Annotated in this window: 33 protein-coding genes, 1 tRNA gene and 3 pseudogenes; 26 read left to right on the forward strand and 11 right to left on the reverse strand. The window is 61.4% G+C overall.

Translation table 11 applies throughout. The annotated features are described in order from the left end of the window. On the reverse strand, positions 1-1,631 hold a 1,631-nt coding region (locus Q6A47_RS21710), incomplete at its 3' end, for a PAS domain S-box protein (protein WP_304485350.1). A gap of 92 nt (positions 1,632-1,723) precedes the next feature. On the opposite strand from Q6A47_RS21710, the gene Q6A47_RS21715 reads away from it, so the two are divergent. Beyond that, the gene (locus Q6A47_RS21715; RefSeq protein ID WP_116889502.1) at positions 1,724-2,731 is read left to right on the forward strand and encodes an alpha/beta hydrolase family protein; all 1,008 of its coding nucleotides are present in this window, start codon (positions 1,724-1,726) and stop codon (positions 2,729-2,731) included. A 28-nt stretch (positions 2,732-2,759) separates the two neighbouring features. Here the strand turns inward: Q6A47_RS21715 and Q6A47_RS21720 are convergent, their stop codons facing one another. From Q6A47_RS21720 to Q6A47_RS21730, 3 genes are read right to left on the reverse strand one after another with little or no spacing between them, the layout of a single operon-like run. Further along, the gene (locus Q6A47_RS21720) at positions 2,760-3,524 is read right to left on the reverse strand and encodes a TerB family tellurite resistance protein (RefSeq protein ID WP_039581138.1); all 765 of its coding nucleotides are present in this window, start codon (positions 3,522-3,524) and stop codon (positions 2,760-2,762) included. 1 nt (position 3,525) lies between these two features. Continuing rightward, the gene (gene murU / locus Q6A47_RS21725; RefSeq protein ID WP_304485351.1) at positions 3,526-4,197 is read right to left on the reverse strand and encodes an N-acetylmuramate alpha-1-phosphate uridylyltransferase MurU; all 672 of its coding nucleotides are present in this window, start codon (positions 4,195-4,197) and stop codon (positions 3,526-3,528) included. Then, complete coding sequence (locus tag Q6A47_RS21730) at positions 4,194-5,213, reverse strand: aminoglycoside phosphotransferase family protein (protein ID WP_039581143.1); 1,020 nt, start codon at positions 5,211-5,213, stop codon at positions 4,194-4,196. Before Q6A47_RS21730 ends, murU begins: the two co-directional genes overlap by 4 nt. A gap of 132 nt (positions 5,214-5,345) precedes the next feature. Between Q6A47_RS21730 and Q6A47_RS21735 the strand changes: the two genes are divergently transcribed. The 11 genes from Q6A47_RS21735 (at position 5,346) to Q6A47_RS21785 (ending at position 19,327) form a co-directional block, all read left to right on the forward strand. Next, positions 5,346-8,159 carry an LPS-assembly protein LptD gene (locus Q6A47_RS21735; protein WP_304485352.1) on the forward strand — a complete coding sequence of 938 codons (2,814 nt, stop codon included), beginning with the start codon at positions 5,346-5,348 and terminating at the stop codon, positions 8,157-8,159. Further along, a complete protein-coding gene (gene surA, locus Q6A47_RS21740) occupies positions 8,140-9,459 on the forward strand; it encodes a peptidylprolyl isomerase SurA (RefSeq protein WP_039581146.1) in 1,320 nt (439 codons plus the stop codon). Before Q6A47_RS21735 ends, surA begins: the two co-directional genes overlap by 20 nt. Next, on the forward strand, positions 9,456-10,445 hold the full coding sequence (gene pdxA / locus Q6A47_RS21745; protein ID WP_304485353.1) for a 4-hydroxythreonine-4-phosphate dehydrogenase PdxA: 990 nt from the start codon (positions 9,456-9,458) through the stop codon (positions 10,443-10,445). The genes surA and pdxA overlap by 4 nt, the downstream gene beginning before the upstream one ends. Continuing rightward, on the forward strand, positions 10,442-11,242 hold the full coding sequence (rsmA, locus tag Q6A47_RS21750) for a 16S rRNA (adenine(1518)-N(6)/adenine(1519)-N(6))-dimethyltransferase RsmA (protein WP_029614045.1): 801 nt from the start codon (positions 10,442-10,444) through the stop codon (positions 11,240-11,242). The genes pdxA and rsmA overlap by 4 nt, the downstream gene beginning before the upstream one ends. 142 nt (positions 11,243-11,384) lie before the next feature. Next, positions 11,385-11,765: a Co2+/Mg2+ efflux facilitator ApaG/CorD gene (gene apaG / locus Q6A47_RS21755; RefSeq protein ID WP_029614044.1), complete on the forward strand. Its 381-nt coding sequence runs from the start codon at positions 11,385-11,387 to the stop codon at positions 11,763-11,765. Beyond that, positions 11,765-12,631 carry a symmetrical bis(5'-nucleosyl)-tetraphosphatase gene (locus tag Q6A47_RS21760; protein ID WP_304485354.1) on the forward strand — a complete coding sequence of 289 codons (867 nt, stop codon included), beginning with the start codon at positions 11,765-11,767 and terminating at the stop codon, positions 12,629-12,631. Before apaG ends, Q6A47_RS21760 begins: the two co-directional genes overlap by 1 nt. Before the next feature lie 14 nt (positions 12,632-12,645). Further along, positions 12,646-12,975, forward strand: a complete 330-nt coding sequence (glpE, locus tag Q6A47_RS21765; protein WP_029614042.1) for a thiosulfate sulfurtransferase GlpE — start codon at positions 12,646-12,648, stop codon at positions 12,973-12,975. A 283-nt stretch (positions 12,976-13,258) separates the two neighbouring features. Further along, on the forward strand, positions 13,259-15,181 hold the full coding sequence (locus tag Q6A47_RS21770) for a PrkA family serine protein kinase (protein ID WP_039581151.1): 1,923 nt from the start codon (positions 13,259-13,261) through the stop codon (positions 15,179-15,181). A 136-nt stretch (positions 15,182-15,317) separates the two neighbouring features. Continuing rightward, a complete protein-coding gene (locus Q6A47_RS21775) occupies positions 15,318-16,589 on the forward strand; it encodes a YeaH/YhbH family protein (protein ID WP_304485355.1) in 1,272 nt (423 codons plus the stop codon). Then, complete coding sequence (locus Q6A47_RS21780; RefSeq protein WP_039581156.1) at positions 16,586-18,154, forward strand: SpoVR family protein; 1,569 nt, start codon at positions 16,586-16,588, stop codon at positions 18,152-18,154. Before Q6A47_RS21775 ends, Q6A47_RS21780 begins: the two co-directional genes overlap by 4 nt. A 51-nt stretch (positions 18,155-18,205) precedes the next feature. Beyond that, positions 18,206-19,327: a multifunctional CCA addition/repair protein gene (locus Q6A47_RS21785; protein ID WP_304485356.1), complete on the forward strand. Its 1,122-nt coding sequence runs from the start codon at positions 18,206-18,208 to the stop codon at positions 19,325-19,327. Positions 19,328-19,330: 3 nt separating this feature from the next. Here the strand turns inward: Q6A47_RS21785 and folK are convergent, their stop codons facing one another. Next, on the reverse strand, positions 19,331-19,846 hold the full coding sequence (gene folK, locus Q6A47_RS21790; RefSeq protein ID WP_029614038.1) for a 2-amino-4-hydroxy-6-hydroxymethyldihydropteridine diphosphokinase: 516 nt from the start codon (positions 19,844-19,846) through the stop codon (positions 19,331-19,333). Continuing rightward, positions 19,837-20,193 (reverse strand): dihydroneopterin aldolase, encoded by a 357-nt coding sequence (folB, locus tag Q6A47_RS21795; protein ID WP_029614037.1) that lies wholly within the window; start codon positions 20,191-20,193, stop codon positions 19,837-19,839. The genes folK and folB overlap by 10 nt, the downstream gene beginning before the upstream one ends. A 74-nt stretch (positions 20,194-20,267) precedes the next feature. Here folB and plsY point away from each other — a divergent pair, with 74 nt between their 5' ends. Then, positions 20,268-20,837: a glycerol-3-phosphate 1-O-acyltransferase PlsY gene (plsY, locus tag Q6A47_RS21800; RefSeq protein ID WP_039581162.1), complete on the forward strand. Its 570-nt coding sequence runs from the start codon at positions 20,268-20,270 to the stop codon at positions 20,835-20,837. 9 nt (positions 20,838-20,846) lie between these two features. Here plsY and tsaD read toward each other — a convergent pair whose 3' ends face one another. Further along, complete coding sequence (gene tsaD / locus Q6A47_RS21805) at positions 20,847-21,872, reverse strand: tRNA (adenosine(37)-N6)-threonylcarbamoyltransferase complex transferase subunit TsaD (RefSeq protein WP_039581164.1); 1,026 nt, start codon at positions 21,870-21,872, stop codon at positions 20,847-20,849. A 204-nt stretch (positions 21,873-22,076) separates the two neighbouring features. Between tsaD and rpsU the strand changes: the two genes are divergently transcribed. From rpsU to Q6A47_RS21850, 9 genes and pseudogenes are all read left to right on the forward strand, one after another. Then, on the forward strand, positions 22,077-22,292 hold the full coding sequence (rpsU, locus tag Q6A47_RS21810) for a 30S ribosomal protein S21 (protein ID WP_003255575.1): 216 nt from the start codon (positions 22,077-22,079) through the stop codon (positions 22,290-22,292). A gap of 229 nt (positions 22,293-22,521) precedes the next feature. Then, positions 22,522-24,504, forward strand: a complete 1,983-nt coding sequence (gene dnaG / locus Q6A47_RS21815) for a DNA primase (protein ID WP_304485357.1) — start codon at positions 22,522-22,524, stop codon at positions 24,502-24,504. A gap of 67 nt (positions 24,505-24,571) precedes the next feature. Further along, positions 24,572-26,422: an RNA polymerase sigma factor RpoD gene (gene rpoD, locus Q6A47_RS21820; protein ID WP_116889516.1), complete on the forward strand. Its 1,851-nt coding sequence runs from the start codon at positions 24,572-24,574 to the stop codon at positions 26,420-26,422. Positions 26,423-26,771: 349 nt separating this feature from the next. Further along, positions 26,772-29,339: pseudogene (locus Q6A47_RS21825) on the forward strand (sensor domain-containing protein); the annotation flags it as partial. A 15-nt stretch (positions 29,340-29,354) separates the two neighbouring features. Continuing rightward, positions 29,355-29,431: transfer RNA gene (locus Q6A47_RS21830), tRNA-Ile, on the forward strand. Positions 29,432-29,557: 126 nt separating this feature from the next. Further along, positions 29,558-29,899: pseudogene (locus tag Q6A47_RS21835) on the forward strand (hypothetical protein); the annotation flags it as partial. Further along, positions 29,887-30,540, forward strand: a pseudogene (tnpC, locus tag Q6A47_RS21840) (IS66 family transposase); the annotation flags it as partial. The pseudogenes Q6A47_RS21835 and tnpC, both read left to right, overlap by 13 nt. A 54-nt stretch (positions 30,541-30,594) precedes the next feature. Continuing rightward, positions 30,595-30,894: a plasmid mobilization protein gene (locus Q6A47_RS21845; RefSeq protein WP_440137890.1), complete on the forward strand. Its 300-nt coding sequence runs from the start codon at positions 30,595-30,597 to the stop codon at positions 30,892-30,894. 51 nt (positions 30,895-30,945) lie between these two features. Further along, positions 30,946-31,128: a hypothetical protein gene (locus Q6A47_RS21850; protein WP_304485358.1), complete on the forward strand. Its 183-nt coding sequence runs from the start codon at positions 30,946-30,948 to the stop codon at positions 31,126-31,128. A 321-nt stretch (positions 31,129-31,449) separates the two neighbouring features. Here the strand turns inward: Q6A47_RS21850 and Q6A47_RS21855 are convergent, their stop codons facing one another. The 4 genes from Q6A47_RS21855 to vapB all read right to left on the reverse strand — a co-directional run bounded on the left by Q6A47_RS21855 (position 31,450) and on the right by vapB (position 34,983). Then, positions 31,450-31,935 carry a restriction endonuclease subunit S gene (locus Q6A47_RS21855; RefSeq protein ID WP_304485359.1) on the reverse strand — a complete coding sequence of 162 codons (486 nt, stop codon included), beginning with the start codon at positions 31,933-31,935 and terminating at the stop codon, positions 31,450-31,452. Further along, positions 31,932-33,782: an HsdM family class I SAM-dependent methyltransferase gene (locus tag Q6A47_RS21860; RefSeq protein WP_304485360.1), complete on the reverse strand. Its 1,851-nt coding sequence runs from the start codon at positions 33,780-33,782 to the stop codon at positions 31,932-31,934. Before Q6A47_RS21860 ends, Q6A47_RS21855 begins: the two co-directional genes overlap by 4 nt. A 560-nt stretch (positions 33,783-34,342) precedes the next feature. Further along, positions 34,343-34,753, reverse strand: a complete 411-nt coding sequence (vapC, locus tag Q6A47_RS21865; protein ID WP_304485361.1) for a type II toxin-antitoxin system tRNA(fMet)-specific endonuclease VapC — start codon at positions 34,751-34,753, stop codon at positions 34,343-34,345. After that, entirely contained in the window at positions 34,753-34,983 is a 231-nt protein-coding gene (gene vapB / locus Q6A47_RS21870) for a type II toxin-antitoxin system VapB family antitoxin (protein WP_304485362.1), read from the reverse strand. The genes vapC and vapB overlap by 1 nt, the downstream gene beginning before the upstream one ends. Positions 34,984-35,151: 168 nt before the next feature. Here vapB and Q6A47_RS21875 point away from each other — a divergent pair, with 168 nt between their 5' ends. The 4 genes from Q6A47_RS21875 to pqqF form a co-directional block, all read left to right on the forward strand. Next, a complete protein-coding gene (locus Q6A47_RS21875; RefSeq protein WP_029614028.1) occupies positions 35,152-35,607 on the forward strand; it encodes an Lrp/AsnC family transcriptional regulator in 456 nt (151 codons plus the stop codon). A 165-nt stretch (positions 35,608-35,772) separates the two neighbouring features. After that, positions 35,773-37,455 carry a flavin monoamine oxidase family protein gene (locus Q6A47_RS21880; RefSeq protein WP_304485363.1) on the forward strand — a complete coding sequence of 561 codons (1,683 nt, stop codon included), beginning with the start codon at positions 35,773-35,775 and terminating at the stop codon, positions 37,453-37,455. 18 nt (positions 37,456-37,473) lie between these two features. After that, complete coding sequence (locus Q6A47_RS21885) at positions 37,474-38,268, forward strand: carbon-nitrogen hydrolase family protein (protein ID WP_039581183.1); 795 nt, start codon at positions 37,474-37,476, stop codon at positions 38,266-38,268. Positions 38,269-38,310: 42 nt separating this feature from the next. Next, on the forward strand, positions 38,311-40,549 hold a 2,239-nt coding region (gene pqqF / locus Q6A47_RS21890; RefSeq protein ID WP_304485364.1), incomplete at its 3' end, for a pyrroloquinoline quinone biosynthesis protein PqqF.

Consider the following 40,549-nt stretch of genomic DNA (forward strand, 5'->3'; position numbering starts at 1 on the left):
GCCCAGCGCTCGGCGCCCTGGCGGGTGACCATGCGACCCTGCCAGGACCAGTCACGGTCGCTGGCCAATGCCAGGTTTTGCACCCGGTGATAGTCGGCGCGGTCATCGGCATGCACCAGCGAGCGCAGCCCCATGTCCGGCTGCTGGATCTCGACCGGCGCGTAGCCGACCAGCGCCTGGCTGCCTTCGCTGATATAGGGAAACTCCGGCTCACCCTCGGCGGGATCGCGCTCCAGACGAAACACCAGTCCCGGTACGTTGCCGGCGATGCCCTTGAGCCGCGCCTCGCGCTCGCGCAGCTCGGCCAGGGCGCGACGGCGATCGGTGATGTCGGTGAGGTACACCACCAGGTATTCGGCGTCGCGAAAGCGCAGAAAGCTCAAGGACAACTCGACCGGTAGCAGGCGGCCATCGGCGCACCGGCACAGGCTCTCGAACGCCTGGGCGCCGCTGTCGCCGGTGCGCACGCGGTTCCACAGCACGCGCCAGCGGTCCATGTCGAGGCTTGGTTCGATGTCGCCCAATGGCCGCTCCAGCAACTGCCCTTCACCCTGCCCAAGCATGTGTTCGGCCGCAGGGTTGGCGTAGCGCACGTGGCTGTCCCAATGCACCCAGAGAATGCCCACGGTGCTCTGATCGATGGAGAACTGGCTCAGGCGCAGCGCCTCCTCACGGCCTTGGCGCTCCACCAGCGCCTCGCGCGCCGCCAGCAGTCCGCGCTCCAGACGTCGCTGCTGACGCCGTTGCAGGGCCAACGTCGCCAAGGCCCCCAGCAACAGCAAGCCCAACAGCAGCGCCAGGTTCTGCCAGAAACCTGCCGACTCGCCACCGCGTGGATACTGCGGCTGCAGCCAGCGCTGATGCAGTTGCTCTAGGGTCTTGGCCGGCAGCGCCTGCAGGCCACGTTGCAACACCTCGGCCAGCAGTGGCCAGTCACGCCGCGAGCCGATGCGCAGCAACTGCGGCAGGCCGATATCGGCCACCACGGCCAGGTCGCTGAACTCGCTTTCGCGCGACAACCGGCTCAGTTGCGCTTCGTCCAGTACGGCAAAGCGCGCCTGGCCGCTGAGCACCCGTTGCAGCGCCTCGCGGTCGTTGGCCGCACCTTGCAGGTCGAGCCGCGGGTAATTACTGCGCAGGTAATCGGCCAGCACACCGGGCATGCGCACCGCAACGCCATCAGCGGCGCCGAGCTTCTCCAGATCCACCGCCCGCGTGCTGCCGCGCAGGCCCACCACAAGCTGCGGCACCCGCATGTAGGGATCGCTGAACAACCACAGGCGCAGGCTCGCCGGGGTCTGGGTAAGGCCAGGCGCGAAGTCGATCTCGCCGATTTGCAGCGCATGCTCCAGGCCGGCCTGGTCCGGGTAGTTGCGCCAGGTGAGGTCCAGGTCCAGGGCACGTGCCAGCTCGCTGACCAACTCGACATTGGCCCCGTACAGTTGCTGCAATCGACGATCGAACTGCGCGTAGGGCGCCTGCAACACCAGGCCTACGCGCAGGTGGCGATGGCCATCGAGCCACTGCTGCTGTACAGGCTCCAGTTGCGCCAGCGGCGTCGCCTCCTTGGCCAGCGCGATCAAGGGCAGGCACAACCAGCCGATAACCAACAGGCAACGCAATCGCTTCATCGGGGGCTCGTCCTGGCAATGATGGCCAACTGCGTGGCCGTCGCGGGCATTTACTATTAGGCTGCCGGTATATTCTGGCCTTGGGTTGATCCATGTTCACACTTTATCGCACGTCGCTGGCCCTGTTCTGCCTGGCTGCAGCCCTTCCCCTGACCGCCCACGCCGCTGAGGCCGAGACTCCGGCCGCCCCCGCCGAGGCCGCGGCGGTGCGTGCGCCGCTGCTCGAGCGCAGCCAGGAAGATGCCCTGGCGCTGGAGCGCTTGGTACCCAAGGCGCAGCAGCAGACCTTGCAGGCCGATGGCGAGAGCTTCCTGGCCCTGTGGAAACCCGCCAATGACAGCAACCCCAAAGGCGCAGTGATCATCGTGCCGGGTGCCGGCGAAAGCGCCGACTGGCCTGTCACCGTCGCCCCGCTGCGCAATCGCTTTCCCGATGTCGGCTGGCACAGCCTGAGCGTCAGCCTGCCCGACCTGCTGGCCGACAGCCCGCAGCCGCGCGCGGCTGATACCCCCGCACCCGCGGCCAAGGACAAGGGCGAAGGCACCAGCGCCCCCGCCAAGGACACCCCGGACGACGCCAACGCCAATGTGGCCCAGGCGACCGCGCCCGATCCGGATACCGCCCAGGGCACCGACGCGGCGCAGGCCAGTGAACACAGCGACCAGGCCGATGCCGCGCGCATCTTCGCCCGCCTGGACGCTGCCGTGGCGTTCGCCCAGCAGCAGAACGCCCACAGCATCGTGCTGATCGGTCATGGCAGCGGCGCGTACTGGGCGGCGCGCTATGTCAGCGAAAAGCAGCCACCGCAGGTGCAGAAGCTGGCGCTGATTTCCGCGCAGACACCGGCGCGGGTCGAGCACGACCTGGAAAGCCTGGTGCCAACGCTCAAGGTGCCGACTGCCGATATCTATTTCGTCACCCGTACCCGCGACCAGAACGCCGCCCAATTGCGCTTGCAGGCCAGCAAGCGCGAGAAGGACAGCCAGTACCGGCAACTCTCGCTGATCGCCATGCCGGGCGACCGCTCGGCAGAGCAGGAGCAATTGTTCCGTCGGGTGCGGGGCTGGATGATGCCGCAAGATCCACTAGAGGCACCTTGAGACGCCACGGCCGCGGCGGACCGATCGCTCAGATCCCCCGCCGCGTGCGAATCAGCGCATAGGCCTGGTGCAGTTCGCGGGTCCGCTCGGTGGCTTCGCGCACCCGCGCCTCGCTCGCGCCGCTGCCCACCAGCTTGTCCGGGTGATGACGACTGACCAAACGTCGATAGGCCTGCTTGACCTGGTCCGCGTCGGTGTCGGGCTCGACCCCCAGTACGCGCAGGGCGGCGGCATAGGTCATCGCCCCGCTCGCCACCGCCGCACGGCTCGGCTCGTACTCCTGCGACAGCGCCTGCACCTGGGTGCGGGTCATGCCCAACTGCCGGCCCCAGTTGAGCAGCAGTTCGCGCTCATGATGCCCTGCCTTGCCATCGGCCCAGACCATGCGCCAACAGGCGCGCAATGCGCCTTCCGCACCGTGCGGCTGATGACCGATGCGGCGCAGGTAACGGTCAAGACGACCCTTGCCCGCCTTGCCACGATTGAAGGCCGAAATGGCCCGCAGGCGGGCGGGTTCGCCAAGGTCCAGACGGGTCATCTCCTGACGCGCCTGATGAATGTGCCCCTCGGCGACGCGCCCATCGCTCTTGGCCAACCGTCCCAGCAGCAGGAACAGCAATTCCTCGTCGCGCAGCGCCGGACGTCCGCCCAGACGCTCGCGCGCATCCTCCCACCCCTGTATGCGCAGACGCCGATCCATGGCTTGGCCCAGCAAGGCGCCCAACAGCGCGCCCGGAATACTGGCCACGGCAAAACCGGCCCCGGCACCGATCACTGTGCTCGGCCACCACATCTCAGGCACGCTCGCCGATCAGGCGCTCGACCTCGGCCAGGCGCTCGAGCGTACCGACATCCACCCACTGCCCCCGATAGTGCTCACCGGTCACCTGCCCGTCCGCCATCGCCCGACGCAGCAGCGGCGCCAGCTTGAAGGCGCCGGGCTGGCAGCCGTCGAACAGGTGCGGGTGCAGCAGCGATAGGCCGCTGAAGGTCAGGGTGCCTGGGCTGTCGTCACCGTCGAGCACATGCGCGCCGTCGAGGCGGAAATCGCCACGACCGTGATGCCCGGGGTTATCCACCAGCACCAGGTGCGCCAGGCCCTGCAGCGGTTGGCGCAAGCGGGTGAAGTCGTAGTCGGTCCAGATATCGCCGTTGACCAGCAGGAACGGCGCCTCGCCCAGCAGCGGCAACGCCTTGAAGATACCGCCGCCGGTCTCCAGCGGCTCGCCTTCGGGGGAGTACTGGATGTGCAGGCCGAAGCGGCTGCCATCACCCAAGTGATCTTCGATCTGCTGGCCCAGCCAGGCGTGATTGATCACCACCTCGGTGATGCCCGCGCTGGCCAGGGACTGGAGGTGATACTCGATCAGCGGTTTGCCGGCTGCCGGCACCAGGGGCTTGGGGGTATGCAGGGTCAGCGGGCGCATGCGCTCGCCTTTGCCGGCCGCCAGGATCATCGCCTTCATGGGCGCGCTCCGCTGTCGAGTTCGGCCAGCAGCTCACCCAACTCCGCCAGCTCCGGACGGCGAGCGATCACCTCGTGCAGGTAGGCGAAGAACCGTGGCACGTCGGCGAGGTAGCGCGGCTTGCCATCGCGGTGGCAGATGCGGGCGAAGATGCCGATCACTTTCAGGTGACGCTGAACGCCCATCAGATCGCTGGCGCGCTGGAAGTCGGCGAAGTCTGCCTGTACCGGGATGCCGGCCGCACGCGCCTGGTCCCAGTAGCGGCGCAGCCAAGCGTCGACGCGGGCCTGGGGCCAACTGAGGAAAGCGTCCTTGAACAGGCAGGTGATGTCGTAGGTCACCGGGCCGTAGACCGCATCCTGGAAGTCCAGCACGCCGGGATTGGGGGTGCTGAGCATCAGGTTGCGCGGCATGTAGTCGCGGTGCACCAGCACCTTGGGCTGCGCCAGGGCACTGTCGATCAGCAGTTGGCTGATGCGTTGCCAGCGAGCCTGCTGAGCGTCATCGAAGGCGGTGTTCAGCGCGTGGCCGACGTACCACTCGGGGAACAACGCCAGCTCGCGGCGCAGCAGCGCCGTGTCATAGCTGGGCAGCGGTGCCTGCATCGGCAGGCGCTGCAAGGCCAGCAGCGCCTCGATGGCCGCGTCGAACAGCGCGTCGGCGTTGTCGCCGTCGATCACTTCCAGATAAGTCTGACGCCCCAGGTCGCTCAGCAGCAGGAAACCCCGTTCCAGGTCCTGGGCATGGATGACCGGCACGTTGACCTGGGCGCTGGCCAGCAAGTGATCGATGGCGACGAACGGTGCACAATTTTCCTGGGGCGGCGGCGCATCCATGATCACCAGACTGCGGCCGCCGCCTTCCCAGCGGAAGTAGCGGCGGAAGCTCGCGTCGCTGCTGGCGGCGGTCAGGCTGCCGGTCGGCACCTCGCCCCAGGCGTTGTCGCGAAAAAGATTCTGTAACTGTCGTTCGAGCCACACAGTCAGCTGTTGCAGGCGTACATCATGATCGGGCATTACAAGGGTCTCCGACGGCCCCTAGCCGTCAAGCGGGTCATGCTTTATTATCCAGCATCTTTTTCAGACCATCGAGAGGCGTGCGGCCCCCACACGCGGGCAGATGGCACGCAGGAAGCCCGGACTAATAAGATGGCATTGAAATCCCCCGCGTTTCGTAGAAAGTTTCCGTTGCTGGTCACTGGCGGTCTGCTGGCCCTGCAACCTCTGGCCACCTCGTACGTGGTGGCTGCCGAGCAGTTCGACTGCCAAGTGTCCGCCGCCGGTGGTTGGGACTGCAAGCCCAAGACTGCAGCCAACACGCTGCCGCCGCGCCCTGTGCACGACGGTGCCGCGCTCAGTGGCGGCACCGAGGCCCAGACCGCCGAGGCGGCTGGCAGCAGTGCCGAAGCCAAGCCGGTGCTGGTCACCGAGAGCAAAGGCCGTGGCCTGAAGTCGCGCAGCGAAGACTACAGTCACTTGGACTGGGTGCCGCGTGACAAGCTCACGGCCGCCCAGTTGGCCGAGACTGGCCCCTATTGCGGCGGCGCCTATGTCGAGCCGACCCGTCCTGGCATGAACGACTCCACGCCCAAGGACGAATCGCCCACCTACATCAATGCCAAGGTCTCCAAGTACCAGCAGGAGCAGCAGATCGCTACCCTCGCCGGTGACGTGGTCATGCGCCAGGGCAGCATGCAGGCCCAGGCCGACGAGGCCAATCTGTACCAGGCCGAGAACCGAGGCGAGCTCAAGGGCAACGTGCGCATTCGCGACAACGGCACCCTGGTCGTCGGCGATCAGGCCGAGGTCCAGCTCGACACCGGCGCGGCCAAGATCGACAACGCCGAATACGTGATGCACAAGTCGCACATCCGCGGCAATGCGCTCTACGCCAAACGTGCCGAGAACGCCATCATCCGCCTCAAGGACGGTACCTATACCACCTGTGAGCCGGGCAGCAACGCATGGCAACTCAAGGGCAACAACATCACGCTCAACCCGGCCACCGGCTTTGGTACCGCGACCAACGCGACGCTGCGGATCAAAGACATTCCGGTCTTCTACACGCCGTACATCTATTTCCCGATCGACGACCGTCGCCAGTCCGGCTTCCTGCCGCCGTCGTTCAGCACCAGCAGCGATACCGGCTTTATGCTGGTCACGCCGTACTACTTCAACCTGGCGCCTAACTACGACGCCACCTTGTATCCGCGCTACATGGCCAAACGCGGCATGATGATGGAAGGCGAATTCCGCTACCTCACCAAGTCCAGCGAAGGTCAGTTCGGTGGCGCCTACCTCAACGACGAGGACGACGACCGCAAGAAGCAGACGGACTACAAGAAAGAACGCTGGATGGTCAACTGGCAGCACAAGGGCGGTCTCGACGACCGTATCATGACCGAGGTGGACTACACCGACATCAGCGATCCGTTCTACTTCCAGGATCTGGAATCAGATCAGGTCGGTATCGAGCGACGTGACTTCGTCAACCAGCAAGGCGCCGTCAACTATCGCGGCGATACCTTCACCGCACGATTGAACGTGCAGGCCTACGAGATGGCGACCATCTCGCAGATCACGCCGTATGACCGTCTGCCACAGATCACCGTGAACGGCATGCTGCCGTATCATCCGGCAGGTCTGGACTTCACTTACGACACCGAGGCTGTTCGGTTCGATCGTGATCTGAAGAACGATTTCGTTCGAGACAAAGATGGCTTTGCCGATATCAGCACTGGCATCCCGGGTCAGCGCTTGGATCAGAACGTCCGAGGCATCGCACGCGCCAATGGCACCCGCTTGAACCTTGCTCCGGCGATGAGCCTGCCAATGGAAGCAAGCTACGGTTACGTCACACCTAAGCTTAAGTATGCCTATACAAGTTATGACCTTGACTTGGATGGCAAGGGCAAAGCCGATGCTATTGAAGATGCCAAGAATCCGGCATACGGTAGCTACAAAAGCTCAATCAACCGTGATGTTCCAATCTTCAGCGTCGACAGCGGCCTGTACTTCGACCGCAACACCTCGATGTTCGGCACCAACTTCCGCCAGACCCTCGAGCCGCGACTGTTCTACCTCTACGTCCCGAACAAGGACCAGAAGGACATCCCGCTGTTCGACACCAGCGAAACGCTGTTCAGCTACGATTCGCTGTTCCGCGACAACCGCTTCAGTGGCGTAGACCGCATCGGCGACGAGAACAAGCTGTCGCTGGGCGTGACCACCCGCTGGATCGAAGACAACGGCTTCGAGCGTCAACGCTTCAGCATCGGCCAGGCCTACTACTTCGAAGACCGCAAGGTTCAGTTGCCAGGCATCAACTATCGCGAGCGCGATGACGCCAAGGCCAACGTGTCACCGTACGCCTTGGTCTATCAGTACGCATTCAACCGCGACTGGCGCTTCAACTCGGACTTCAACTGGGATCCGGACAGCCGCAGCACCCGCTCGGGCAGCGCGATGTTCCACTACCAGCCCGAAGACAACCCGAACAAGGTGGTCAACCTCGGCTATCGCTATCGCAACGACACCATTGCCTACGACTCGCTCACCGGCACATGGAAAGTGGGCGGCGGCGACTACGGCACTCCAGGCCAGCCGAACTACATCAAGGACTACTACAAGATCCAGCAGCACGACTTCTCGGTCATCTGGCCGCTGGTCCCGCAGTGGAGCGTCATTGCACGCTGGCAGCACGACTACAACCGCAACCGTACCCTGGAAGCCATGGGCGGTTTCGAGTACGACAGTTGCTGCTGGAAAGTCCGCTTGATCAACCGCTACTGGCTCGATATCGATGATTTCAGCCAGGCACTGCCGACCAACGAAAAAGGCGACCATGGCGTATTCCTGCAGATCGTCCTCAAAGGCCTCGGCGGCGTCGTCGGCAACAAGGTCGAATCGTTCCTGGACAAAGGCATTCAAGGTTACCGTACCCGTGAAGAGCAAGCTTATTGATCGTCTGCGCCCGCTGATGCTGGGCGCCGTAATGCTGAGCGGTGCGGTGTATGCCGCGCCACAGCCCCTGGACCGTGTGGTGGCCATCGTCGACAACGACGTGGTCATGCAGAGCCAACTGGACCAACGCGTCCACGAAGTGCAGCAGACCATCGCCAAACGCGGCGGTGGTGTGCCACCGGCCAGCGCCCTGCAGCAGCAGGTGCTCGAGCGCTTGATCGTCGAGAACCTGCAACTGCAGATCGGCGAACGCTCCGGCATTCGCATCACCGACGAGGAACTCAACCAGGCCATCGGCACCATCGCCCAGCGCAATGGCATGTCACTGGATCAATTCCGTGCAGCCCTCGCCCACGACGGTCTGTCGTTCGATGACGCCCGCGAGCAGGTCAAGCGCGAGATGATCATTAGCCGCGTTCGCCAGCGTCGCGTGGCCGAGCGCATCCAAGTCTCCGAGCAGGAAGTGAAGAACTTCCTCAACTCCGACCTGGGCAAGATGCAGATGTCGGAAGAGTACCGCCTGGCCAACATCCTCATCCCAACCCCAGAAAGCGCCAACTCCGACGCGATCCAGGCCGCTGCGCGCCAGGCCGGTGACGTCTACCAGCAACTGCGCAAGGGTGCGGACTTCGGCCAGTTGGCCATCGCCCGTTCGGCCAGCGAGAACGCCCTGGAAGGCGGCGAGATGGGCTGGCGTAAAGCCGGTCAATTGCCACCTGACTTCGCCAAGATGCTCAGCAGCATGTCGATTGGCGACATCACCCAGCCGATTCGTATCCCCAATGGCTTCATCATCCTCAAGCTCGAGGAAAAGCGTGGCGGCAGCGAAAGCGTGCTGCGTGACGAAGTCCATGTACGCCATATCCTGATCAAGCCGAGCGAAATCCGTAGCGACGCCGCGACCGAGCAACTGGCTCAGCGCATCTACGATCGCATCCAGAATGGCGAAGACTTCGCCGAGCTGGCGAAGAGCTTCTCGGAAGATCCGGGCTCCGCGCTCAACGGCGGCGACCTCAACTGGGTCGATCCGAACAGCCTGGTGCCGGAATTCCGCGAGCAGATGGCCAATGCCCAGCAAGGTGTGGTCACCAAGCCGTTCAAGACCCAATACGGCTGGCACGTGCTGGAAGTGCTGGGCCGCCGCGCGACCGACAGCACCGAGCAGGCGCGTGAGCAGCAAGCGCTGAGCGTGCTGCGCAACCGCAAGTATGACGAAGAGCTGCAAAGCTGGTTGCGTCAGATCCGCGACGAAGCCTACGTTGAGATCAAGCTGCCTGGCGCCGAACAGGCCGCGCAGTGAAACCCCTGCGCTTCGCCGTCACGCCTGGCGAGCCCGCAGGCATAGGTCCCGACCTGTGCCTGCTGCTCGCCGCAGAGCAGCAACCCCACCCCCTGATCGCCATCACCAGCCGTGACCTGCTCCTGACGCGGGCCGCGCAACTGGGGCTGGCGATCAGTTTGCTCGAGGTCTCGCCACACGCCTGGCCTGGCGAGCCCGCTCCGGCGGGTAGCCTGTACGTCTGGGACACGCCGTTGGCGGCGCCCGTGCAACCGGGTCAGCTCGATGCGCGCAACGCCGCCTTCGTGTTGCATACCCTGACCCGCGCGGGTCAAGGCTGCCTGGACGGCGACTTCGCCGGGATGATCACCGCCCCAGTGCATAAGGGCGTGATCAATGAAAGCGGCATTGCATTCTCCGGACACACCGAATTCCTTGCCGAACTCACCCACACCGCCCAGGTCGTGATGATGCTGGCTACCCACGGCCTGCGCGTGGCCCTGGTGACCACTCATTTGCCGCTGCGTGACGTCGCCGAGGCCATCACGGCCCAGCGTCTGGAGCGTGTCACACGCATCCTGCACGCCGATCTGCGGCACAAGTTCGGCATCGCCACGCCCCGCATTCTGGTCTGCGGCCTCAATCCGCATGCCGGCGAAGGCGGCCACCTCGGCCGCGAAGAAATCGACATCATCGAGCCCACCCTCGAGCGCCTGCGCGCCGAGGGCATGGACCTGCGCGGTCCATTGCCGGCCGACACCCTCTTTACCCCCAAATATCTGGAGCATTGCGACGCAGTGCTGGCGATGTATCACGACCAGGGCCTGCCCGTACTCAAGTACAAAGGCTTCGGCGCCGCCGTCAATGTCACCCTGGGGCTGCCGATCATCCGCACCTCGGTGGACCACGGCACCGCCCTGGACCTGGCCGGCAGCGGCAAGGTCGACACCGGCAGCTTGCGCGTCGCCCTGCACACCGCCTACCAGATGGCCGAGAACCGACCATGAACGAGCATTACCAACACCGGGCGCGCAAGCGCTTCGGTCAGAACTTCCTGCACGACGCCGGCATCATCGACCGCATCCTGCGCGCCATTCACGCCAAGGCGGGCGAGCACCTGCTGGAAATCGGTCCAGGCCAAGGCGCACTCACCGAAGGATTGCTGGGCAGCGGCGCGCAACTCGACGTCGTCGAGCTGGACAAAGACCTGGTGCCCATCCTGCAACACAAGTTCGCTGGCCGTGACAACTTCCGCCTGCACCAGGGCGACGCGCTGAAGTTCGACTTCAATACCCTGGGCGTTCCACCGCGCAGCCTCAAGGTAGTCGGCAACCTGCCCTACAACATCTCCACCCCACTGATTTTCCACCTGCTGGCGCACGCCGGTCTGATCCGCGACATGCACTTCATGCTGCAGAAGGAAGTGGTCGAGCGCATGGCGGCGGGTCCCGGTGGCGGTGATTGGGGTCGTCTGTCGATCATGGTGCAGTACCACTGCCGCGTTGAGCACTTGTTCAATGTCGGCCCCGGCGCATTCAACCCACCGCCGAAGGTGGACTCGGCAATCGTGCGTCTGGTCCCACACGAAGTGCTGCCGCATCCGGCCAAGGATCCAGCACTGCTCGAACGCGTAGTCCGCGAAGCGTTCAACCAGCGCCGCAAAACCCTGCGCAATACCCTCAAAGGTCTGCTCGACAGCCAAGCCATCGAGGCGGCAGGCGTCGACGGCAGCCTGCGCCCTGAACAGCTCGACCTGGCGGCCTTCGTCCGCCTGGCCGATCAATTGGCGGCGCAGCAAGGCTGATCGCCTTGCTCGTGGCGCGTGCCTGATCGCGCCTCGAACACGCCCATGATAGGCACGGCCAGCCCGCACCGCTGGCCCTCTGCCCTCGCAATGGCCTAGACTGCGACAATCGCGTTAATGCTCCGTTCGCCAAGGCCCTTGCATGTCCGACCCCCGCTATCAGATCGACGTCAGCGTCGTCACCCGCTTCCTCAAAGACCAGTCAGACCCCGAAAACAACCGGTTCGCCTTCGCCTATACCATCACGGTGGCGAACAACGGCACACTCAAGGCCAAGCTGACCGCACGCCATTGGTTGATCACCAACGGTGACGGCGAAGTCGAAGAAGTGCGCGGCGACGGCGTGGTCGGCCAGCAGCCGGTTATCGCGCCTGGGCAGAGCCACACTTATAGCAGCGGCGCGGTCATTAAAACCCGTGTCGGCACCATGCAGGGCAGCTACCAGATGTTCGCCGAAGATGGCACACGCTTCGACGCACCCATCGCGCCCTTCCGTCTGGCGGTGCCCGGGGCCCTGCACTGATGGCTACTTATGCCGTCGGCGATCTTCAAGGCTGCCTGAAACCGCTCAAGTGCCTGCTTGAACAGGTGCGTTTCAATCCAGCGAGCGACCGCCTGTGGTTGGTGGGTGACCTGGTCAACCGTGGCCCGGAATCGCTCGAGACCCTGCGCTACCTCTATTCGATACGGGATTCGCTGGTCTGTGTGCTGGGCAATCACGACCTGCACCTGCTCGCCGCCTGGCACAACCCCGAGCGCTTGAAGAAGAGCGACACGCTGCGCGAAATCGTCGAGGCACCCGATGCCGATGCGCTGCTCGGCTGGCTGCGCCGGCAGAAGCTGCTGCATTACGACGAAGCACGCGGTATCGCCATGGCCCACGCCGGCATCCCGCCCCAATGGACCTTGGGCAAGGCGCTGGAGTTGGCAGCAGAGGTCGAGCAGGTGCTGCGCGACGACAACCGGCTCCAGCCCTACTTGGACGGGATGTACGGCAACGAGCCGAACAAGTGGAGCAAGGACCTGACCGGTATCGAACGGTTGCGGGTGATCACCAACTACTTCACCCGCATGCGCTTCTGCACGGCCTCCGGCAAGCTCGACCTCAAGAGCAAGGAAGGCCTGGACAGCGCACCGAAGGGCTACAAAGCCTGGTATGCACACAAGAACCGTCGTTCGCGGCATGTGAAGATCATCTTCGGGCACTGGGCAGCCCTCGAAGGGCGGGTGGACACACCCGACATCATCGCGCTGGACACCGGCTGCGTCTGGGGCGGTGCCATGACCCTGTACAACCTCGACAGCGGGGCGTATCACCGCTGCGCCTGCACCGACGAAGGGGACGTCCGCGTCACCTGCGAACCGACTAGAATCGACGATCGAACCTGAAGGAAAGCGTACCCATGAGCGAATTCAAGCGCATCCCCCCGGAGCAGGCCCTGGCCCTGCGCGAGCAAGGGGCCGTGGTGGTCGACATTCGTGACGCCGCCGCCTATGCCGCCGGCCATGTCACCGGTGCCCGCCACCTGGACAACCATTCGGTGGCCGATTTCATCCGCCAAGCGGACCTGGATGCGCCGACGCTGGTGGTCTGCTATCACGGCAACTCCAGCCAGAGCGCGGCCGCCTACCTGGTGGGCCAAGGATTTTCCGACGTCTACAGCGTCGACGGCGGCTTCGAGCTGTGGCGCGCCACCTTCCCAGGTGAAACCGAGCAAAGCCAACCCGAATAATTTTTTCATCTGCTCTGCAGCCCGCGCGCTCTGCGGGCTTGCGCCCCACCTGACGAACGGTCGCAGGCAACTTCTTGCCACCACGACCTTGACCTTGCCGATTACCAACTATCCTTAAGCCCAGGCCATCCAAATCAGGGGAGAGCCGGTACACCGGCGTGCGGGTCATCGGTAGCGTTTCAGGGTGTTCTGGGGGGTACAAGGCATTCGGCGAAAGCCGCTTGCATGCCAGCATCAGCTGACTGATCCGGCGTCGTCTCCACGTATCGAGCGAGGTGACGTCATGAGCATTTTTAGCCACTTCCAACAACGTTTCGAGTCCACCCGCCAGGAAGAACTTTCGCTGCAGGAGTACCTCGAGCTGTGCAAAGAGGATCGCAGTGCCTACGCCTCGGCGGCTGAACGGCTGTTGCTGGCCATCGGCGAACCGGAGCTGATCGACACCTCCACCAACTCCAGGCTGTCGCGGATCTTTTCCAACAAAGTGATCCGCCGCTACCCGGCCTTTGCCGACTTCCATGGCATGGAAGAGTGCATCGACCAGATCGTTTCCTACTTCCGCCATGCGGCCCAAGGCCTGGAAGAGAAGAAGCAGATTCTCTACTTGCTGGGCCCGGTCGGTGGCGGTAAATCGTCCCTGGCCGAAAAACTCAAGCAGTTGATCGAGAAAGTCCCCTTCTATGCCATCAAGGGGTCACCGGTCTTCGAAACACCGCTGGGCTTGTTCAATGCCAACGAAGATGGCGACATTCTCCAGGAAGAATTCGGCATTCCAAAGCGTTACCTGAACACCATCATGTCGCCGTGGGCAACCAAGCGTCTGCAGGAGTTCGGCGGCGACATCAGCAAGTTCAAGGTGGTCAAGCTGTATCCCTCGATCCTCAACCAGATCGCCGTCGCCAAGACCGAGCCGGGTGACGAGAACAACCAGGACATCTCGGCCCTGGTGGGTAAAGTGGATATCCGCAAGCTCGAAGAATTCCCGCAGAACGACGCCGATGCCTACAGCTATTCGGGCGCTTTGTGCCGCGCCAACCAGGGCCTGATGGAATTCGTCGAGATGTTCAAGGCGCCGATCAAGGTCTTGCACCCTTTGCTGACGGCCACCCAGGAAGGCAACTACAACAGCACCGAGGGTCTAGGCGCGATCCCCTACTCCGGCATCTTGTTGGCCCACTCCAACGAATCGGAGTGGCACACCTTCCGCAACAACAAGAACAACGAAGCCTTCATCGACCGGATTTACATCGTCAAGGTGCCCTACTGCCTGCGCGTCAGCGACGAGATCCGCATCTACGACAAGCTGCTGGTCAACAGCTCGCTGGCCAAGGCCCATTGCGCGCCAGACACGCTCAAGATGCTGGCCCAGTTCACCGTGCTGTCGCGCTTGAAAGAGCCGGAAAACTCCAACATCTATTCGAAGATGCGTGTCTACGACGGTGAGAATCTCAAGGACACCGATCCCAAGGCCAAGTCGATTCAGGAGTACCGTGACAGCGCGGGCGTCGACGAAGGCATGAATGGACTCTCCACGCGCTTCGCGTTCAAGATCCTGTCGAAAGTGTTCAACTTCGATCCCCATGAAGTGGCCGCCAACCCGGTGCACCTGCTGTATGTCCTCGAACAACAGATCGAGCAGGAGCAGTTCCCGGCAGAAGTTCGCGAGCGCTACCTGCGCTACCTGAAAGAGTACCTGGCGCCGCGCTACATCGAGTTCATCGGCAAGGAAATCCAGACGGCTTATCTGGAGTCTTACAGCGAGTACGGCCAGAACATCTTCGATCGCTACGTGCTGTACGCCGACTTCTGGATTCAGGACCAGGAGTACCGCGACCCGGAAACCGGCGAGATCCTCAACCGCATCGCGCTCAACGAAGAACTGGAGAAGATCGAGAAACCGGCGGGCATCAGCAACCCGAAAGATTTCCGCAACGAGATCGTCAACTTCGTGCTGCGTGCGCGTGCCAACAACAACGGCAAGAACCCGAGCTGGCTGAGCTATGAAAAACTGCGGGTGGTGATCGAGAAGAAAATGTTCTCCAACACCGAGGATCTGCTGCCAGTCATCAGTTTCAACGCCAAGGCAAGCAAGGAAGACCAGAAGAAGCACAACGACTTCGTCACCCGGATGGTGGAACGTGGCTACACCGACAAGCAGGTTCGCCTGTTGTCGGAATGGTACCTGCGGGTCAGGAAATCGCAATAAAGCGACCAGTCGTCTGCCGTAAGCTGCGAGCGGTCGCGTAGCCCCTCAGGGGCTGCGCGTCGGCTTGCGGTGATGGTGGCTGCGTTGTCTAGCAGCTTGACGCTCGAAGCTTGCAGCTGCGCTTAGCGGAGGCCCCATGAGCTACGTGATCGACCGACGCCTGAACGGCAAGAATAAGAGCACGGTGAACCGGCAGCGCTTTCTGCGCCGCTACCGTGAGCACATCAAGAAGGCGGTCGAAGAGGCCGTGAGCCGCCGCTCCATCACGGACATGGAGCATGGCGAGCAGATCAGTATTCCCGGTCGCGACATCGACGAACCGGTGCTGCATCACGGTCGCGGCGGCAAACAGACCGTCGTCCATCCAGGCAACAAGGAATTCACCGCCGGTGAACACATCGCCCGCCCTCAGGGCGGCGGCGGCGGAGGCGGCAAAGGCAAGGCCGGCAACTCCGGCGAAGGCATGGATGAATTCGTCTTCCAGATCACCCAGGAAGAGTTTCTCGAGTTCATGTTCGAGGACCTCGAATTGCCAAATCTGGTGAAACGTCACCTGACCGGCGCCGACACCTTCAAGACCGTGCGTGCAGGCATCGCCAGCGAAGGCAATCCGTCACGCATCAACATCGTACGTACCCTGCGTTCGGCCCATGCCCGCCGCATCGCCCTGACCGGCAGCAGCCGCGCGCTGTTGCGGGCGGCGCAGAAAGAGCTGGAGCGGTTGAGGGTCGAAGAGCCCGCCAACTTCACCGACATTCAGGAAGTGGAAGCCGAGATCGTCCGGCTCAAGGCACGCATCAACCGCCTGCCCTTCCTCGACACCTTCGACTTGAAGTACAACCTGCTGGTCAAACAGCCCAACCCCAGTTCCAAGGCGGTGATGTTCTGCCTGATGGACGTCTCCGGCTCCATGACCCAGGCGACCAAGGACATCGCCAAGCGCTTCTTCATCCTTTTGTACCTGTTCCTCAAGCGCAACTACGACCGCATCGAAGTGGTGTTCATCCGCCATCACACCAGCGCCCGCGAGGTGGACGAAGAGGAGTTCTTCTATTCCCGCGAAACCGGCGGCACCATCGTGTCCAGTGCATTGAAACTGATGCAGGAAATCATGGCCGAGCGTTATCCGGCCAGCGACTGGAACATCTACGCGGCCCAGGCATCCGACGGCGACAACTGGAACGACGACTCCCCCATCTGCCGCGACATTCTCACCCACCAGATCATGCCGCATGTGCAGTACTACACTTACGTCGAGATCACCCCTCGCGAGCACCAGGCGTTGTGGTACGAGTACGAGCGCATCGGCGACGCCTTCCCGGACACCTTCGCCCAGCAACAGTTGGTTTCGGCCGGTGACATCTATCCGGTCTTCCGTGAACTCTTCCAGCGCAGGTTAGCCACATGACCGCCAGAGCACAGAGACGCCAACCCATTTCCACCGGCTCGGAGTGGACCTTCGAGCTGATCCAGACCTACGACCGGGAGATCGGTCGGCTGGCCGAGCGCTATGCGCTGGACACCTATCCCAACCAGATCGAAGTGATCACGGCCGAGCAGATGATGGACGCCTATGCCTCGGTCGGCATGCCACTGGGCTATCACCATTGGTCCTACGGCAAGCAGTTCCTGAGCACTGAAAAATCCTATAGCCGTGGTCAGATGGGTCTGGCTTACGAAATCGTCATCAACTCCGACCCTTGCATCGCCTATCTGATGGAAGAGAACACCATCTGCATGCAGGCGCTGGTGATCGCCCACGCCTGCTACGGGCACAACAGCTTCTTCAAGGGCAACTACCTGTTCCGCACTTGGACAGACGCCAGTTCGATCATCGACTACCTGGTCTTCGCCAAGCAGTACATCGCCCAGTGCGAGGAGCGTCACGGCATCGATGCCGTGGAAGACTTGATCGACTCTTGTCATGCACTGATGAATTACGGCGTGGACCGCTACAAGCGCCCCTACCCCATCTCGGCGGAGGAAGAGCGCCGTCGCCAGAAAGAGCGTGAAGAGCACCTGCAGCGGCAGATCAACGACCTGTGGCGCACGATTCCCAAAAGTGCGGATAAAGCCGGGGATCGTGACGATGCCCGCTTCCCGGCCGAACCCCAGGAGAACATCCTCTATTTCATCGAAAAACACGCACCCCTGCTCGAGCCCTGGCAACGCGAAGTGGTGCGAATCGTGCGCAAGATCGCCCAGTACTTCTACCCACAACGCCAGACTCAGGTGATGAACGAAGGCTGGGCGACTTTCTGGCACTACACCTTGATGAACGACCTGTACGACGAAGGCCTGGTCACCGACGGCTTCATGATGGAATTCCTACAGTCGCATACCAGTGTGGTGTTCCAGCCCGGCTACGACAGCCCCTATTACAACGGCATCAATCCCTACGCCCTGGGCTTTGCCATGTACACCGACATCCGGCGCATGTGCGAGCACCCCACCGAAGAAGACCGCCGCTGGTTCCCGGACATCGCGGGAAGCGACTGGCTGTCGACCCTCAAATTCGCCATGACCAGCTTCAAGGACGAGAGCTTCATCCTGCAGTACCTCTCGCCCAAGGTGATCCGCGATCTCAAGCTGTTCAGCATTCTCGACGACGATCAACGCGATGACTTACTGGTGCCGGCCATCCACGACGAGGCCGGATACCGCCTGATCCGCGAACAACTGGCCGCGCAGTACAACCTCGGCAACCGTGAGCCCAACGTGCAAATCTGGAGCATCGATCGGCGCGGCGATCGCTCGCTGACCCTGCGCCATCAACAGCACAATCGCAAACCTCTGGGTGAATCCACCGACGAGGTGCTCAAGCACCTGCACCGTCTGTGGGGTTTCGACATCCACCTGGAGACCGTGCAGGGCGACAAAGTGGTCAAAACCCACCACATGCCGCCTCGCGGCGAGCATGGCGAGACGGGCGACTACAGTCGTTCGGACATGTCGGTGATTCATCACCTCTAGCCTCGGACGACTGCCGACAGGGTATGCTGTCGGCTGTCATGGAGGCTGTATATGCACATCTACAAAGTTGGCGGCGCAGTACGCGACCGCCTGCTCGGGCGCCCGGTCAGCGATGTTGACTGGCTGGTGGTCGGCGCCACGGTCGAGGACATGCACGCCCAGGGCTTTCGCCCGGTCGGCGCCGATTTCCCCGTGTTCATCCACCCGAAAACCGGCGAGGAATACGCCCTGGCGCGCACCGAGCGCAAGAGCGGTCGTGGCTACGGCGGCTTCACCTTTCACGCCAGCCCAGAGGTGACACTCGAAGAAGACCTCATCCGTCGCGACCTGACCATCAATGCCATGGCCGAAGACGCGCAAGGCAATCTGCTGGATCCATACAACGGAAAGGCGGATCTGGAAAACCGCATTCTTCGCCACGTTTCACCGGCGTTCGCCGAAGATCCCCTGCGCGTACTGCGCGTTGCCCGGTTCGCTGCCCGCTATGCGCCGCTGGGCTTCAACGTCGCTGACGACACGCTGGAGCTGATGCGGCAGCTCAGCGTCAGCGGGGAACTACAGGCACTGACAGCCGAGCGGGCGTGGAAGGAAATCGAACGGGCGCTGATGGAAAGCCAACCTCAGGTGTTCATCGAGGTGCTGCGCGATTGCGGCGCGCTGCATGAGTTGATGCCAGAGCTCGATGGCTCCAGCCAGGCGCTCGCTGCGTTGCGTCAAGCGGCCGAGCACGACCAGTCGCTGCCGGTGCGCTGGGCCTGCCTGATGCTGGCCATCCACGACACCACGCAGATCAATGCCGTGAACCAGCGTTTCAAGGCACCACGCGACTGCCAGGAATTGGCGGGGTTGGTGGGTGACTGCCTGCCGCTGGCCGACCGCGCGCGCGAACTCGAACCTTCAGCGCTGCTGGCGCTGCTGCAGAAATTCGATGTATACCGCCGGCCGCAGCGCTTCGAGGAGTTCATCGCGGCGTGCCAGATGGCAGCCTTCGCCCGTGGCGCGCGCAGCTATGCACAAGCCGACTATCTGCGCGGCGCGGCATCGAAGGCACGGGGCGTGGATGTGAAACCGCTGGTGGCCAGAGGGCTGACCGGGCAGGCATTGGGTGAGGCGCTCAAGGCGGAGCGGCTGCACGTGCTGGCCCAGCACAAAGCCACTGCGCCTTGCGCATAGCCGCTAGGCGCCGCTTGGCGTCAACTGCAACCCGCGCCACTCGAACGGCACCGGCGCCAGCACCTGCTGAATGTCAGCCTCACGCCAAAGTTGCGCCATGACCTTGCCCTGCCCCGGATGCACCAGATCAGGCGCCAGCAGCGACAGCGGCCAGAGCACGAACGCATTCTTCAGGATCTCGGCGCGTGGCAGTACCAGGCCATCGAAGGTGCCGTTCAGGTCATCGAACATCAGCACGTCGATATCCAACGGCAAGCCTTTTCGGTCCGGCGCATAGCGGCCGTTGTCAGCTTCGATGAACTTGAGTCGGCGGTCCAGTTCCAGTAATGGCATGTCGGTTTGACCGCTGACCACCAGATTGAAAAACGGCCCGCTCTTGATGCCCACGGCTTGGCTTTCGAACACCGCCGAGCAGCGCATGTCACTCAGGATGCCGGCCAGCGCGTCGAGCCCCGCGCACAGATGGCGCTCGCGCTCGGTGTTGCTGCCCAGGCCCAGATAAACGGTGCTCAGAGACATCCGCGCTCGATCTCCACACCTACGCCACCCCGCGCCGCCGGTACGGCTCCGGGCTTGGTCAGCTTCAGTCGCATCCAGGGGATGTCGAACTCGGCCATCAGCGTTGCCGCCAGGCGCTCGGCAAAGGTTTCCACCAACTCGAAGCGCGACTGCTCGGCAAACGCCTGGACACGCGCCGAGACACTGGCGTAGTCGAGCGCCAGGCTGAGGTCGTCACCGGCTGCAGCGGGACGGTTGTCCCAGGCAAAACTCAGGTCCAGGCGCAGGCACTGGCGAATGTCGCGCTCCCAGTCGTAGGCGCCGATGACCGTATCGACCTCCAGCCCTTCGATGAACACTCTGTCCAAGCACTTCTCTCCACAGCACGACAAGGGCGACGGGCGCCGTTAGAATCAGGGCGTCCCCGCCCGGAATAGTTAGCATGTTTTGGTTACTGGCGCTGCTCGCCTACCTGCTCGGCTCGCTGTCCTTCGCCATCGTCCTCAGCCGCCTCGGCGGCCACCCGGACCCGCGTTTCAGCGGATCAGGCAACGCCGGTGCGACCAACATGCTGCGCCTGGCAGGGCGCAAGCTGGCCATCCTCACCCTGCTCGGCGACCTGTGCAAGGGTTTGCTGCCCGTGCTGTTGGCCGACTTTGTCGGCCTGAGCCTGCAAGACCAAGCCTGGATCGGCCTGTGCGCGGTGCTCGGCCACCTGTTTCCGCTGTACTTCCGCTTCAAGGGCGGCAAGGGCGTGGCCACTGCTGCCGGCATGCTCATGGGCTTGTATTTTCCTGCGGCGCTACTGGCGGTGGCAGCCTGGCTGCTGACCTTCTACCTGACCCGCACCAGCTCGCTGGCCGCGCTGATCGCCACACCCTTGACCCTGCCCCTGCTGGCCTGGCGCGAGCCTGCGGCGCTGCTGCCGATGAGCGTGCTCACCGTGCTGATCGTCTGGCGCCACCGCAACAACCTGCGCGACCTGTTCGCCGGACGCGAGCGCCACTTCTGAGCCCCGCCGTCAAAGCGGCGGCAGTTGCTCCATCGGCCAGCGCGCCTGCACGCTGATCGCCAGATCCTGCTGCTGGCCCGCCAATAGCCGCTGGCACCCAGCGTAGGCAATCATCGCGCCGTTATCGGTGCAGAACTTCGCACGCGCGTAGTACACATTGCCGCCCATGCTGGCCAACATGCCTTCGAGCGAGGTGCGCAACGCCTTGTTCGCACTCACGCCGCCAGCGATGACCAGGCGCTTGAGGCCAGTCTGCTTGAGCGCACGCTTGCACTTGATGGTCAGAGTCTCCACCACCGCCTGCTGGAACGCCAGCGACAGGTCGCAACGGGTTTGCTCGCTGTCGTCCCCGGCATTGCGGCACTGCTGCCAGGTATTGAGGGCGAAGGTCTTGAGGCCGCTGAAACTGAATTCCAGGCCCGGACGATCGGTCATGGGCCGAGGGAACACGAAACGTCCGGGGGTGCCCTGCTCGGCCAGGCGGGCGATTTCGGGACCACCCGGATAATTCAGGCCGATCAGCTTGGCGGTCTTGTCGAACGCTTCGCCGGCAGCGTCATCCAGGCTTTCACCCAAGAGCGCGTATTGGCCAATGCCATCGACCTGCACCAACTGCGTGTGACCGCCGGACACCAACAAGGCGACGAACGGAAACTGCGGCGGCTGCTCTTCGAGCATGGGCGCCAGCAGGTGACCTTCCATGTGATGGACACCGATGGCCGGAATGTCCCAGGCGAACGCCAGCGCCTGCGCACAAGACGCGCCCACCAGCAGCGCACCGACCAGGCCGGGGCCGGCGGTGTAGGCGATGGCGTCGATATCCTGGGCAACCTTGCCGGCCTCATCGAGCACTTCACGAATCAGCGGCAGCATGCGCTTGACGTGGTCACGCGAGGCGAGCTCGGGCACCACGCCGCCGTAGACGCGGTGCAGGTCGATCTGGCTGAACAGCGCATCGGCCAACAGGCCGCGTTCGCTGTCGTATAATGCGACGCCAGTTTCGTCGCAGGATGTTTCCAATCCCAGTACTAGCATGGGTCCGTGCCTTGTGGAGGCTGAATGCGAAGCCGCGCATTCTAGTCGCCGTACCCAGTGCCGACCAGCGGTTTTCGATCAGAGGCTTTGCATTCCGCCACACTAAGGGTTAACATCCGCAACCCTTGAAAACTGACGTTCTCCAGCACACCTTTGTTTTGCCAGGAGCACGTCCACCCCGGTAATGAATTAAGGTAGCCCTGGATGCCAGCCGTCAAAGTTAAAGAGAACGAACCCTTCGACGTAGCTCTGCGTCGTTTCAAGCGCTCCTGCGAAAAAGCCGGTGTATTGGCTGAAGTTCGTAGCCGCGAGTTTTACGAAAAGCCGACCGCCGAGCGTAAGCGCAAAGCCGCTGCTGCCGTGAAGCGTCACGCCAAGAAAGTCCAGCGCGAACAGCGCCGCGCCGTTCGTCTGTACTAATACAGACGTTCTACGCAAGGCTTCTGCCCAGCCCGGCCTCGTGCCGGGCTAATGGCAGTTGTAGCTGCAAATCCCAAGCCCTGTGCTTCGGGCGCCCAGACTCCGGTCATCGGGCATCTATTCAGCGCTTCACCTTCGAATGCCCGATGCGGCAGGTGAACCGCGCACTCGCATCTCCTTTGCTGCACTTCTGCGATTAGACTTGCCGTAGCCAGATAACGAGACTGCCATGGCCGGGCTGATTCCCCAGAGCTTCATCGATGATCTTCTCAACCGCACCGACATCGTCGATGTGGTGAGTTCGCGCATCCAACTGAAGAAGACCGGCAAGAATCATTCGGCCTGCTGTCCGTTCCACAAGGAAAAGACCCCGTCCTTCACCGTCAGCCCCGACAAGCAGTTCTACTACTGCTTCGGCTGCGGCGCCGGGGGCAACGCCTTGGGCTTCATCATGGACCACGACAACCTGGAGTTTCCCCAGGCGGTCGAGGAACTGGCCCGCGCCGCGGGCATGGAAGTACCCCGCGAGGAAGGCCGACGCGGGCAGAAGCCGCGCCAGCCCACCGACTCGCCTCTGTATCCGCTGCTCGAAGCCGCGGCCGAGTTCTATCGCCAGGCCTTGCGCAATCATCCGACGCGCAAGGCGGCAGTCGAATACCTCAAAGGCCGAGGCCTGTCCGGGGAAATCGCCCGTGATTTCGGCCTGGGCTTCGCGCCGCCGGGCTGGGACAACCTGTTCAAGCACCTGGGCGCGGACACCCTGCAGCAAAAAGTCATGATCGACGCCGGCTTGCTCATCGAGAACGCCGAAAGTGGCAAGCGCTACGACCGCTTCCGTGACCGGGTGATGTTCCCCATCCGCGACAGCCGCGGCCGCGTGATCGCCTTCGGTGGTCGGGTGCTGGGCGACGACAAGCCCAAGTACCTGAACTCACCGGAAACCCCGGTGTTCCACAAGGGCCAGGAACTCTACGGGCTGTACGAGGCGCGCAAGCACAACCGCAATCTCGACGAAATCATCGTGGTCGAGGGCTACATGGACGTCATCGCCCTGGCCCAGCAAGGCTTGCGCAATGCCGTAGCGACCCTCGGCACCGCCACCAGCGAGGAGCACCTCAAGCGCCTGTTTCGCGTGGTGCCCAACGTACTGTTCTGCTTCGACGGCGACCAGGCCGGACGAAAAGCCGCCTGGCGCGCCCTGGAAGCCGCACTGCCAACACTTCAGGATGGTCGCCGCGCGCGCTTCCTGTTCCTGCCCGAAGGTGAAGACCCGGACACCCTGGTCCGTGCCGAGGGCACCGATGCCTTCCAGGCGCGGATCCACCAGCACGCGCAACCGCTCGCCGACTACTTCTTCGAGCAACTGAGCAACGAAGCCGACCCGCGGTCACTGGAAGGCAAGGCGCACATGGCGACCCTGGCTGCACCGTTGATCGAAAAAATTCCGGGCGCCAATTTGCGTCAGTTGATGCGCAACAGGCTGAAGGAAATCACCGGCCTGGACATGCAGCAAATGGAGCAACTGGCCCAGCAGCCGGCAGCCCCCAACGTACCGGACTACGATCCAGGCTATGACTACGACGCCATGGCCAGCTACACCCCGGACTTTTCCGACCAGCACTACGACTATGGCCAGGCACAGCCAGAACAACGGCCCTGGACGCCCCCCAAGGGCGGCTCGAAAAAGCCCTGGGAGGGCAAAGGCAAGCCCTGGGACAAGCAGCGCAAAGGCGCCAGAGGCTGGCAGCGCGATGAGGCTCCGCCACGCACCCCAGCCCCCGTGGAACCCCCGGCTCTCGCGGCCTTGCGCACTTTACTGCACTACCCGCTGCTGGCCGGCAAGGTGGAAGATGCCAGCCATTTCGCTGCCGAGGAACACCTCTACAGCCAGCTGTTGGTGGCCTTGATCGAAGCCGTGCAGAAAAATCCTGGTCTAAGCTCGATGCAGTTGATCGCGCGCTGGCACGGCACCGACCAAGGCCGCCTGTTGCGGGCACTGGCGGAGAAGGAATGGCTCATCGATGCCGATAACCTTGAACAACAGTTTTTCGACACCATTACTAGCTTGTCTGCTCGCCAGCGCGAGCGAAGCCTGGAACATCTGCTCAGGAAAGCACGTCAAAGTGAGCTGAGCGGCGAGGAAAAATCGCAGCTTCTTGCCCTTTTGAGCAGGAATGTTCCCGCACAAACCCCGACCTCATCTGGCGCGTGAGGTCCATGCTCGGGTATAATCCTCGGCTTGTTTTTTGCCCGCCAAGACCTTCAGTGGATAGGGTGTTATGTCCGGAAAAGCGCAACAGCAATCTCGTATCAAAGAGTTGATCACCCGCGGTCGTGAGCAGGGCTACCTGACTTACGCGGAGGTCAACGACCACCTGCCTGAGGATATTTCAGATCCGGAACAGGTGGAAGACATCATCCGCATGATCAACGACATGGGGATCAACGTATTCGAGAGTGCTCCGGATGCGGATGCCCTGCTGTTGGCGGAAGCCGACACCGACGAAGCCGCGGCCGAGGAAGCCGCCGCTGCGTTGGCAGCAGTCGAAACCGATATCGGCCGCACGACCGACCCGGTGCGCATGTACATGCGTGAAATGGGTACCGTCGAGCTGCTGACCCGCGAAGGCGAGATCGAAATCGCCAAGCGCATCGAGGAAGGCATCCGTGAAGTCATGGGCGCCATCGCCCACTTCCCGGGCACCGTCGATCACATTCTCGGCGAGTACGACCGCGTCACCACCGAAGGCGGCCGCCTGTCGGATGTGCTCAGCGGCTACATCGACCCTGACGACAACATCGCCGCACCGACCGAAGAAGTGCCGGTCATCGGTGCCAAGGCGCCCGCCGCCAAGGAAGAGTCCGACGAGGAAGAAGAAGAGAGCGCCGACGGCGACGAAGAGGAAGAGACCGAGAGCGGTCCGGACCCTGTCGTTGCCGCACAGCGTTTCGGTGCGGTCTCCGACCAGCTGCAGGCCACCAACAAGGTGGTGAAGAAGCATGGTCGCGGCGCCAAGGAAAGCGTCCAGGCACTGCAAGCCCTGGCCGACCTGTTCATGCCGATCAAGCTGGTACCCAAGCAGTTCGACGCGCTCGTCGAGCGTGTGCGCGGTGCCCTAGACCGCCTGCGTCAACAGGAACGCGCCATCATGCAGTTGTGCGTGCGTGATGCCCGCATGCCTCGCGCCGACTTCCTGCGCCTGTTCCCCAGCAACGAAACCGACCAGACCTGGAGCGGTGATCTGGCCAAGCGCAGCACCAAGTGGGCTGCCGCGCTGGGCGAGAAAGACGCGGCCATCGTCGCCTGCCAGCAGAAGTTGATCGACCTCGAAACCGAAAGCGGTCTGACCGTTGCCGAAATCAAGGAAATCAACCGCCGCATGTCCATCGGCGAGGCGAAAGCCCGTCGCGCCAAGAAAGAAATGGTCGAGGCGAACCTGCGTCTGGTGATTTCCATCGCCAAGAAGTACACCAACCGTGGCCTGCAATTCCTCGATCTGATCCAGGAAGGCAACATTGGCTTGATGAAGGCGGTGGACAAGTTCGAATACCGTCGTGGCTACAAGTTCTCGACCTACGCCACCTGGTGGATTCGCCAGGCGATCACCCGCTCGATCGCCGACCAGGCGCGCACCATCCGTATTCCGGTGCACATGATCGAGACGATCAACAAGCTCAACCGTATTTCCCGGCAGATGCTGCAGGAAATGGGTCGCGAACCGACGCCGGAAGAGCTGGGCGAGCGTATGGAAATGCCTGAGGACAAGATCCGCAAGGTATTGAAGATCGCCAAAGAGCCGATCTCCATGGAAACCCCGATCGGCGACGACGAAGACTCGCACCTGGGCGACTTCATCGAGGACTCCACCATGCAGTCCCCGATCGATGTCGCCACGGTCGAAAGCCTCAAGGAAGCCACGCGCGACGTACTCTCGGGCCTTACCGCCCGTGAAGCGAAAGTGCTGCGCATGCGCTTCGGCATCGATATGAACACCGACCACACCCTCGAAGAGGTCGGCAAGCAGTTCGACGTGACCCGCGAGCGGATCCGTCAGATCGAAGCCAAGGCGCTGCGCAAACTGCGTCATCCGACGCGCAGCGAGCATCTACGCTCCTTCCTCGACGAGTGATGACGAACCCCGGCCCAGGCCGGGGTTTTTCTTGGGCGACAAAAACCTGCAGGCCGTTGGCCGCATTCCTCGGCACCGTTCATCCCGGCACGTCTACACTCGAATCAGCCCCTTTGATCGAGAGTTCGCCATGCCCTTGCTGCCGGCACTTGTGCTGTTGCTCCTGCTGATCTGGAACACAACTGCCAGCGCTTTGACCGACCAGAACACTGCTGCCGCCCTACCCCCTGCGTCCGAATCGTCTTCGCAGATTCGGCCTACCGACGCCAACCTCACCGTGGATGCCCGCAGTCATGCGCCAATGCAGGTCGTCGATCGTCAGCAAGTGGTCCTGTGGCACAACCTGTTGCTGCTTGGCTTGCCAGCGCTTGCCGCCGTGGTGGCGATTCTCATCGCCATGTTGCGGATCAATCGCCGCCTGACTTCGGAAATTTCTCGGCGAATCGCCCTCGAGCAGGAGTTGCGTAGCAGCGAATACCATTATCGAGGCCTGATCGAGAGCCTGTCGGCAGTGGCCTGGGAAGCCGATGCCAACGACTTCACCTACAGCTACGTCTCCCCCCACGCCGAGGATCTGCTCGGTTATCCACAGCGCGAGTGGCTCAAGCCCGGTTTCTGGCGGGGCATTCTGCACCCCGATGACGCCCTCCGTGTGCAGCACTACTGCGACAGCGAAACGGCAGCGGGCCGCGACCACAGCCTGGACTACCGTGTGGTACGTGCCGACGGCCAGACACTGTGGGTGCGCAACATCGTCAGCATGATCGGCCACGGTCATAAACCGCTGATTCGCGGCCTGATGATCGACATCAGCGAAACCAAGCGCACCGAAGAGGCGCTGCGTCTTTCCGAACAGAAGTTCGCCAAGGCCTTCCATGCCTCGCCCGACGGCCTGCTGCTGTCACGCCAGCGCGACGGCTTGCTGCTGGAGGTCAACGAGGGTTTCTGCCGCCTGACCGGCTACGACATCGACCCCAACCGCGATCAGAACAGCCTGGACCTGGGCATCTGGGCCGACCTCGACGAGCGCGCGCGCCTGGTCGAACGCTTGCGCCGCGACGGCTTCGTGCGCGATTTCAGCTGCCATATCCGCCGCAGCGATGGTCAGATTCGGCTATGCGAAGTGTCTGCGCGACCGCTGCCCATCGGCGACACCGACTGCATGCTGACCATTACCCGCGATATCACCGAACGCCACCTGATGCAGGAAAAGCTGCAACTGGCCGCCACGGTATTCGAGAACACGGCCGAAGGCGTGCTCATCACCGATCCCGAGCAGCACATCAGTGCGGTCAACCGTGCCTTCAGCGAGATCACCGGCTACAGCGAACACGAAGCCCTCGGCCAGACGCCACGCCTGCTCGCCTCGGGCCAGCACGACAGCGCTTTTTACGCCGCCCTCTGGCATCAGCTGTGCGCCGAAGGCCACTGGCAGGGCGAAATCTGCAATCGACGCAAGAACGGTGAACTCTATCCCAGTTGGCTGACCATCAGCGCCGTGCGCAACCGCGAGGGGGAGATCAGCCACTTCGTCGCGGTCTTCGCCGACATCTCCAGCCTCAAGCACGCCCAGGCGGAACTGGACTACCAGGCTCACCACGACCCGTTGACCGGCCTGCCCAACCGCACCCTGTTCGAGAACCGCCTGCAAGCCACCCTCAACTGCGCCCAGGCCCCCAACCGCCAGGGCGCCGTGCTGTTTCTCGACCTCGACCGCTTCAAGCACATCAACGACAGCCTCGGTCATCCCGTCGGCGACCTGCTGCTCAAAGGCATCGCCCAGCGCCTCAGGGAGCAGGTGCGCGATGTCGACACCGTGGCACGCCTGGGCGGCGACGAGTTCATCATTCTCCTGCCCGGCCTGCACCGCCCCAGCGATGCCAGTGCCATCGCCAACAAACTGTTGGCCTGCTTCCACGCCCCGGTGCAGGCGGGCGAGCACGAGTTCTTCACCAGCGCCAGCATCGGCATCAGCCTCTACCCGCAAGACGGCACCGACGTCGCCACCCTGATCCGCAACGCCGACGCCGCCATGTACCGCTCCAAAGCCAAAGGCCGCAATCGCGTGGAGAGCTACACCCTGGACCTCACCACCCAGGCCAACGAGCGGATCTTCCTCGAACACGAACTGCGCCGGGCCATCGAGCGCAACGAACTGAGCCTGTACTACCAACCCAAGTTCAGCCTCAAGACCCAGGCCCTGGTCGGCGCCGAAGCGCTGGTACGCTGGACGCACCCCACTTTCGGCGAAGTGCCACCCGAACAGTTCATCCACCTGGCCGAAGAGAATGGCAGCATCCTGCAATTGGGTGATTGGGTGCTGGAGCAGGCCTGCCGGCAGATGCACCAGTGGAAGCACGCCTACGCACCGTTCGGCCCGTTGTCGATCAACCTGGCCGGCGCGCAGTTGCGCCAGCCGAGCCTGGCGCGGCGCATCGAACACCTGCTCGGCACCTTCCAGCTCCAGGCCGGCGACCTGCAGTTGGAGATCACCGAGAACTTCATCATGAGCCAGGCCGAAGAGGCCCTGGCCATCCTGCACCAACTCAAGGGCCTGGGCGTGCAACTGGCGATCGACGACTTCGGCACGGGTTACTCGTCGCTCAGCTACCTCAAGCGCCTACCGCTGGACATCCTCAAGATCGACCAGTCATTCATCCGCGGCCTGCCGGACGATCCCCACGACGCCGCCATCGCCCGCGCCATCATCGCCCTGGGCCGCAGCATGCAACTGACGATCATTGCCGAAGGCGTGGAAACCCCGGCCCAGCAACGCTTCCTGGCGGCTGAAGGGTGTGAGCAGATTCAGGGCTACATCGTCAGCCTGCCGCTGCCGGCCGAGCAGTTCGCCGCGCGCTTTCTTCGCATAGCACCAACGGATCTTTCAGATGGCACCCATGGCCAACCCTCGTTATAATCGCGCCGACCTCTGGGGCCTATAGCTCAGTTGGTTAGAGCAGAGGACTCATAATCCTTTGGTCCACGGTTCGAGTCCGTGTGGGCCCACCAACCTTGAAGCCGCGTACTACGCGGCTTTCGGCTTTTTGGGTTTGTGGCAGCCGGATCAGTCCTATGGTCCAAAGGTACAAATTAGGTACAGTGCGGCTTCGCTTGCACGCCTTTGGAGTCCTTCAGATGGCCACAATCGTCAAAACCCCTGCCGGCACCTGGAAGGCCGTCATCCGCAAGACCGGATGGCCGACCAACGCCAAAACCTTCCGCACCAAACGCGACGCCGAAGATTGGTCACGACGTACCGAAGATGAAATGGTGCGGGGTGTCTATATCCAGCGCAGCGGGTCCGAGCGACTGACGCTTGAAAAAGCCTTGCAGCGATATCTACGGGAAATCACGCCGACGAAGAAACCAACGACTCAGCGGGCGGAGATCACCAAGGCGAAGCAGTTAATCAAGGGGCTGGGTAAATACTCGCTCGCTGCACTTTCTGCCGAAGTGATAGCCGATTACCGAGTTACCGTGGCTATGTCATGACTGATGATTACGCCGGCGATAACGCGTTGGCGTTGCAGCCGGGCGTGGAGCGACTGGCGTGCATGGCCCATGCGCGACGCAAGTTCGTGGACGCGCAAAAAGTGCAGCCCAAAGGTAAAACCGGACGGGCTGATATCGCGCTGGCGATGATCAACAAGCTGTACGGCATCGAGCGCGAGCTCAAGGACGTCAGTGATGAACAGCGGTTTGCTGGTCGACAGGAGAAAAGCCTGCCGATCCTGACACAACTGAAAAGCTGGCTGGATAAAACCCAGTCGCAGGTGACCGCACAAAGTGCGTTGGGCAAGGCAGTGCATTACCTGGCGAACAACTGGAGTCGACTGGAGCGCTATGTCGAAGCGGGTTACTTGCCCATCGATAACAATACGGCCGAAAGAGCGATCAAGCCGTTTGTCATAGGGCGCAAGGCCTGGCTGTTCAGCGACACCGTCAACGGCGCCAGTGCCAGCGCGAAGATCTACAGCCTGATCGAGACCGCCAAGGTCAACGGCCAAGAGCCTTATACGTGGCTGCATCACGTACTTGAGAGGCTACCGCAAGCCTCGTCGGTAGCAGACTACGAAGCGCTGCTACCGTGGAACTGCTCGCCAGAGATGCTACGGTAAACCGTTACCCCACTGTTGGGCAGGTGGGGTTTATGGATCGCGTACAAGGTATTTGTGACCGAGGACGAGCGTGCCGAGCTGATAGAGCGAGCCGCGCAAGCGGGCATGTCTCAATCGGCATTCATGCGCGCGGTCGGATTGAACACGCCAATACGGTCGATCGTAGACCTGACCGCCGTGGCCGATCTGGTCAAGGCCCATGGCGACCTTGGGCGGGTCGCGGGACTGTTGAAACTTTGGCTCGCAGAGAAGCGCGGCCAAGGTGCAAGGCCGACCGACGTGGAAGCGATGATGAACGACTTCCGAAAATTGCAGGGCGAACTCCTCACTACTATGTCGCGAGTTGTAAGATGATATATCACGCTTCCTACCCGCTCACCTGACACTCACTAGATCGAGGAAAGCATGGCAGAAAAAGACATAGGTCACGACTTAGCAATTGCGAAAGTCTACAAAAATAACCCTGGGGATCTAGCCGCTATGATCACTGCGTTCATAAAAGAGGGCGCAAGCTTAGAAGAATGGAAAATACTAATCCGCCAAACTATTGCAACTAGAAAAATAAAGGACCGCAACCAAGACCAATGATCGCGACCGCGACATATGAGATACTTAAGAACCAATAACCGTTGAGCGCATTGAAGCTCTTAGTCGACTGATAGATAAGCACACAGATGTCGTAAACACTGCAATCCTTGCCAGCCTTGAACGATGGAGCATCATTAACCCGGCCTAAAGACAGGAGCCATTTACACTAAATCCTGCCTTACATCATAGAAAGCAAGAAATCGACGACCTGAAGATCAAATTAAATCAATGAAAGCCAACTATGAATACAAAACAAAACTAGAGCACTGCAATAGCAAACCGTCAAAGTGGAAGGCGAACATCAGTCCGCCTTCACGATAATCATTCCTCTGTCAACTGCCCTTCTTTTTCACGAAGAAGCCGCTCCATCATGCGATTAGTTAACTCTAGTTCTTGCGACAGATTAATTGGTGCATCAGTATGCAATGGCGACATATCCAAATTTTCCAAACGACGCTTGCTTGCTTTTCGACCGAACGAGAAGCGCCAACCATGCAGGGAGTTGAAAAGCGCCGCATAATATAGCAACTCGGCTTTCTTCAGATCTACTTTCGGAGTCAGAATGGTACACGAATCACCGCCATTTCCTTTAGGCAAAAACTTGTAGAAATGAACGGTTGCGTGCCCCAAACCTGAAATACAAATTGCAGGCCCCGTGAACACTTTGTCATCCTCAAAAGGCTCTACATAAGCCACAACACCGTTATTCATCTCCGTATTTGTGACAAAAGCCACATCACCGTGCGTGTAATCATCAGTACTTTTAGACTTAGCCACAGCAATTGAAAAAAGCTCTTCAACCCTCACAGATCCAGCCCCTTTCGAATTTCCTGAAATACCAGCTCAGTTTGAATCGAGCCCAACTCCGACTTCAGGCTATTGACATCAAGATTCGCGTTATCGAGATACTGCTGTGGAATCAGCTCAAGCGCACTATCTTGCAGATTGATAGCTTTAGCCTGAATTACACCTGGCACCTCATCGATTCGCCCGCCATCGACAAATTTTACGATGTCTGGTGTAAGTACTTCAAGCTGGCTAATATCAGCGTGGGGCAGCCTGCGCTTTTTGAGCTTATAGAAACCGTCATCAGTTACCCGAACAAACAAACACTTGGCACTTTCACGATGAGGCTCGCCTTTTCTAACAACGATGATCACCGGCTCCACAGACGCCTGCGGATAAAACAAATCGTTGGGGAAGGACATTGAGGCAACAAGAGTATTCTGCTGGAGAAGCTTCTTTCTCCAGGCCATTTCTTTCCCACTAGAATACATAACTGAAACTGGTATTACACACAGTAACAGCCCTCCATCGACCATCTGTTCGAGCGCATGATCGATGAAAGTAAATTCCTGCTCGTCCTCTCGCTTCAGTGCAAATGGAGGATTCATCAATACCTTGGTGACCGCTTTTCTATCTCCAGCATCTTCTTGGTATTCAGCGCTAACCTCTCCGTTACGAATTTTTCTATTGAGATTTAGAGACAGGCAATCACCATTGACAATATTATTCTTCCCGTCGCCACGGAAGATCATGTTAACAATTGCCAAAGACGCAACGTTCGCCTGCTGCTCAACGCCAAATATCCGATGCTTTTTAAACATTTCGACATTTTCTGGCTCGTTATTTCTGACCGCATCATATGCAGCAACAAGGAAACCACCGGTACCACACGCTGGATCGTATACCAAATCGCTCGAGGTAATTTTTAATACTTTTGCAGAGAACTCTGTGATATGTCTTGGAGTAAGGACAATCCCTATATCCTTAGCCCCATTACCATACTTTAAGAACACCTCATAAAACTTGCCCAGCAGATCCTGACTACCATCCATTGCCGCCTTAATATTTATTTTTCGCAACAAGAAGAAAACTTTTACAACTGCGGCCTTATACTTGCTACGAGCAGCAGATTCCTGAGGCAATCTAATTTCTATATACTCAGCAAACTGACGCTTAGCGTGATTTATGAGTACATCTTCAGCCCGGTTGTTAATATCCTTTATGAAGACCTCAGGCGAGGCATTGAAATTAGGCAAAGTGTCAGATACCATCGCCAACAACACCGACGACATCACGGTCGCGCGAAGATCTTTATTAATCGAAGCCTTATGAAGCTCTTCGTTAATCTGCTCCGCAATGGACATTAGCACCACCTCGTCTGTGACTAATTCGTTTAGCACATTCGAGTTAGACTCAACTAGATACCTAGCTTGGACGGGAGAAAGTAGACCAGTTATGAACTTATCATTGTAGACGACTTGATCAATGGTACCGTCTTGTTTGACGAAGCCTGTCCTGACTAGGTATCCTTCTTCATCATTTCCCGCCACACCGCAAACTATTCTAGCTTTCACAAGCGAAGAATTATTAATTTGCCTCGCATAATCAACAGCTTCCAGGTAAGCAGTATCGATCTGATTCTGCTGTCCCTTAGCCTCTATTACCCAAAGCGAGTCTTCAAAAATCTTCAATACATATTCAGGTCGCTGACGCCCTAAAACTTCAGCTACCCCAGGATGATCGAGGCACTCTTGTTGCGTGTACAACTCTCCCCCTGCCGCCCGAATTGGATTTTTTGTATTCCAACCCATTCTTGACAGATCATTTTTGATGAATACGTACGACGAAAACTCCGATTTTCTCGACATTTAGCTTTCTCAAGATCTAATGAAGGCGAGGAATGACCTAATCAGCCTTACGCCGACGTCAACGAGCTGCTCCAGGCGGTACAGTACAGGTACACAGATAAGCTTTGGAAAGCTACGCTCGCTTACGTAGAGCTACAGGAGGCGTTTTTACAAGGATAACGTCAACCTACGCTTGGTTAACCTGCTATTATCAGTGCTACTATAGCGAGTACGCAACTCATAATCCTTTGGTCCACAGTTCGAGTCCGTGTGGGCCCACCATGTTAGAAGCCGCGCACCGCGCGGCTTTGTCGTTTCTGGCGGCGGCCGTTTTTATGTGGCACTGGAGCTCACTGCCCACAAACTGTCCACACCAGCACATTAGACAGTGAGCCGAATGGCGCATCGTATTCGGCTCCCGGATTTGGCTATAACGAGTGGCCCCGTTTCACTCGTCGAGCCGAGCGCCCTGCGCCACTGCCAGGCCTCCCTACCCACACTCAGGGGCGACGCCTAGGCATAACCGGTGCAGTGGGGAATGGTGCCAAGTGCAAAGCTGCCTGGACATCAGACTGGGAACCTCAATCAGTTGTAGTGACCCAATCCACCACTCGCAGACCAGGAACGCGGTCAAACTCCCTGCGGTTATTGGTGACGACGGTCAGACCTCTTGAGCGGGCATGTCCAGCGATCATTTGATCGTACGGTCCAATGGGTTTCCCAATACGGGCTAGCTCGGCACGAAGCTGGCCGGTATGAGCAGCGGCCGCCTGGTCATAATCGAGTACATCAAGGCGTGCAGCGAAGCCCTCGACGTTGGCCAAATTACGCTCAGGGCTAGACGATTTTTCCGCACCATAAATAAGCTCCATGAGCGTTAGTGTACTGATGCACATCTGACCATCATGGCGTTTGAAGGCCTCCCTGACTTCTTGCGGGCGGTTCTTTATGGTGAAGATGCACATGTTGGTATCGAGCATGAACTTCAGCATCAGAAAGACTCACGCTCTTGATCTGCTGGCTGTTCACGTTCGTCCATGAAATCGTGTGTGACACCTTCGCCGTCGAACCAGCTATCCCAGGACTCGCCAGCGGGCGTGATGATTCGGGCGCGACCGAGCACGACAACGTCGACACGCTTTACATCGTCGGGTAATGCGACGGCCTTAGGTAACCTGACAGCCTGGCTTCGATTACTCTGGAAGACTGACCCCTGTTCCATAATCCATCCTTTTCTACTGATTCATTCGGTCAACATAATTCTAAGCACTCAGGGATATGTCAACGGGATATACAAAATTCTGACGAGCTCCGCTTTGTCTAGTTTCCCAAGCGGCTCCCCGCAAACCCCCGTACCATCGCCTGAGTCCACCGCACCAAGAGCCCCGCCATGCCAGACACCCTCCCCCTGGACCACACCGACCGCCAGCTCATCGCCCTGCTGCAAATCAACGCCCGCGAAAGCGTGGCGACGCTGGCGCGTCAATTGGGTATCGCCCGCACCACGGTCACCTCGCGCCTGGCGCGGCTGGAAAAGCACAAGGTGATCACCGGCTATGGCGTGCGCCTGGGTCAGCGTCTGGCCGGCGGCGGTCTGCAAGCCTACGTCGGGATCAAGGTTCAGCCACGTGCCGGACGCGAGGTGGTGCGCCGGCTCTCGGCCATGGGCCAGGTGCAGCAACTGTGCGCGGTGAGTGGGGAGTTCGACTATGTGGCCTGGTTGCGCAGCGACTCCCCCGAACAGCTCGACCAGTTACTCGACCAGATCGGCAGCCTTGAAGGGGTCGAGAAAACCACCACGTCGATCATCCTCAGCCACAAGGTGGATCGTGGCCAGGCGGTGTAAACGCTCGTCATAACGTTCGACGCTCAAGTCGTTATGACGAGAAAACAGGCATTTCGACGCCACTCTTGCTCTTAATAACGACCATCCCTAGCCCTAAAATGATCGCCAGGCATTTCCTATACTCAGGCTCCGCCCTCTGCGCAGCCGCTCTGGCAAGGTCATCAGATGAACAAGAAAAACCGCCATCCCGCCGACGGCAAGCCACCGGTGACCATCTTCGGCCCCGATTTTCCCTTCGCATTCGATGACTGGCTGGAGCATCCTGCCGGGCTCGGCAGTATTCCCGTCGAGCGACAGGGCGAGGAAGTCGCCATCGTCGGCGCCGGGATCGCCGGTCTGGTGGCGGCCTACGAGCTGATGAAGTTGGGCCTCAAGCCAGTGGTGTACGAGGCGTCGAAACTCGGGGGGCGGTTGCGCTCGCAGGCCTTCAACGGCACCGACGCCATCGTCGCCGAACTGGGCGGCATGCGCTTTCCAGTGTCCTCCACCGCCTTCTACCACTATGTCGACAAGCTGGGGCTGGAAACCCGCCCCTTCCCCAACCCGCTGACCCCGGCCTCACCCAGCACGGTGATCGATCTGGAGGGCCAGACCTATTACGCAGAAAACCCCGGCGATCTGCCACCGATCTTCCGCGAAGTGGCAGACGCCTGGGCCGACGCGCTGGAAGACCGCGCGTCCTTCGGCGAGATCCAGCAGGCGATCCGCGAGCGTGACGTGCCGCGTCTGAAAGCGCTGTGGAATACGCTGGTTCCGCTGTGGGACGACCGCACCTTCTATGATTTCGTGGCCACCTCCAAGGCCTTTGCCCAGCTGAGCTTCCAGCACCGCGAAGTGTTCGGCCAAGTGGGCTTCGGCACCGGCGGCTGGGATTCGGACTTCCCCAATTCGATGCTGGAAATCTTCCGCGTGGTGATGACCAATTGCGACGATCACCAGCACCTGGTGGTCGGTGGCGTCGAGCAGGTGCCGCAGGGCATCTGGCGGCACGCCCCGGCGCAGGCGGCGCACTGGCCGGCCGGTACCAGCCTCAAGTCGCTGCACGGCGGTGCACCGCGCGCGGGGGTCAAGCGCATCGCGCGGGCCAGTGACGGGCGTCTGGCGGTCACCGACAACTACGGCGACTGCCGCCACTACGCGGCAGTGCTGACCACCTGCCAGAGCTGGCTGCTGACCACGCAGATCGACTGCGAGGAAGCGCTGTTCTCGCAGAAGATGTGGATGGCCCTGGACCGCACGCGCTACATGCAGTCGTCGAAGACCTTCGTCATGGTCGATCGGCCGTTCTGGAAAGACAAAGACCCGGAAACCGGCCGCGACCTGCTGAGCATGACCCTCACCGACCGCCTCACGCGCGGCACCTATCTGTTCGACAACGGCGACGACAAGCCGGGGGTGATTTGCCTGTCCTATGCATGGATGAGCGATGCCCTGAAGATGCTGCCGCACCCTACAGAAAAACGTGTGCAACTGGCCCTGGACTCGCTGAAGAAGATCTACCCGAAGACCGACATCGCCGGGCATATCATCGGCGACCCGATCACCATTTCCTGGGAAGCCGATCCTTACTTCCTCGGTGCCTTCAAAGGCGCACTGCCGGGCCATTACCGCTACAACCAGCGCATGTACGCGCACTTCATGCAGCAGGATCTGCCGGCCGAGCAGCGCGGCATCTTCATCGCCGGCGACGATGTGTCCTGGACGCCGGCTTGGGTGGAAGGCGCGGTGCAGACTTCGCTGAATGCGGTGTGGGGTATCATGAACCACTTTGGCGGCCGCACACATCCGGACAATCCAGGTCCTGGTGACGTGTTCGCCGACATCGGCCCCATCGCCCTGCCCGACTGAAAACCGCGAGGAAACGGCATGCGCATCGCCCTGTTCCAAGGCGCGCCCAGGCCACTGGACGTCTCTGGCAACCTAGACCGGTTGCGCGAACGGGCACATCAGGCGGCGGCGCAAGGTGCGCAGTTGCTGGTGTGCCCGGAAATGTTCCTGAGCGGCTACAACATCGGTGCCCAGGCCGTGCAGCGCCTGGCCGAGCCCGTCGATGGGCCATCGGCCCAGGCTGTGGGCGAGCTTGCACAGGCGCAGAACATTGCCATCGTCTATGGCTATCCGGAGCAGGGCGAAGACGGCGCGGTCTACAACAGCGTGCAGTTGATCGACGCTCACGGCCGCCGACTGTGCAACTACCGTAAGACGCACCTGTTCGGTGAGCTGGACCGCACGATGTTCAGCCCCGGCGAGGAGCACTTCCCGGTGGTGGCGTTGAATGGCTGGAAGCTGGGGCTGCTGATCTGCTACGACATCGAGTTCCCCGAGAACGCCCGGCGCCTGGCGTTGAACGGTGCCGAACTGATCCTGGTGCCGACCGCCAACATGGCGCCCTACGATTTCGTCTGCCAGGTGACCGTACGTTCGCGGGCGCAGGAGAACCAGTGCTACCTGGTGTACGCCAACTACTGCGGCTCGGAAGGTGAGATCCAGTATTGCGGGCAGAGCAGCATCGTCGCGCCGGACGGCAGCCAACTGAGCCTGGCCGGGAATGAGGAAAGCCTGCTGCTGGCAGACCTGTCACATCACACGCTGAGGCAAGGACGCGAGGCCTTCCCGTATCTGGCCGACCTGCGGCACGACCTGCATCGCGTCCAGCGCTGAGCCGCCAGAGCTGCGGCGGCGCAAATACGCTAGCATGCGCCCATGACCGACCCGATCCGCACGTTGACCCTGGCCAACGGCCTGCACCTGACCTTGCGCCACGCGCCACGCCTCAAACGCGCTGCCGCCGCCCTGCGGGTGCATGCCGGTAGCCACGATGCCCCGGCCAGATGGCCCGGCCTCGCGCATTTTCTCGAACACCTGTTCTTCCTCGGCACCGCCCGCTTTCCTTTGCAGGACGGCCTGATGCGTCATGTGCAGGCGGTCGGGGGTCAGGTGAATGCCAGCACCCGCGAGCGCATCACCGATTTTTTCTTCGAAGTGCCTGTCAGCGCCCTAGGCTCGGCACTGGAGCGCCTGTGCCAGATGCTGGCCGAGCCGGATCTGAGCGTCGAGCGCCAGCGCCGCGAGCGTGAGGTGATCCACGCCGAGTTCATCGCCTGGTCGCGCGACGACCAGGCGCAGCGCCAGTTCGCGCTGTTGCAGCGTGTGTCGCCGCGCCATCCGTTGAGTCGATTTCATGCAGGCAATCGATACAGCCTGGCCGTCCAGGATCCTGCCTTCCAACGAGCGCTGCTCGACTTCCACGCCCGTTTCTACCGGGGTAGCCACATTCACTTGAGCCTGTGCGGCCCGCAATCGCTGGACGCACTCGAAGCACTGGCACGACCGTTCGCCAACCTGTTCGCCGAGGGTCCAGCGCAGGCACAGCAACCGCCTCCTGCCCTGCTCGACGCGCCCTGGGTCGAACACCCGGCCACGGCGGGCTGTCTGGAGCTGCTCTTTGCCCACGACGCGCTGCCGCCGGGCGCCGCACAGGCGTTGGAACTGCTGCTGTCCTGCTTGAATGACAGCCGCCCCGGTGGCTGGCTCGACGCCTTGCGCGAACGCGGCTGGCTGCGGGACGTCCACAGCGAGACGCTGTACGCCTTCGCCGGACAGGTGCTCTGGCACATTCGATTGCATCTGAGCGATGACGCTCCGCCAGCAGAAGTCCGCAACCTGCTGCACGGCTGGCTCGGCAGCTTGCGTCACTCGAGCGCCACGCGACTCAATGACGAATTCGGGCGCTTGCAACAGCGCCGCGAACAAGCCGCCAGCGCCCTGGATCTGGCGCGTCGAGACAGCGCCGACACCCCGTTCGCGGCATTGGACGCACAAGCGCTCGAGGCCTTCCAAGCACTGCTCGCAGACCTTCCCGCCAGCGCCCACGGCCACTGGCCGCCACCTGACGATGAGCCGTTGCTGCGGGCTGACCTGCCGGGCGCACGTGCCGGCCTGCCCGACGACGTGGCGATCAGCGCGTTGCTGCCACCTGAGCGTGGCCTGGCGACGCTCTACCTGCATTGGTTGATCGCCTCGCCGCTGCGCGAGCGCTTCCATCACGTCCTGTCGCAAAACCTGCGACCCTTGCTCGAACGTGCCCATCGCGCCTCGCTGCAATTGGACTTCAGCCGGGAGGGCGAGCACTGGCAACTGCGCTGTGCGGGCAGCCCGGGCGCAGTGATTCGCACCGTCGCCCTGGCACTGGAGGCTCTGCGCCAACCGAGCGCTGAACTGTTACGCACTCCAGCGCCCAGCAAAGCGCCGCAAATGCCGATCCGAGCGCTGCTGAGCGCGCTGCCCGATCATCTGCACGGCAGGGCCGCGCCGCCTCAACCGGCGAGCCTGCTGGATCAATCGATGCTCGACCAGCTCTGGGCCAGCGCCCCTCGGCAAGGCCTCGCCATCGGCTTCGACCTTACCGCACAAGCCGCGCTCGGCGCTGTGCTCAAGCACGCGCCCGGAAAGCCTGGCGTGCGGCCGTCTGCCCCGACACGCTCGCCGGGCCGGCGTTGGGTGCGGCACGCCACAGGCGGCAGCGAGCATGCCGTTGTGCTGTTCTGCCCGCTGCCCAGCGCAGCCGAGGGCCCTGGTCGGCTGCTGGCGCAAGCGCTGCAAGGGCCGGTGTACCAGCGTCTGCGCGTGGAGTTGCAATTGGGCTATGCGGTGTTCAGTGCCTTTCGTCAGATCCAGGGCCAAGGCGGCTTGCTGTTCGGCGTGCAATCGCCGAAGGCGAGCCCCGCGCAGATTCTCGATCATCTCTTCACAGTGCTGAACGAAGGAGTAACGCTCGACACGGCCGCCCAGGCAGCCCTGGCGGCGCAGTTCGACGAACCGGCGATGCCCAATGCCGAGGTCGCGCACTGGGCTTGGCAGACATATCTGGCTACAGAGCCGACAGACCTTTCCCAGCTCCAGCGGTCTATTCTCAACACCACTCAGCCTTTACTGGATGAAC

Source organism: Pseudomonas boreofloridensis, assembly GCF_030580795.1.
Taxonomy (GTDB): Bacteria; Pseudomonadota; Gammaproteobacteria; order Pseudomonadales; family Pseudomonadaceae; genus Aquipseudomonas; species Aquipseudomonas boreofloridensis.

Excerpts from the sequence above, each read along its gene's own strand:
- Q6A47_RS21885 (WP_039581183.1), top strand. The coding sequence starts at position 37,474 with ATGCGCATCGCCCTGTTCCAAGGCGCGCCCAGGCCACTGGACGTCTCT.
- Q6A47_RS21780 (WP_039581156.1), top strand. The coding sequence starts at position 16,586 with ATGACCGCCAGAGCACAGAGACGCCAACCCATTTCCACCGGCTCGGAG.
- Q6A47_RS21720 (WP_039581138.1), bottom strand. The coding sequence starts at position 3,524 with ATGTGGTGGCCGAGCACAGTGATCGGTGCCGGGGCCGGTTTTGCCGTG.
- Q6A47_RS21730 (WP_039581143.1), bottom strand. The coding sequence starts at position 5,213 with ATGCCCGATCATGATGTACGCCTGCAACAGCTGACTGTGTGGCTCGAA.
- folK (WP_029614038.1), bottom strand. The coding sequence starts at position 19,846 with ATGTCTCTGAGCACCGTTTATCTGGGCCTGGGCAGCAACACCGAGCGC.
- Q6A47_RS21715 (WP_116889502.1), top strand. The coding sequence starts at position 1,724 with ATGTTCACACTTTATCGCACGTCGCTGGCCCTGTTCTGCCTGGCTGCA.
- glpE (WP_029614042.1), top strand. The coding sequence starts at position 12,646 with ATGAGCGAATTCAAGCGCATCCCCCCGGAGCAGGCCCTGGCCCTGCGC.
- Q6A47_RS21880 (WP_304485363.1), top strand. The coding sequence starts at position 35,773 with ATGAACAAGAAAAACCGCCATCCCGCCGACGGCAAGCCACCGGTGACC.
- rpsU (WP_003255575.1), top strand. The coding sequence starts at position 22,077 with ATGCCAGCCGTCAAAGTTAAAGAGAACGAACCCTTCGACGTAGCTCTG.
- Q6A47_RS21785 (WP_304485356.1), top strand. The coding sequence starts at position 18,206 with ATGCACATCTACAAAGTTGGCGGCGCAGTACGCGACCGCCTGCTCGGG.
- Q6A47_RS21735 (WP_304485352.1), top strand. The coding sequence starts at position 5,346 with ATGGCATTGAAATCCCCCGCGTTTCGTAGAAAGTTTCCGTTGCTGGTC.
- plsY (WP_039581162.1), top strand. The coding sequence starts at position 20,268 with ATGTTTTGGTTACTGGCGCTGCTCGCCTACCTGCTCGGCTCGCTGTCC.
- rsmA (WP_029614045.1), top strand. The coding sequence starts at position 10,442 with ATGAACGAGCATTACCAACACCGGGCGCGCAAGCGCTTCGGTCAGAAC.
- Q6A47_RS21770 (WP_039581151.1), top strand. The coding sequence starts at position 13,259 with ATGAGCATTTTTAGCCACTTCCAACAACGTTTCGAGTCCACCCGCCAG.
- Q6A47_RS21860 (WP_304485360.1), bottom strand. The coding sequence starts at position 33,782 with ATGTCGAGAAAATCGGAGTTTTCGTCGTACGTATTCATCAAAAATGAT.
- murU (WP_304485351.1), bottom strand. The coding sequence starts at position 4,197 with ATGAAGGCGATGATCCTGGCGGCCGGCAAAGGCGAGCGCATGCGCCCG.
- vapB (WP_304485362.1), bottom strand. The coding sequence starts at position 34,983 with ATGGAACAGGGGTCAGTCTTCCAGAGTAATCGAAGCCAGGCTGTCAGG.
- Q6A47_RS21775 (WP_304485355.1), top strand. The coding sequence starts at position 15,318 with ATGAGCTACGTGATCGACCGACGCCTGAACGGCAAGAATAAGAGCACG.
- vapC (WP_304485361.1), bottom strand. The coding sequence starts at position 34,753 with ATGCTGAAGTTCATGCTCGATACCAACATGTGCATCTTCACCATAAAG.
- rpoD (WP_116889516.1), top strand. The coding sequence starts at position 24,572 with ATGTCCGGAAAAGCGCAACAGCAATCTCGTATCAAAGAGTTGATCACC.
- tsaD (WP_039581164.1), bottom strand. The coding sequence starts at position 21,872 with ATGCTAGTACTGGGATTGGAAACATCCTGCGACGAAACTGGCGTCGCA.
- Q6A47_RS21760 (WP_304485354.1), top strand. The coding sequence starts at position 11,765 with ATGGCTACTTATGCCGTCGGCGATCTTCAAGGCTGCCTGAAACCGCTC.
- dnaG (WP_304485357.1), top strand. The coding sequence starts at position 22,522 with ATGGCCGGGCTGATTCCCCAGAGCTTCATCGATGATCTTCTCAACCGC.
- Q6A47_RS21875 (WP_029614028.1), top strand. The coding sequence starts at position 35,152 with ATGCCAGACACCCTCCCCCTGGACCACACCGACCGCCAGCTCATCGCC.
- apaG (WP_029614044.1), top strand. The coding sequence starts at position 11,385 with ATGTCCGACCCCCGCTATCAGATCGACGTCAGCGTCGTCACCCGCTTC.
- Q6A47_RS21850 (WP_304485358.1), top strand. The coding sequence starts at position 30,946 with ATGGCAGAAAAAGACATAGGTCACGACTTAGCAATTGCGAAAGTCTAC.